General features: G+C 38.7%; 56 protein-coding genes (2 of these 56 only partly in view). 32 read left to right on the top strand and 24 right to left on the bottom strand.

Annotated elements, in window-relative coordinates; genetic code table 11:
• The 3 genes in view from Q0948_RS06515 to Q0948_RS06505 are tightly spaced (at most 23 nt apart) and all read right to left on the bottom strand, a layout consistent with a single transcriptional unit that may run on beyond the window.
• On the bottom strand, nt 1-557 hold the 5' portion of the coding sequence (locus Q0948_RS06515) for an ATP-binding protein (RefSeq protein ID WP_038598480.1). The gene continues 580 nt to the left of window position 1, outside the view; 557 of the gene's 1,137 nt are visible here — the first part of the coding sequence; its start codon is at nt 555-557; its stop codon lies off the left edge, out of view.
• Nucleotides 558-580: 23 nt separating this feature from the next.
• On the bottom strand, nt 581-1,333 hold the full coding sequence (locus Q0948_RS06510; RefSeq protein ID WP_298350071.1) for an SDR family NAD(P)-dependent oxidoreductase: 753 nt from the start codon (nt 1,331-1,333) through the stop codon (nt 581-583).
• Between the two features lie 10 nt (nt 1,334-1,343).
• The gene (locus tag Q0948_RS06505) at nt 1,344-2,210 is read right to left on the bottom strand and encodes an aldo/keto reductase (protein WP_298350069.1); all 867 of its coding nucleotides are present in this window, start codon (nt 2,208-2,210) and stop codon (nt 1,344-1,346) included.
• A gap of 167 nt (nt 2,211-2,377) precedes the next feature.
• Here Q0948_RS06505 and Q0948_RS06500 point away from each other — a divergent pair, with 167 nt between their 5' ends.
• The 12 genes from Q0948_RS06500 to Q0948_RS06445 all read left to right on the top strand — a co-directional run bounded on the left by Q0948_RS06500 (nt 2,378) and on the right by Q0948_RS06445 (nt 16,320).
• Nucleotides 2,378-3,382 carry a MoxR family ATPase gene (locus tag Q0948_RS06500; protein ID WP_038598472.1) on the top strand — a complete coding sequence of 335 codons (1,005 nt, stop codon included), beginning with the start codon at nt 2,378-2,380 and terminating at the stop codon, nt 3,380-3,382.
• A 59-nt stretch (nt 3,383-3,441) separates the two neighbouring features.
• Complete coding sequence (locus Q0948_RS06495) at nt 3,442-4,308, top strand: DUF58 domain-containing protein (RefSeq protein WP_038598469.1); 867 nt, start codon at nt 3,442-3,444, stop codon at nt 4,306-4,308.
• A gap of 31 nt (nt 4,309-4,339) precedes the next feature.
• A complete protein-coding gene (locus Q0948_RS06490) occupies nt 4,340-6,004 on the top strand; it encodes a hypothetical protein (protein ID WP_298350064.1) in 1,665 nt (554 codons plus the stop codon).
• Nucleotides 6,004-7,008, top strand: a complete 1,005-nt coding sequence (locus Q0948_RS06485; protein ID WP_298350062.1) for a VWA domain-containing protein — start codon at nt 6,004-6,006, stop codon at nt 7,006-7,008. The genes Q0948_RS06490 and Q0948_RS06485 overlap by 1 nt, the downstream gene beginning before the upstream one ends.
• 28 nt (nt 7,009-7,036) lie before the next feature.
• Nucleotides 7,037-8,071 carry a VWA domain-containing protein gene (locus Q0948_RS06480; protein ID WP_038598460.1) on the top strand — a complete coding sequence of 345 codons (1,035 nt, stop codon included), beginning with the start codon at nt 7,037-7,039 and terminating at the stop codon, nt 8,069-8,071.
• A gap of 3 nt (nt 8,072-8,074) precedes the next feature.
• Nucleotides 8,075-8,965, top strand: coding sequence for a tetratricopeptide repeat protein (locus Q0948_RS06475; RefSeq protein ID WP_298350059.1), 891 nt, complete (start codon nt 8,075-8,077; stop codon nt 8,963-8,965).
• Between the two features lie 5 nt (nt 8,966-8,970).
• Nucleotides 8,971-10,731: a BatD family protein gene (locus Q0948_RS06470; RefSeq protein ID WP_363317795.1), complete on the top strand. Its 1,761-nt coding sequence runs from the start codon at nt 8,971-8,973 to the stop codon at nt 10,729-10,731.
• Nucleotide 10,732: 1 nt separating this feature from the next.
• The gene (locus tag Q0948_RS06465; protein ID WP_298350055.1) at nt 10,733-11,497 is read left to right on the top strand and encodes a tetratricopeptide repeat protein; all 765 of its coding nucleotides are present in this window, start codon (nt 10,733-10,735) and stop codon (nt 11,495-11,497) included.
• A gap of 136 nt (nt 11,498-11,633) precedes the next feature.
• The gene (locus tag Q0948_RS06460) at nt 11,634-11,927 is read left to right on the top strand and encodes a hypothetical protein (RefSeq protein WP_038598449.1); all 294 of its coding nucleotides are present in this window, start codon (nt 11,634-11,636) and stop codon (nt 11,925-11,927) included.
• A gap of 120 nt (nt 11,928-12,047) precedes the next feature.
• Nucleotides 12,048-13,625, top strand: coding sequence for a SulP family inorganic anion transporter (locus Q0948_RS06455; RefSeq protein WP_298350050.1), 1,578 nt, complete (start codon nt 12,048-12,050; stop codon nt 13,623-13,625).
• A gap of 44 nt (nt 13,626-13,669) precedes the next feature.
• Complete coding sequence (locus tag Q0948_RS06450; protein ID WP_298350048.1) at nt 13,670-14,296, top strand: carbonic anhydrase family protein; 627 nt, start codon at nt 13,670-13,672, stop codon at nt 14,294-14,296.
• A gap of 146 nt (nt 14,297-14,442) precedes the next feature.
• Nucleotides 14,443-16,320: a SulP family inorganic anion transporter gene (locus Q0948_RS06445; RefSeq protein ID WP_298350046.1), complete on the top strand. Its 1,878-nt coding sequence runs from the start codon at nt 14,443-14,445 to the stop codon at nt 16,318-16,320.
• 54 nt (nt 16,321-16,374) lie between these two features.
• On the opposite strand, the gene Q0948_RS06440 is transcribed toward Q0948_RS06445, so the two are convergent.
• Nucleotides 16,375-16,929: a CvpA family protein gene (locus Q0948_RS06440; RefSeq protein ID WP_035326543.1), complete on the bottom strand. Its 555-nt coding sequence runs from the start codon at nt 16,927-16,929 to the stop codon at nt 16,375-16,377.
• 179 nt (nt 16,930-17,108) lie between these two features.
• Between Q0948_RS06440 and Q0948_RS06435 the strand changes: the two genes are divergently transcribed.
• From Q0948_RS06435 to Q0948_RS06425, 3 genes are all read left to right on the top strand, one after another.
• Nucleotides 17,109-17,471, top strand: coding sequence for a hypothetical protein (locus tag Q0948_RS06435; protein WP_035335302.1), 363 nt, complete (start codon nt 17,109-17,111; stop codon nt 17,469-17,471).
• Nucleotides 17,472-17,591: 120 nt separating this feature from the next.
• Nucleotides 17,592-18,608, top strand: coding sequence for a phenylalanine--tRNA ligase subunit alpha (pheS, locus tag Q0948_RS06430; RefSeq protein ID WP_035326534.1), 1,017 nt, complete (start codon nt 17,592-17,594; stop codon nt 18,606-18,608).
• An 86-nt stretch (nt 18,609-18,694) separates the two neighbouring features.
• Nucleotides 18,695-19,090 carry a hypothetical protein gene (locus Q0948_RS06425; protein ID WP_035335296.1) on the top strand — a complete coding sequence of 132 codons (396 nt, stop codon included), beginning with the start codon at nt 18,695-18,697 and terminating at the stop codon, nt 19,088-19,090.
• Between the two features lie 35 nt (nt 19,091-19,125).
• Here Q0948_RS06425 and Q0948_RS06420 read toward each other — a convergent pair whose 3' ends face one another.
• The 8 genes from Q0948_RS06420 to Q0948_RS06385 form a co-directional block, all read right to left on the bottom strand.
• The gene (locus tag Q0948_RS06420; protein WP_152023918.1) at nt 19,126-20,124 is read right to left on the bottom strand and encodes an NAD(P)H-dependent glycerol-3-phosphate dehydrogenase; all 999 of its coding nucleotides are present in this window, start codon (nt 20,122-20,124) and stop codon (nt 19,126-19,128) included.
• Nucleotides 20,125-20,154: 30 nt separating this feature from the next.
• Complete coding sequence (locus Q0948_RS06415) at nt 20,155-22,323, bottom strand: prolyl oligopeptidase family serine peptidase (protein ID WP_298350036.1); 2,169 nt, start codon at nt 22,321-22,323, stop codon at nt 20,155-20,157.
• A gap of 111 nt (nt 22,324-22,434) precedes the next feature.
• Nucleotides 22,435-22,809: a DoxX family membrane protein gene (locus Q0948_RS06410; protein ID WP_052084213.1), complete on the bottom strand. Its 375-nt coding sequence runs from the start codon at nt 22,807-22,809 to the stop codon at nt 22,435-22,437.
• A 59-nt stretch (nt 22,810-22,868) separates the two neighbouring features.
• Nucleotides 22,869-23,501: a CatA-like O-acetyltransferase gene (locus Q0948_RS06405; RefSeq protein ID WP_035335287.1), complete on the bottom strand. Its 633-nt coding sequence runs from the start codon at nt 23,499-23,501 to the stop codon at nt 22,869-22,871.
• An 81-nt stretch (nt 23,502-23,582) separates the two neighbouring features.
• A complete protein-coding gene (locus tag Q0948_RS06400; RefSeq protein WP_035335284.1) occupies nt 23,583-24,572 on the bottom strand; it encodes an aspartate-semialdehyde dehydrogenase in 990 nt (329 codons plus the stop codon).
• Nucleotides 24,573-24,802: 230 nt separating this feature from the next.
• Nucleotides 24,803-25,210 carry a large conductance mechanosensitive channel protein MscL gene (gene mscL, locus Q0948_RS06395; RefSeq protein ID WP_298350029.1) on the bottom strand — a complete coding sequence of 136 codons (408 nt, stop codon included), beginning with the start codon at nt 25,208-25,210 and terminating at the stop codon, nt 24,803-24,805.
• Between the two features lie 88 nt (nt 25,211-25,298).
• The gene (alr, locus tag Q0948_RS06390) at nt 25,299-26,399 is read right to left on the bottom strand and encodes an alanine racemase (protein WP_298350026.1); all 1,101 of its coding nucleotides are present in this window, start codon (nt 26,397-26,399) and stop codon (nt 25,299-25,301) included.
• Complete coding sequence (locus tag Q0948_RS06385) at nt 26,400-27,056, bottom strand: thymidine kinase (protein WP_038598409.1); 657 nt, start codon at nt 27,054-27,056, stop codon at nt 26,400-26,402. It lies immediately after the preceding gene.
• Nucleotides 27,057-27,169: 113 nt separating this feature from the next.
• On the opposite strand from Q0948_RS06385, the gene Q0948_RS06380 reads away from it, so the two are divergent.
• From Q0948_RS06380 to rsmI, 4 genes are read left to right on the top strand one after another with little or no spacing between them, the layout of a single operon-like run.
• The gene (locus Q0948_RS06380; RefSeq protein ID WP_298350023.1) at nt 27,170-28,006 is read left to right on the top strand and encodes a hypothetical protein; all 837 of its coding nucleotides are present in this window, start codon (nt 27,170-27,172) and stop codon (nt 28,004-28,006) included.
• Between the two features lie 16 nt (nt 28,007-28,022).
• Nucleotides 28,023-28,379: a hypothetical protein gene (locus Q0948_RS06375; protein WP_298350021.1), complete on the top strand. Its 357-nt coding sequence runs from the start codon at nt 28,023-28,025 to the stop codon at nt 28,377-28,379.
• Nucleotides 28,376-28,738 (top strand): DoxX family protein, encoded by a 363-nt coding sequence (locus tag Q0948_RS06370; protein ID WP_298350019.1) that lies wholly within the window; start codon nt 28,376-28,378, stop codon nt 28,736-28,738. The genes Q0948_RS06375 and Q0948_RS06370 overlap by 4 nt, the downstream gene beginning before the upstream one ends.
• A gap of 41 nt (nt 28,739-28,779) precedes the next feature.
• On the top strand, nt 28,780-29,454 hold the full coding sequence (rsmI, locus tag Q0948_RS06365) for a 16S rRNA (cytidine(1402)-2'-O)-methyltransferase (RefSeq protein ID WP_298350017.1): 675 nt from the start codon (nt 28,780-28,782) through the stop codon (nt 29,452-29,454).
• A gap of 38 nt (nt 29,455-29,492) precedes the next feature.
• On the opposite strand, the gene Q0948_RS06360 is transcribed toward rsmI, so the two are convergent.
• The 4 genes from Q0948_RS06360 to gdhA all read right to left on the bottom strand — a co-directional run bounded on the left by Q0948_RS06360 (nt 29,493) and on the right by gdhA (nt 36,438).
• A complete protein-coding gene (locus tag Q0948_RS06360) occupies nt 29,493-31,904 on the bottom strand; it encodes a TonB-dependent receptor (protein ID WP_298350015.1) in 2,412 nt (803 codons plus the stop codon).
• Nucleotides 31,905-32,624, bottom strand: coding sequence for a DNA repair protein RecO (gene recO, locus Q0948_RS06355; protein WP_298350013.1), 720 nt, complete (start codon nt 32,622-32,624; stop codon nt 31,905-31,907).
• Nucleotides 32,624-34,903, bottom strand: coding sequence for a two-component regulator propeller domain-containing protein (locus Q0948_RS06350; protein ID WP_298350011.1), 2,280 nt, complete (start codon nt 34,901-34,903; stop codon nt 32,624-32,626). The genes recO and Q0948_RS06350 overlap by 1 nt, the downstream gene beginning before the upstream one ends.
• 191 nt (nt 34,904-35,094) lie before the next feature.
• Nucleotides 35,095-36,438 (bottom strand): NADP-specific glutamate dehydrogenase, encoded by a 1,344-nt coding sequence (gene gdhA, locus Q0948_RS06345; RefSeq protein ID WP_035326496.1) that lies wholly within the window; start codon nt 36,436-36,438, stop codon nt 35,095-35,097.
• Nucleotides 36,439-36,645: 207 nt separating this feature from the next.
• On the opposite strand from gdhA, the gene Q0948_RS06340 reads away from it, so the two are divergent.
• A complete protein-coding gene (locus Q0948_RS06340; protein WP_298350008.1) occupies nt 36,646-37,488 on the top strand; it encodes a glutamate dehydrogenase in 843 nt (280 codons plus the stop codon).
• 44 nt (nt 37,489-37,532) lie between these two features.
• Here the strand turns inward: Q0948_RS06340 and Q0948_RS06335 are convergent, their stop codons facing one another.
• Nucleotides 37,533-38,672, bottom strand: a complete 1,140-nt coding sequence (locus Q0948_RS06335) for a cystathionine gamma-synthase (RefSeq protein ID WP_298350007.1) — start codon at nt 38,670-38,672, stop codon at nt 37,533-37,535.
• A gap of 255 nt (nt 38,673-38,927) precedes the next feature.
• Between Q0948_RS06335 and Q0948_RS06330 the strand changes: the two genes are divergently transcribed.
• Together Q0948_RS06330 and Q0948_RS06325 are read left to right on the top strand one after the other, a co-directional pair.
• Nucleotides 38,928-39,707, top strand: a complete 780-nt coding sequence (locus tag Q0948_RS06330) for a T9SS type A sorting domain-containing protein (RefSeq protein ID WP_298350005.1) — start codon at nt 38,928-38,930, stop codon at nt 39,705-39,707.
• 94 nt (nt 39,708-39,801) lie between these two features.
• Nucleotides 39,802-40,524, top strand: a complete 723-nt coding sequence (locus Q0948_RS06325; protein ID WP_298350003.1) for a hypothetical protein — start codon at nt 39,802-39,804, stop codon at nt 40,522-40,524.
• On the opposite strand, the gene Q0948_RS06320 is transcribed toward Q0948_RS06325, so the two are convergent.
• Nucleotides 40,514-40,978 (bottom strand): DinB family protein, encoded by a 465-nt coding sequence (locus Q0948_RS06320; RefSeq protein ID WP_298350001.1) that lies wholly within the window; start codon nt 40,976-40,978, stop codon nt 40,514-40,516. The two genes, Q0948_RS06325 and Q0948_RS06320, sit on opposite strands and share 11 nt — an antisense overlap.
• An 84-nt stretch (nt 40,979-41,062) precedes the next feature.
• Here Q0948_RS06320 and Q0948_RS06315 point away from each other — a divergent pair, with 84 nt between their 5' ends.
• The 4 genes from Q0948_RS06315 to Q0948_RS06300 all read left to right on the top strand — a co-directional run bounded on the left by Q0948_RS06315 (nt 41,063) and on the right by Q0948_RS06300 (nt 43,986).
• Nucleotides 41,063-41,419, top strand: a complete 357-nt coding sequence (locus Q0948_RS06315) for an ArsC/Spx/MgsR family protein (protein WP_298349999.1) — start codon at nt 41,063-41,065, stop codon at nt 41,417-41,419.
• Nucleotides 41,420-41,425: 6 nt separating this feature from the next.
• Nucleotides 41,426-42,319: a DMT family transporter gene (locus tag Q0948_RS06310; protein WP_298349997.1), complete on the top strand. Its 894-nt coding sequence runs from the start codon at nt 41,426-41,428 to the stop codon at nt 42,317-42,319.
• Nucleotides 42,312-43,442, top strand: a complete 1,131-nt coding sequence (locus tag Q0948_RS06305) for a GNAT family N-acetyltransferase (RefSeq protein WP_298349996.1) — start codon at nt 42,312-42,314, stop codon at nt 43,440-43,442. Before Q0948_RS06310 ends, Q0948_RS06305 begins: the two co-directional genes overlap by 8 nt.
• Nucleotides 43,443-43,617: 175 nt before the next feature.
• Nucleotides 43,618-43,986 (top strand): nuclear transport factor 2 family protein, encoded by a 369-nt coding sequence (locus tag Q0948_RS06300; RefSeq protein WP_298349994.1) that lies wholly within the window; start codon nt 43,618-43,620, stop codon nt 43,984-43,986.
• 47 nt (nt 43,987-44,033) lie between these two features.
• Here Q0948_RS06300 and Q0948_RS06295 read toward each other — a convergent pair whose 3' ends face one another.
• Nucleotides 44,034-44,510 (bottom strand): thioesterase family protein, encoded by a 477-nt coding sequence (locus Q0948_RS06295; RefSeq protein ID WP_298349992.1) that lies wholly within the window; start codon nt 44,508-44,510, stop codon nt 44,034-44,036.
• 219 nt (nt 44,511-44,729) lie between these two features.
• Between Q0948_RS06295 and Q0948_RS06290 the strand changes: the two genes are divergently transcribed.
• Nucleotides 44,730-45,698, top strand: coding sequence for an alpha/beta fold hydrolase (locus tag Q0948_RS06290; protein WP_298349990.1), 969 nt, complete (start codon nt 44,730-44,732; stop codon nt 45,696-45,698).
• A 48-nt stretch (nt 45,699-45,746) separates the two neighbouring features.
• Complete coding sequence (gene azu, locus Q0948_RS06285; RefSeq protein ID WP_298349988.1) at nt 45,747-46,253, top strand: azurin; 507 nt, start codon at nt 45,747-45,749, stop codon at nt 46,251-46,253.
• A gap of 75 nt (nt 46,254-46,328) precedes the next feature.
• Here the strand turns inward: azu and arfB are convergent, their stop codons facing one another.
• From arfB to Q0948_RS06270, 3 genes are read right to left on the bottom strand one after another with little or no spacing between them, the layout of a single operon-like run.
• Complete coding sequence (gene arfB / locus Q0948_RS06280) at nt 46,329-46,730, bottom strand: alternative ribosome rescue aminoacyl-tRNA hydrolase ArfB (RefSeq protein ID WP_298349985.1); 402 nt, start codon at nt 46,728-46,730, stop codon at nt 46,329-46,331.
• On the bottom strand, nt 46,723-46,860 hold the full coding sequence (locus tag Q0948_RS06275) for a DUF2256 domain-containing protein (protein ID WP_084811657.1): 138 nt from the start codon (nt 46,858-46,860) through the stop codon (nt 46,723-46,725). The genes arfB and Q0948_RS06275 overlap by 8 nt, the downstream gene beginning before the upstream one ends.
• A 10-nt stretch (nt 46,861-46,870) precedes the next feature.
• A complete protein-coding gene (locus tag Q0948_RS06270; protein WP_298349982.1) occupies nt 46,871-47,821 on the bottom strand; it encodes an NAD-dependent epimerase/dehydratase family protein in 951 nt (316 codons plus the stop codon).
• A gap of 111 nt (nt 47,822-47,932) precedes the next feature.
• Between Q0948_RS06270 and Q0948_RS06265 the strand changes: the two genes are divergently transcribed.
• The 4 genes from Q0948_RS06265 to Q0948_RS06250 all read left to right on the top strand — a co-directional run bounded on the left by Q0948_RS06265 (nt 47,933) and on the right by Q0948_RS06250 (nt 54,760).
• A complete protein-coding gene (locus Q0948_RS06265; RefSeq protein ID WP_298349980.1) occupies nt 47,933-48,532 on the top strand; it encodes a hypothetical protein in 600 nt (199 codons plus the stop codon).
• 11 nt (nt 48,533-48,543) lie between these two features.
• On the top strand, nt 48,544-49,053 hold the full coding sequence (locus Q0948_RS06260) for a nuclear transport factor 2 family protein (RefSeq protein WP_298349978.1): 510 nt from the start codon (nt 48,544-48,546) through the stop codon (nt 49,051-49,053).
• 139 nt (nt 49,054-49,192) lie between these two features.
• Nucleotides 49,193-52,594 carry a T9SS type A sorting domain-containing protein gene (locus tag Q0948_RS06255; RefSeq protein ID WP_298349976.1) on the top strand — a complete coding sequence of 1,134 codons (3,402 nt, stop codon included), beginning with the start codon at nt 49,193-49,195 and terminating at the stop codon, nt 52,592-52,594.
• A gap of 105 nt (nt 52,595-52,699) precedes the next feature.
• Nucleotides 52,700-54,760 (top strand): M13 family metallopeptidase, encoded by a 2,061-nt coding sequence (locus Q0948_RS06250; RefSeq protein WP_298349973.1) that lies wholly within the window; start codon nt 52,700-52,702, stop codon nt 54,758-54,760.
• 99 nt (nt 54,761-54,859) lie between these two features.
• Here the strand turns inward: Q0948_RS06250 and Q0948_RS06245 are convergent, their stop codons facing one another.
• Together Q0948_RS06245 and Q0948_RS06240 are read right to left on the bottom strand one after the other, a co-directional pair.
• On the bottom strand, nt 54,860-55,663 hold the full coding sequence (locus tag Q0948_RS06245; RefSeq protein WP_298349971.1) for an NAD(P)H-binding protein: 804 nt from the start codon (nt 55,661-55,663) through the stop codon (nt 54,860-54,862).
• 43 nt (nt 55,664-55,706) lie between these two features.
• Nucleotides 55,707-57,671 carry the 3' portion of a M28 family peptidase gene (locus tag Q0948_RS06240; RefSeq protein WP_298349969.1) on the bottom strand. 399 nt of this gene lie beyond the right edge of the window, so 1,965 of the gene's 2,364 nt are visible here — the last part of the coding sequence; its start codon lies beyond the right edge, outside the window — the gene reads right to left on this strand; its stop codon occupies nt 55,707-55,709.

Here is a 57,671-nt window from a genome sequence, read left to right as displayed (position 1 = left end):
TTATGACGATGATTTACAAAATCCATCACACCGTCTAGTGTGAGTTTAATACTATTTTTTGCGTGTCTCTCTATTGCAGCAACAATGTCACTGTTTACATCTACTATATCAGACTTAAAGACCTTAGGCATAGAGATACTGCCATCTCTAAAAAAGACTGTACCTCCCCAGTATTTCCAAATATTGCGACGTAAAGCTGTAAGTTTATCTTGTGCTCTAATGGTTACAAGGCCCACCACCTTATCTGCCGGAAGGTTAGGAAATGGTATGTTCTCATAAGAGATAATAGGCGGGTTATCTAGATATGCGTTTATGAGGTTTTGCAACTTACTATCATCAAAAAACGGCACGCCCATAATATCATTTTCCCCATCATCTACCCCTATAACGATGTACGAATTGTTTTTTGGGTTGCTATTAGACAGCGCACAGATATGTTTTAAAAATTTTGCTTTGCCCTCCTTATTGCTAATGTCAATCTTACGCTTCTTGTCATAAAAACTGTTCTCGTCATTGTGAGCGAGAAGATTTTTTACAAGAAGTCGTTTATTAATCATCGTGCTCTGTGCATTGTTATATTCTAGTCATTTCTATTAACTATCGTAGAGCTTGCTTGTGCTGTGGAGAGCACGACGAGATCTGCAATGTTTACGTGATAGGGTCTGGTGACTGTAAAGTGTATAATGTCTGCAATGTCTTCTGGTTGTAGGCAGTCAAAACCTTGATACACCTTATCTGCTCGATCCTCATCATTTTTAAAACGTACTTTACTAAAATCTGTTTCTACCATCCCCGGATTTATGGCTCCCACACGTATGTTATGCTTATTAAGATCGAGACGCATCCCTTGGTTTATAGCATCTACAGCGTGCTTACTTGCACAGTATACATTGCCATTAGGATACACTTCTTTGCCAGCTGTAGAGCCTATATTTATGATATGACCTCTCTTACGCGCTGTCATCTGTGGGATAATTGCTTTACTCACATACAGCAATCCTTTTACATTAATGTCGAGCATTGCATCCCAATCATCTATAGAGCCATTTTGTATAGGATCCAGACCGTGAGCATTACCTGCATTGTTAATTAAGATATCTATGGTATTAAAATCTTCTGGCAGACTTTCTATCGCAGTGGTAACATCTTCATTGTTACGTACATCAAATGTAAGTGTGTGCACAGACACGTGCTTACCAAGCTCATTTTGTAGTTCTTTTAATACCTCCTCACGACGACCGCAAAGAATGAGACGTATCCCTTCTTGTGCAAATCGAGTGGCTGTTGCTTTACCTATACCACTGGTGGCTCCGGTAATAAGTGCTGTTTTCATAATATTTTCTTTATGCTACTTCTTCTCCTACGCTAGCTTCTAAGATGGTAAACCAATCTTTAAGGCTTAATGCTATTTTTTCTGCCAGCACAGCATTTGTAATGCGGCTCGCAGTTGTGGTCCCTATAACTGGGTGTATACCCGCTGGGTGCTTGAGCAACCAGGCTAGTAATAATTGATCTTGTGTGGCATTATACTTTTCGCATAACGGCTCTAGCGCTTTTTTAATGCGATCACTCTGCGGTGTCTCTTCTCTAAAAACAGATCCTAGCGGACTCCAACTCATAGGTGTGATCCCATTAGTCATCATATAGTCTAGACTCCCATCATCTAGGGCGCTGCGCTCTGTTATGGAGATTTCGAGCTGGTTTGCACTCACTGCCACACGTGATGCCACAAGTGCTGTTTGTGAAGCCGTAAAGTTAGAAAGTCCAAAGTTTTTAATTTTCCCCTGTTCTTTTAAATGGCTCACTGCTGCCGCTACCTCATCTGGAGCAAGCAGGGGACTTGGTCTATGTAATAAGAATAAATCAAGATACTCTGTTTGCAGCTCTTTAAGAGACCTTTCGGCGCTGGCTATGATGTAATCTTTGTCGTACTGGTAATGTTTTATGGTGTTTTCTGGCCTGTTGTCACCCATCATCTGGATACCGCACTTGCTTATAATTTGTACGGTTTCTCTAGGGATGTTCGCTTTCGCGAAAGAGCTACCCCACTCACCCTCTGTCGTATAATCTCCGTAAATATCTGCGTGGTCAAAGGTGGTAATACCTTGCTCAAGGCAGTGATGTATGGTCTCAACCATTTGGCGTTCATTAAATTGCTTGCCCCAAACGCCCCAGGTCATACAGCCTTGAATTATTCTTGAAAATTGCATCTGTAGTTTTTAGATTTGGTTTTATTAAAAGTAGTTGTTCTAAAACTACAGAAATGTGTGCGAAGCCCTTTATTTTCAATATTTTTTAACCAAATGTTAACAAGATTTTTAGGAATAAAATGAGACTTTGCGACGTTAGAAGTTTCTGCTTACTAGAATAAAGAATTATGGAAGAAAATACTACATCGATTGACATACAGGCAATCAATGAAAAAATTGAGCGTGAGAGTGCCTTTGTAGAGGTTCTTACAATGGAGATGAATAAAGTAATTGTGGGTCAAAAGCATATGATTGAGCGATTGCTCATAGGTCTTTTGGGTCGTGGTCACATTCTTCTAGAAGGAGTGCCTGGTCTTGCAAAAACGCTAGCCATAAACACCTTATCACAAGCGGTACACGGCTCTTTCTCTCGTATACAGTTTACGCCAGACTTACTCCCTGCAGATGTAGTGGGAACGCTTATTTATAATATGAAGCTTGCAGACTTTAGCATCAAGAAGGGACCTATTTTTGCAAACTTCGTTCTTGCAGATGAGATTAACCGTGCTCCGGCAAAAGTGCAATCTGCCCTACTAGAGGCAATGCAAGAAAAGCAGGTTACCATAGGTGATGAAACTTTTAAACTAGATAAGCCATTTTTAGTAATGGCAACACAAAACCCTGTAGAGCAAGAAGGAACGTACCCACTACCAGAAGCACAGGTAGACCGTTTTATGCTCAAAACAGTTATAGATTACCCAAAACTGGAAGATGAGCAACTCATCATACGCCAGAACTTAAAGGGTTCTTATGAAAAAGTAAATCCTGTAGTATCTGTAGAGCAAATTATAAGAGCGCAAGAGGCAGTAAAAGAAGTGTATATGGATGAAAAAATTGAGAAGTATATTCTTGATATCATCTTTGCAACGCGTTACCCAGAAAATTATGGCCTGGCAGATTTAAAACCTCTTATAAACTTTGGGGCATCGCCTCGTGGTAGTATCAACCTTGCCACAGCTGCAAAGTGTTATGCATTTATCAAGCGTCGTGGTTATGTTATACCAGAAGATGTACGTGCCGTGGTACACGATATACTGCGCCACCGTATAGGTATTACCTATGAAGCAGAGGCAGAAAATATTACCTCTGTAGATATCATAAACAAAATTGTAAACCAGATAGAAGTACCATAGACAGTCTCGTAAAACAGTGAGAGTAGTTACTATGCGATAAATTATAGTCCCAAAAAGAATTGGATACAAAAGAACTTCTTAAAAAAGTACGCAAGATCGAGATCAAGACACGTAGGCTGTCTGATCACATTTTTGGTGGAGAATATCACTCTACCTTTAAGGGTCGTGGTATGACTTTTTCTGAGGTGCGCCAGTACCAGTTTGGTGATGATGTGCGTAATATAGACTGGAACGTGACAGCACGTTATAGTGAGCCGTACATTAAAGTTTTTGAAGAAGAGCGAGAGCTCACAATGATGCTCGTGGCAGATGTGTCTGGATCTGAGTTTTTTGGAACAGACAAGCAGTTCAAAAATGAAATTGTTACTGAAATTGCGGCAACACTCGCGTTTAGTGCAATGCAGAATAATGACAAAATAGGTCTCATCCTTTTTACAGATGAGATAGAGCTATTTATACCTCCTAAAAAAGGAAAGTCTCACGTACTACGCATCATACGTGAGTTACTAGAGTTTAAACCTAGTTCAAAAAAGACAGACCTTGCACAAGCCATAAAGTACCTTAGTAATGTGATGAAAAAGAAAGCCATTGTTTTTGTGCTTTCAGACTTTATTACAGACGGCTATGAGCAAACAATGAAAATTGCTGCAAATAAGCACGACATTACAGGTATACGTATTTATGACCAGCGAGAAGAAAAAATACCTAGCCTAGGTATTGTACAGATGGAAGATGAAGAAACTGGCGAACTAGCACTTATCAACACAAGTTCAAAAAAGATAAGAACAAACTATGAGGTATACTATAAAGAGCGTGTTGCTTACTTTAAAGAAACCTTTAAGCGCAGTGGTGCCGGTGTTATAGATGTACGTACAGATGAAAGCTATGTGAAAAAGCTACTCGGATACTTTAAAAGACGTGGCTAGTAGCGATAAAAACCCCAAAGAGAAATACCTAATGAATACCTCAAGACAACATAACTTTAATACAGCTGGCATATCTAAGTCTGCCTTGTTTGTGTTTTTCTTGATTTGCTTTCTTTTTGCCACATCGTCTCAAGCTCAAGATGATGTGCGTGCCACCATAGATTCTACAAGTATTCTTATAGGGCAACAAATTAATTACAAGATTGAAGTTCTTGCAAATGATGGTGAGGCGGTGGTTTTTCCAGAGGGCCAAACTTTTAATCCTCTTGAGGTTATAGAAAGTTATAAGATTGACACCGCAAGCTCGACATCTGCAAGAGTAAAGCTTATAAAGAGATATGGTTTAACACAGTTTGATAGTGGTCGCTATGTCATCCCAAAGCAAAAAATAATCATAGGGACTAAAACTGTAGAGACAGATACTTTTCTAGTAGAAGTAAACAATGTTGTACTAGACACTGTAAACCAAGGTCTTTATGATATTAAACCTATTATAGAGTTACCTAGAGACTATAGCAAGTGGTGGAAGTACCTGTTATGGATCATCCCAGTACTTATTGCCATCGCCTTGTTTTTATGGTTCTTACTACGTCGTCATAAAAAACAAAAAGAGGCAGAAAAATATGTGCCTCCTTTTGAGCAAGCTATTGCAACACTCAACGCACTAGATCAAGAAGATTATATCGCTCAAGCAAAATATAAAGAGTACTACACTGTACTTACAGATGCCATACGTCGCTACTATGATGAGAAGGTATATGATCGTGCTATGGAGAGCACAACAGATGAGCTCATTGCCCGTCTTGAGATGGAGCGCGACAGTGGTCACATTGACTTCAGCAGGGAGACTATTGTAAAGCTTAAAGATATTTTTAAACGTGCAGACCTTATAAAATTTGCACGTGTAAATCCGCCAGAGGGTAAGGCGCAAGCAGACCGTCTTAGTGTAGAAGAAATAGTAAAAGAAACTAAAGAAGCACTACCACCTCCTACTGTAGAAGAACTTATGAAGCAGGAGGATTATAGAGAAGCGCTTTCGCGAAAGCGTAAAAGAAAACTATGGCTTACCGCAATAGGTGGTGTTCTGGCCATCTTACTTGTAGCAACCACCGTAGGTATAGTTGTTAAGGGGTATAGTGAGGTTAAAGATTTTGTTTTCGGAAATATGACCCGTGAGCTTGCCGAAGGTACTTGGATTACCAGTGAGTATGGAGCGCCATCTATGATTGTAAGTACACCAAAGGTTCTTACAAGACAAGAAGTGGCATTACCACCAGAGGCGCAAGGGCAAATGGAGGCAACCTCATTTGCGTGGTCTACAGTACCAGCAAATGTTTCTATACTCGTATTTCAATTCAAATTTCCAGAAAACGCCGAAGTAAAAGTAGAGCAGCTCATTGCAAATCAACTTGCGATGTTTGAGCAAAACGGCTTCTCTGCAGATGTGGTGAAGAATGAAAAGTTCAAAACGCCTAATGGTGCTGAAGGTCTTAAAACCTTTGGAAAAGGAACTCAAATTATAGACGAAGAAAAGGAAATGATGGACTCTGGTGAGTATGCATTTTTAACTTTTCAGTCAGAAAGTGTGATTCAGCAATTATTTATAAGCTGGCACGATGAAGATCCTTATGGTAAACAAATCGCAGAGCGCGTGATGCAAAGTGTAGAACTGCAAGCAAAAGAAGAAGAGAAGTAATGCTAAGCAATTTTGAATTTTCAAATCCTGAGTTTTTCTGGTTGTTTCTTGCACTGCCAGTGGCAATCGCTTGGTACTTATGGAAACGCAAGAAGCAAACACCTGCGGTAAAAATATCTAGCATTAAAGGTTTTAAAACGAGCACTAGCATTTTACCTAAACTCAGACCGCTTCTATTTATTTTGAGACTAGCGGCTCTTAGTCTTATTATAGTGGCACTCGCTAGACCGCGTAATGTAGAGGTATCTACTAAGACTAAAACCACAAAAGGTATAGATATCGTAATCGCGATAGACGTATCTGCCAGTATGCTGGCAAAAGATTTACGTCCTAATAGACTGGAAGCACTTAAAAAAGTAGCCTCAAGTTTTATAAATGGCCGTCCTAACGATCGTATAGGACTAGTAGAGTATGCAGGTGAGAGTTTTACAAAAACACCTATCACGAGTGATAAGAGTATTGTACTAAGTGCGCTTAAAGGCATACAGTACAACAGCATTATAGAAGGAGGAACCGCTATAGGTATGGGGCTAGCAACGGGTGTAAACCGCATTAAAGACAGCAAAGCATTAAGCAAGGTTATCATATTAATGACAGATGGTGAGAATAATGCAGGACAGATAGACCCACGTATCGCAGCAGAGCTCGCTCAAGAGTTTGGCATTAAAGTATACACCATCGGGATGGGTACAAACGGTACGGCACTATCACCTTATGCTCGTAACCCTAACGGTACATTTGTGTATGAAAATATACAAGTTACTATAGATGAAGAGCTACTAGAAGAAATCGCCGAAACCACAGGAGGTCAATATTTTAGAGCGACTAACAACAAGAAACTTCAAGAAATCTATGACGAGATAGATAAACTTGAACGTACCGATGTAGAAGAGTTTAAGTATACAAATTATGAGGAAAAGTACAGGCCTCTAGTTTTACTAGCTGGATTGTTACTTATGATTGAGTTATTATTAAAGTATACTGTTTTTAAGAGTTTTGTATAAATAATATATGCTTTTGTAAAAGGCACCTATGTATCTATTAGAAGAAAAAATATGGTTTTGGTTACTGCTCGCTATACCTGCGGTGATACTCTTATATATGGGGGTATTAATCTGGCAGCGCAGTGCTCAAAAGAAATTTGCAAGCGCAAATCTTCTTAAAAAATTAAGCCCAGATAGATCTTATTTTAAGCCAGGTCTTAAGGTCCTTATGATCTGTATTGCCATTGCATTTTTAGTTGTAGGTCTTGTTAACCCAAAAATGGGTACTAAACTTGAGACCGTAAAGCGCGAGGGAGTAGATGTGGTGTTTGCCATAGACGTTTCAAAATCTATGCTAGCAGAAGATATAGCACCAAATAGAATTGAAAAATCAAAACAACTAGTTACTCAAATCATCAACAGTCTGGGTAGCGACCGTATAGGGATTATAGCCTATGCAGGAAGTGCATACCCACAACTACCTATCACGACAGATTACAGTAGTGCTAAGCTATTTTTAAGCCAGATGAATACAGATATGCTCTCTAGCCAGGGTACGGCCATAGGAGAAGCTATAGAACTTGCAAAAACCTATTATAATGATGAGGAGCAAACTAATCGTGTGCTGTTTATCATATCAGATGGTGAGGATCACGTGGGAGAAGCATCGAGCCTAGCAGAACAAGCAAATAAAGAAGGTATACGCATTTTTACCATAGGCGTAGGTAAAACCGAAGGTGGCCCCATACCTCTCAAGCGCAATGGCATTGTACAATCTTATAAGAAAGATCAAAACGGAGAGACCGTAATCACACGTCTAGACGAGGCTACTCTTAAGGCTATTGCAGAGCAGGCTAATGGTGAATATATAGACGGCAACAGCACTGCCACAGTGGTAGAAACGGTACAGAATTTGCTCAATGGTATGGACAAAAAAGAATTTGAAGCCAAGCAGTTTGCAGATTTTAAAGATCAGTTTCAATGGTTTTTAGGCGCAGGATTACTGTTCTTATTTTTAGATATATTTCTATTAGACCGTAAGACTAATTGGCTCAAAAAGTTAAACCTTTTTAATGATAACTAAGCAATGAAAAAGTTACTTACACTGGCGCTCGCCACACTAGCTTTTACTGCCATAGCTCAAGAAAAAGCAAAAGAAGGAAAGACACTTCAAAATCCGCTGGCGGGTGAGGCTAGAGAGTATATTCTAGAAGGCACGGAAGCAATGATAAACCAAGAAGGTGGCGTTGTAGATTTTGACGCTTTCGCGAAAGCGGAATCAAATCTAAGAGCAGCCATCTCGCTCACACCAGAGAGTGTACCTGCAAAATATAATGCAGGAAACAATTATTACAAAAACAAAAAGTGGGAAGAAAGCACAAGTGCGCTAGCAAGAGCAGCATCTGTTGCCCAAACTAAAAAAGAAAAGCACAAAGCATATCACAACCTAGGTAATGCACTCTTTCAACAAGAACAATGGGATGGAGCTGTAGAAGCCTATAAAAATGCCCTACGCGCAGATCCTACAGACGAAGAAACACGCTATAATTTACAACTTGCCAAAAAAGAAAAGGAAAACAATGGCGGTGGTGGTAGCGATAATGACGACCAAGAAAACCAAGACGAAAACCAGGACAAAGACGAAAATAAAAAAGACGACAAAGGAGAAGGAGATAAAAAAGAGGGAGAAGACGGCGACAAGGAAGAAACAGACGATAAGGGCGAAGAAAAAGAAGACGAGGGAGAGCAGAAAGAAGATGATAAAGGAGACCCTAAAGACAAAGACAAAAAGCAAGATGGTGGCGAGGGTGAAGAAGATAAAAAACAACCACCACCGCAACCTAAGCAAGGGCAATTATCTCCTCAACAAGTGCAAAGTTTACTAAAAGCGATGCAAGACCAAGAGAAAAAAACCCAAGAAAAGATAAATGCGCAGAAGGTAAAAGGTGCAAAAGTAAAAACGGAGAAAGACTGGTAATGAAGATGAAATCAAACATAGTTTACCTGTTTCTACTCATAGGGACAGTTTTATTTGCGCAAGACGTTCAGTTCAATGCAAAGTTGAGCAAGAATAGACTAGGTGTAAATGAGCGTTTACGTGTAGATTTTATAATGAACCAAGATGGAGATAATTTTAGAGCTCCTAGTTTTGAAGGTTTTAGCGTGGTAGGTGGCCCTAGCCAGACTACAAGTAGGCAGTGGGTAAATGGTAAGAGTAGTTTTTCAAAAACATATTCTTATGTATTATCACCCACTAAGCGTGGTAACCTTGAGATAGGCCAGGCAGAAATAACAGTAGGGGGTCAAGTCTATAAATCACCACCTGTACCAGTTACGGTTACTGCCGCTGTAGAGGTCCCAAAAGACCCAAATGACCCTACTTATCTGGCAAAAGAAAAAGTACATCTCGTGGCAGAGGTTTCAAAAAACAGCCCTTATCTTAATGAAGCATTTACTATTGTTTACAAGCTTTATGTCTCAAAAGAGACAAGTGTAAATAACTGGCGCGAGCTTGACTCACCAAAGTTTGCAGACTTCTGGAGTCAAAGCGCAGACGAGAAGCAGTTTAAAATTTATGAAGGCAAGTATAAAGGAGAAGATTATCGCTATGTTATCTTAAGACGTACTGTGCTCTACCCTCAAAAAACAGGAAAGCTAGAAATAGAACCTTTAAGTCTAAGTGTTGCCGTAAGTGTCCCTACTAACCGCCGTGACATCTTTGGACGTATACTTAGTAAAAGTGCAAATATTACAGTAAGCGCTCCTATAAGAACGGTAGATGTAAAACCATTACCAGATGCTGGCAAACCAGATTACTTTTCTGGTGCTGTAGGTGAGTTTGACTTTAAGGTCACCTCAACTAAGGATACACTAGATGCAGGAGAGGCTTTTCAGCTCAAGTTACAAGTACAAGGAAGAGGAAATCTCAAACTTTTTGAGTTGCCTAAGCCTAATTTACCAAGTACACTAGAAGTATATGAGCCAGAAAATAGCGATAAAATACGTACTAATCTTGCCGGTATGAGCGGCCTTAAGGAAGATACGTATACAGTTGTACCACAGTTTAAGGGCAGTTACCCCATACCACCACTTTCATTTACGTACTTTAACCCTAAGACCAAGTCTTACGAACGTATCACCTCACAAGAGCGTGTGATTACAGTAGAAAATGGACCTACAGACACTGCAAGTGCAATATCTGACACTAATGATACAAAGCAGCAGCAAGTCGTTGCTTCAAATAATCAATTTCAGTACATAAAGACAACAGCAAACCTTAAACCAGTAACGCAAGAAAAGTTCTTTAAGAGCACACTATTTTGGATGCTTAGTCTACTTCCATTTTTATTGATTCCTATAGCTATACTTGTGCGCAAAAAGAAGGAATCTTATGCAAATGATGTCACGGGTAATAGAATACGCAAGGCAGATAAGCTTGCTAGAAAATTTCTCGCTACAGCAAAGAAAAACCTAGGTAGTCAAAAAGAGTTTTACATCGCAATGGAGCGTGCACTACACAACTACCTTAAAGCAAAACTTAACATTACAACCAGTGAGATGTCTAAAGATCGCATAACAAGATTACTTAAAGAACGTGATGTAGATCAAAACACCACAATAGAGTTTATAAGTCTTCTAGAAAGTTGCGAGTTTGCTAGATATACCCCAGCCAGTAGTGTGGCAATGCAGCAAGATTACGATAAAGCTGTGAGAGTTATAAGTGCCATAGATAAACAATTATAAGATGAGAGACCTGATTACATACATCGCGGTAACTGTACTTATGCTTGCAGTTACACCTGTTATAGCTCAAACTCCAGAGCAATATTTTGAAACTGCAAATGCACACTATGCAGAGGGCAGGTATCAAGAAGCTATAGATGATTATAAAAAGATATTAGACAGCAATCAAGAAAGCGCCGCCGTATACTATAACCTTGCAAATGCACATTTTAAACTAAATAATGTAGCGCCTAGCATTTACTATTACGAGAAAGCAAAGCAACTTGCTCCAGCAGATAGTGACATAAAAAACAATGCTTCATTTGCAGATAAGATGAAGATAGATGCCATAACACCATTGCCAGAAAACACACTTCAAAAATGGTTTAACAGCATTGTCAATATTATGACTACAGACGGCTGGGCATATGCTACAGTCGCATTTGTATTCTTATTTGTAATACTATTTATAAGCTACTACTTTTCTGTAGCCTCTGGCAAGAAACGTTTATTTTTTGTGAGTTCGGTGACAAGTTTGCTTCTTGCCCTCTTATCACTTGTGTTTGCTTATAACGCTTTCGCGAAAATTTCTAAAGACAACCCAGCTATCGTATTTGCTGCAACTTCTGAAGTAAAGAGCGAGCCAAACTTAAAAAGCACACAAGCTTTTATTCTACACGAAGGAACTAAGGTGATGATTCTTGAAACAGTAGATAACTGGAACAAGATAAAACTAGCAGATGGTAAAACTGGCTGGATTCCTACGACAGATGTAAGAGCGTTGTAGTTATTTGTTCTACTTTTGTTATTCTAGGTATTATAAGTAACTTATAGCAAGTCTACTTTAATTCTATTTATTTTTTTAAAACAAAGCACATTATCACAATTATTGCTAGTTTTATTACTAATTAAAAAAACAACCGTTGTTTAAGGCAATCTCTTTATATGCACTCGCCTTTATGATGTCCTTCTCTATAATAGGACCATCATTTATAGCACTCTTTGAATCAGACAGCTCTATTGAGATTGTTCAAGATATTGAAGAGGAACAAAGTGAGTCTAAAAAAGAGCTAGAAGAATATGAGAAGTTCCTTACAGACGACCTCAGTTTTTCTATTATACGTACAGATGATCCTGTACTAGCTTTTTATTGCTACCTAGACAGTTCTTACGGCCACATTAAAGATGTGAGCTCTCCCCCACCAGATTACGTATAAAGATTACTTCATCTTTTGAGTACTTTGTGTTAATGTCACCCATTACTCTTTTCGCGAAAGCGTTATTACTTTTTAAATCATCGCCTTGTCCAACTATGGAGGGGTATTATCTTATTAATTATGTTCAAATATTTAAAAAACGACTTACCCGCTAGTGTCGTTGTATTTTTTGTTGCTTTACCACTATGTCTTGGTATTGCACTTGCCAGTGGCGCACCACTATTTTCTGGTCTTATAGCCGGTATTATAGGAGGTATTGTAGTAGGAGCCTTGAGTGGCTCTCAAATAGGTGTAAGTGGTCCTGCAGCAGGGCTGGCTGCCATTGTACTTACTGCTATTGGCGCTCTAGGAGGTTATGAAAACTTCTTGGTAGCCGTAGTATTAGGAGGTGTAATACAGCTTGTTTTTGGATTCTTAAAAGCAGGAATTATCGGCTATTACTTTCCGTCTTCTGTAATTAAGGGAATGCTTACGGGTATAGGTATTATTATTATTTTCAAGCAAATTCCTCACTTTTTTGGGTATGATGCAGATCCTGAGGGAGACTTTGCTTTCTCGCAAATGGATGGAGAAAACACCTTATCTGAACTAGGAAACATCGCAGGCTCTATAAGTATAGGAGCTACACTTATAGGAGTTATTGCGCTCGCTATTCTTATTTTATGGAGCAACGTGCTTTCTAAAAAAGGAAAGTTTTTCCAGCTAGTACAAGGACCTCTTGTTGCCGTAGCCGTTGGAATCATCTATTATGTAAGCACAATGGGAACAGATTATGCCATTAGTGCAGAGCACTTAGTGAGTGTACCTGTACCAGATAGTGTAGACAGCTTTATAGGGCAATTTGCTTTTCCAAACTTTGGCGCAATTACAAACCCAGCTATATGGGTAACAGCATTTACTATAGCACTTGTTGCGAGTCTTGAGACACTTCTATGTGTAGAAGCAACAGATAAACTAGATCCAGAAAAAAGAGTAACACCTACTAACAGAGAGCTTCTTGCTCAAGGTACAGGTAACATTTTATCTGGTATGATAGGAGGACTACCAGTAACACAAGTAATCGTAAGATCGTCTGCAAACATACAGTCTGGTGGTAAGACAAAGATGGCAGCTATTATACACGGTTTTTTATTGTTAATCTCTGTGATTCTAATCCCTACCTTACTTAACAAAATACCTCTTTCTGTACTTGCGGCTATATTACTTATTGTAGGGTATAAACTTGCAAAACCAGCTACTTTTAAAGCAATGTGGAAAGCAGGATGGAAACAATTTGTACCGTTTATTGTGACCGTAGTAGGTATCTTCTTTATCGATCTTTTATGGGGTATAGGACTTGGTCTTGCCGTAGGTATCGTAGTAGTACTTTACAAGAGTTACAAGAACTCGCACTTCTTAAACAAAGAAGATATAAGTAACGGTACTCAAAAAATGAAAATGACCCTTGCCGAGGAGGTTACTTTCTTTAACAAAGGAGCCATCTTAAAGGAACTTGACAACCTTCCAGAAAACTCTTACCTTGAACTAGATGTACGTAAAACAAGATTCTTAGATAACGATATTATAGAGATACTAGAAGATTTTGCTCTTAAAGCAAAGAGCCGAAACATCAATATCAAGCTTATCTCAGAACGTGGTATCGTAGAGAACCCACCTAGTTATATTGAGTTTTTTAAACTAAGACCTAAAACAGCATAACAAAATATTAATGATCACATTTTTGTGATATACAACATACTATTATGAAAACATTTAATAAAGCTATACAAGACGCTACGACACCTCAAGGTGCATTAGATATTTTAAAAGAAGGAAATAAAAGATTTGTTGCTGCAAAAGCAGCAGATAGAAACCTACTAGATCAAGTAAAAGATACTACTGGTGGACAATGGCCACACTCTGTAGTACTAAGCTGTATAGACTCTCGCGTACCTGCAGAGCTTGTTTTTGATCAAGGTATAGGTGATATCTTTAGCGCACGTGTAGCGGGTAACATCGTAAACGAAGATGTACTAGGTAGTATTGAGTACGGATGTAAAGTTGCTGGGTCAAAACTCGTAGTCGTATTAGGTCATACTATGTGTGGTGCTGTAAAAGGCGCTTGTGACGATGTACAACTAGGTAACATCACCGCATTATTATCAAAAATACGTCCAGCTGTACACGCAGTAGAGGAGCCTAAAGATGCTGCAGACCGCACTAGTGCAAATAAGACATTTGTAAACGATGTGGTTACAAAAAATGTACACTTAACGATTGAAAAGATGCGCGCAGATAGCCCACTTCTTACCGAAATGGAAAATGACGGTGACATCAAGATAGTAGGAGGCGTTTATGACATCTCAAACGGCGAAGTAACATTTGTATAGTAAAACCGCTTTCGCGAAAGCGTAACTAATAACAGTATACGCTTCATACAAACTAAAATGTTAAATTAGTAGGGTGGTTCCGTTAAGAAGCCACCCTATTTTTATGCAAAGAATTAACTTTCTATTTTGACACCAACCTAACCATTATGAAAAACTTCTTTAAACACCTTAAAGGCGATGCCTTTGGAGGAATTACAGCAGGTATTGTAGCCTTACCACTAGCACTCGCCTTTGGTGTGTCTTCTGGTCTTGGACCAAGTGCCGGATTATATGGTGCTATTTTTATAGCATTTTTTGCTGCACTTTTTGGAGGAACTCCTACTCAAATCTCGGGACCTACTGCTCCTATGACCGCAGTGAGTATGGTGGTTATCGCGGGTATTATTGCAACTTTTGATGGCGATGTAGATAAGGCACTACCGGCTATACTCACCGTATTTTTACTTGCAGGTCTCTTCCAGATTGTACTGGGAGTAATGGGCATAGGTAAATACATAAAATACATCCCCTACCCTGTTGTATCTGGATTTATGACCGCTATAGGTGTGATGATTCTTATCACGCAACTTTTACCAGCTGTCGGGTATTATCCTAATCAAGATGAAAGTTATGTAGATAGTTTTAAACCACAGGCGCAAGAAATTGTGCTCGATAAGATTTTACAAGACGAAGCAGGTGAAGGTCTTTTGGTTTTAGAAAACTTTGAAGAAACCATACGCAGAGCAAAACTTACAGACGATACCGACATTTACAAGGAGGCCGTAACTCTTGCAAAAGCATCTTCTTCTGGGGTGGTAGGTACTTTTAAAGTAATGGGACGCGCCTTGCAAAACATAAACTGGATAGAGCTTGCGCTAGCGCTTGCCACGATTTTTATTATTTACGGTTTTAAACGCATAACAACCGTTGTACCTAGTACGCTTGTCGCTCTGCTCGTAGTGTCTGGAGTAGCATATGTTGCACCTTTTGAATACCGAGCAATTCAAGAAATCCCAAGTGGGTTTCCCGTACCTAAGCTTTCTATCATTACCGATTTTAAGTTTAGCATCATATCTCCATATATACTCACGGCACTGTCGCTTTCGTTTCTTGGAGCAATAGATTCGCTGCTTACCTCTGTTGTAGCAGATAATATGACGAAGACTAGACATAAGCCTAACAAAGAACTTATAGGTCAAGGTATAGGAAATACCATCGCTTCCTTCTTTGGCGGGATTCCTGGAGCAGGTGCAACCATAAGGACGGTAGTAAATATTAACTCTGGTGGTAAAACCAAGTTATCAGGAATGATTGCTGGTGTATTACTCCTTTTTATACTCCTAGCCCTAGGCCCTATCGCTTCACAAATACCAGCAGCAGTACTTGCAGGTATACTTATTACCGTAGGTATAGGAGTGATGGATTACAAAGGTCTTAAAGCCATCCCTAACCTTCCTAAGGATTTAAAGATGGGACCTATTAAACTAAGTTCTGAGGTGATTATAATGCTTGTGGTTCTTGTGCTATCTGTAGTGTGGGACCTAGTGGCTGCAGTAGGAATTGGTCTTGTGTTATCGTGTCTTATGTTTATGAAGAAGATGGGTGACTTTACCGCTAGACAGTCTAAAGTTTTTGACCTACGCGCCGCCGAAAAGAATAAAGTATTATGGAGTGACGAACTTATTTTTCCAGATCATCTCAAGGAGGAGGTATTTATAAAGCACCTTCGTGGGCCGTTATTCTTTGGGTATACGAGTGACTTTTCTGCACTTACTAAGCAAATACCTGCAACAGCATCAGATGTTATCTTGCGTATGGGGCGTGTTCCTTATGTAGATCAGTCTGGTGTATATGCGATAGAAGACACGATTCTCCAACTTAACCAAGGCGGAATTAATGTGCATATTGTAGGCCTTAGAAAACAGCCTAAGTATATGCTAGAACGTATTAAAATCATCCCTGAGTTAATACCAGAAACAGAGGTTTATGACACTTTTGAAGAGTGCATCAATTCTCTTAACACTCAGGTAAAAGACAGATATTAAATAGATGATGTGGGGTGTAATTACGCTTTCGCGAAAGCGTAACTATCAACATTACTAAATACTAGAAGAGTCGTCTGTTTCAGTCGGCTCTTTTTCTTTATCTGGGTTATAAATATCCTCATCTTTGGCAGTTTTTATAATTGCCGGAAGTAATGCAGGAGCAAGTGGCTGTACGATAGGATATAAAATAGACTCTTCTTTATTATCATCACCTATGAGACTTATCTGGCGGTCTGCTGCATCTATAAACATAAGAACCACACTTAGTAAAAAGGCAAATTTTATAACAGCAAATGCAGCGCCTAGCAGCTTGTTTACAATACCTAGCATTGCAAAATTTGCAACTTTAGTAAGCAACTTTCCTGCGAGCGATACCACTAAAACAATAATTACAAATGTTATTGCAAATGAGGTAAGCTTTATAATTTGCTCTCCCCACGCCGTTTTCTCAACAAGCCAGTCTGCCACATAATATGAGAAATGTATGGCTCCATAAATACCTGCAATAAGACCTACCAGTGAGGCAAGTTCTACAAAAAAGCCTTTACGTATCCCTTGTACTAAACCTAGAATCAAAATGATCCCAAAAACGATGTCTATTGTGTTCATATGGCTAAGATAAGTTTTTTACAGATTAATGAATTTTGATATTGTGCAAGTAGCTCACCTACGCATTGTATCTTTGTTATCTTACACTTGATGGATATCTTAACTTGTAAGACCCATCATTATTTTCGTAATAAAATAGGATCACAACTGCGGGACTAAACTCCCGATGATGCACATTTATGGCAAGAGACGAGCAACTTAAAGAGAGATATGAAGCGGTAGTACAAAAACTAGCCGACCGCTTTGCAGAGGGAGATACGGGAGCGATGGATCTAGACAGCATTATATACCTCATAGGTATACAAGAGCTAGGGCAACTAGATAAAACCTTTAAGAAGGATGAAAAGATGAACTTGATGCATATAGCCATATGCCGTTTACTAGAACCTTTTGGGTACTACCAGTACGATTATGATGATCCAGATGGATGGCCGCATTACAAAGTACTAGAAGCCTTACCACCACTTAAAGCTGGTGAGCAACAAATACTTATGAAAGATGCCATCGTGCAGTACTTTTTAGAAAAAGGACTTATTTCTTAAATCTTACTAATAGCAAACTCAGATTTTGTGGGTGTTTATTTTCGCACGCTCTTTTTAAGGCTACACCCCAATTTTATTCTTAAATTTGCGCTTTCCTTTTAGAGGGTAAAATCATCCGTTATGTTAGATAAAATCAAAGAACACATTGAAAAAGTAAAGGCCTTTAATGCCCAAACTTTAGAAGAGGTAGAGGCGTTCAGAATTAAGTATTCTGGAAAGAAAGGGCTCGTTAATGATTTTATGGCAGATTTTCGCAATGTGCCTAATGAGATGAAGCGCGAGTATGGACAGGTAATTAACACCCTTAAAGCGAGTGCTCTTGAAAAAGTAAACGAGCTTAAAGAAAAGCTAGAAGGCGCCGAAGAAGAAACGGCTACCGGAGATTTATCACGTCCAGGTGAACCTATTGAAATAGGAGCACGCCACCCTATCTCTATTGTAAAAAATCAAATTATTGATATTTTTTCTCGCATAGGTTTCAACGTTTCTGAAGGTCCAGAAATAGAAGATGACTGGCATAACTTTACTGCCTTAAATCTTCCTGAGTATCACCCAGCACGTGATATGCAGGATACCTTCTTTATTCAAACAGATCCAGACGTATTATTACGCACGCATACCTCATCTGTACAGGTGAGATATATGGAAAATAACAAACCACCTATACGTACAATCTCTCCAGGTCGTGTATATCGTAACGAGGCTATAAGTGGTCGTTCACACTGTTTCTTTCACCAGGTAGAAGGATTATACATAGATAAAGACGTATCATTTGCAGATCTTAAACAAACACTGCAGTACTTCACTACAGAGATGTTTGGAAAAAGTAAAATACGTTTACGTCCATCATACTTCCCATTTACAGAGCCTAGTGCAGAGGTAGACGTATACTGGGGTCTTGAGACAGAAACAGATTACAAAATGACAAAAGGAACCGGATGGCTTGAGATTATGGGCTGTGGTATGGTAGATCCTAATGTACTTGAAAACTGTGGTATTGATTCAAAAGAGTACAGTGGCTTCGCATTTGGTATGGGTATAGATCGTATTGCACTATTATTACACCAGATCTCAGACATTAGAATGCTTAGTGAGAACGATGCTCGTTTCTTAGAGCAGTTTAAATCTGCTTTTTAAAGTCATACTATCCCCTCGAGCGCAGTCGTGGGAAACATCATTTCTTTATTAAATAGGTCTTTACTGCGCTTGACCAGATTAGAGCTATGCGCAAAGACATTATCATACCAGAAGTAAAAGACGTTTATATCGCTGCTGTGCAAGAAATGCACGAGGAGTTTAAAACACTAGACTGGAATGCATATATCATAAACGATGGCCTAGCACCACTCGAGATGGTACTTCTTACCGTACAAGGCTATAATGATAAGCAAATGACCACGCACACGCGTCACACCATAAAAGTGCTACCAGCAAAGGGGTTTGCAAAGATTGAGTTTATGCAAGAAGATATCTTTAAGCTTGATAACTTCTATTCGGTTACATATTTTCTAGATAACAAGATGTATGAGAAGCGTTTTGAGTTTCCTGCACATACCATAAAAGCAGAAAGCGCCGTAGCGCTTCCTGTAATGGATAAAGATGGTGTACTAGCAGTGTAACTTTTTATGCTTTCGCGAAAGCGTAACACCACAACTTAATTAAGCTTCTCTGTAAGCTTTTTAAATACCTTCTTAGGGTCTTTTCCTTTATAGAGAATACAATGCACGGCCTCGATAATTGGAATTTTAGCTTGTTTTTCGCGAGACTCATTAAGTTCTAAAGCACTTTTTGCTGCATAATAGCCTTCGGCTATCATAGACATTTCCATCTGTGCGCTTTTTACCGTGTAGCCCTTCCCTATCATATTACCGAACATTCTGTTACGGCTAAAGACAGAATAACCCGTCACTAATAAATCTCCTAAATAAGCAGAGCCATTAATGTCTCTCTTCATCTTATGAGCACGTTTTACATAACGTTTAATCTCACGTATAGCGTTACTCATTAACAACGCTTGAAAGTTATCTCCGTAGCCTAATCCGTGTGCAATACCAGCCGCGATGGCATAAATATTTTTGAGCGTAGCAGCATACTCAATCCCGATAATGTCATCACTAGTGGTACATTTTATATAATCACTAGATAGGTTTTTTGCCACCAGCTTTGCATTTTCTTTATCTGCACAAGCTATTGTAAGATATGACAAGCGCTCAAGCGCCACCTCCTCTGCGTGACAAGGGCCAGCAATAACGCCTATATTTTCAAAAGGTATGTTATATACATTGTGAAAGTGATCACCCACCAGCTTACCACTCTCTGGCATTATACCTTTTATAGCAGAAATAATGAGTTTATTTTCTAAAGAAGCCGTGAGCTTTGCTAGCTCACCGCCTATAAAAGCAGATGGCACTGCAAAGATGACTACATCTGCATAAGCAACAATCTCGTTTATATCATTACTTAACTTAAGTTGTTCTGGCTTAAACTCTACAGAGCTTAGGTAACTTGGGTTATGCTCTTCGCGTTTGATGTGCTCAAGTGCGTAGTTACTGCGCATATACCAGCCTACAGTCTCTAGGTTTTCACATAGCATTTTTACAATAGCGGTCGCCCAGCTTCCTCCTCCTATAACTCCAAATGTGGGTTTACTCATCATCTGTATTTTATGTCTTAATTATGCTAGTTACTTTTTCATCACGTTGCCTACCTTTTCTGGTAGTACCTCGTAGCCCATATTATATAATGTGAACCCAAAGATATCTGCATACTGCTCAATAGTTTTTGCTACTGGCGTACCAGCACCGTGACCAGCGTCTGTCTCAATACGTATAAGTACTGGGGCATCTCCTGCTTGCTTTTCTTGAAGCTCTGCAGCAAATTTAAATGAGTGAGCAGGTACTACACGATCATCGTGATCTCCCGTAGTAACCATTGTTGCAGGGTATGACGTTCCCGCTTTTACATTGTGTACTGGAGAATACCCTTTAAGATATTCAAACATTTCTTTACTATCCTCTGCTGTACCATAATCATATGCCCATCCTGCACCTGCTGTAAAGGTGTGGTAACGTAACATATCCATTACACCTACTGCTGGTAATGCTACTTGCATAAGATCTGGACGTTGTGTCATTGTTGCTCCTACAAGTAAACCTCCGTTAGAACCACCGCGTATTGCTAAGTACTTTTTTGAGGTGTATTTGTTATCAATAAGATACTCTGCGGCTGCAATAAAATCATCAAAGACATTTTGCTTTTGCATTTTAGTTCCTGCATCGTGCCATTTTTTACCATATTCACCACCACCTCTTAAGTTAGGCACTGCATACACTCCACCTTGCTCCATCCACACAGCATTTGCAATGCTAAAGCTAGGTGTAAGACTTACATTAAAACCTCCGTAAGCATATAAAATAGTAGGGTTCTTGCCATTGAGCTCAGTTCCCTTTTTATATGTGATAATCATAGGCACTTTAGTACCATCTTTTGAGTTATAAAACACCTGCTTGCTCTCGTAAGCTTCTGGGTCAAAATCTATATCTGGCTTGATAAATAATTCTGAGGTACCAGATGCGATGTCGTATTTATAAATGCTCCCTGGCGTTTTATAGTTTGAAAAACTATAGTACAATTCTTTTTCGTCTTTTTCTGCGCCAAAACCTCCTACGCTTCCTACTCCTGGTAATTCTACATCGCGCACTAGCTTACCGCTGTAGTCATACTGTTTTACCTTTGAAACTGCATCTACCATATAACGTGCAAAAAATGATCCTCCTCCAGTACTTGGGCTCAATACATTTTCTGTTTCTGGTATAAAATCTACCCAGTTTTCTGGTGTAGGGTTAGATGCTTCTACCGTTACAACACGCATATTGGGCGCATCAAGATTAGTTGCTATAAAAAGCTTGCTTCCTACGTTTTCCATCACGTAGCTATCAGAATCTTCGTGACCAAGTATGATTACAAAGTCACTACCTGACTTAGTAAGATCTTTCATAAATAACTTTCCTCCAGAGGTAGAGCTACGAGCGCTCACAAGCAGGTAGCGGTTATCCTTTGTCACACTTCCACCTACATAACGGTGTTTCTCTGCAGCTGTCCCGCCAAAGATGAGCTTATCTGTAGACTGTGCTGTACCTAATTTATGATAGTATAATTTATGCTGATCTGTTTTTGCCGATAGTTCGCTGCCCTTAGGCTTATCATAACTAGAGTAATAAAAACCTTCATTTTTATACCAAGACATTCCTGAGAATTTTACATCTACTAGGGTATCTTCTACAATTTCTTTTTTCTCAGTATCCATTACCAGAATCTTGCGCCAGTCACTTCCTCCCTCAGAAATGGCATAAGCAAGAATAGATCCATCTTCAGAGAAGCTTGCTCCTCCTAAGGAAATAGTACCATCTTCGGCAAAGGTGTTTGGATCTAGAAATACCGTAGCTGTACTAGGATCTTCACCTGTTTTGTAGCGGTAAATTACATATTGATTTTGGAGTCCGTCGTTTTTATAGAAGTACGTATAATCACCTTCTTTAAAAGGTGAACCTACTTTCTCATAGTTCCATAAAGTAGCGAGTCTATCTTTAAGCTCTGCTCTAAAAGGAATATTCTTGAGGTAGTCTTGCGTAGTGTTGTTTTCACGCTTTACCCAGTCCATTGTTTCCTCACTGCGATCGTCTTCTAGCCAGCGATAAGGATCTTGCACTTCTGTGCCAAAATAGGTGTCTACCGTATCTACTTTTTTTGTTTCAGTATAAGTTACAGCCATCGATGTTGATTGTTTTTCGGCGTCTTGATTACAGCTTATTATTGCGGTTGTAGCCAGTGCAAATAGAACTAGTTTTTTCATAACGTGTGGGTGTTTGAATGGAGATTCAAGATACGAGTTATTACGCTTTCGCGAAAGCATAAAAAAACCCACTCAAATAAGTGGGTATAAATATGTTATGGTGCGCACGACCTACACTAAATCCTTGTAATAAGACCAGTTGCGATAAATGAAGTAACCATTGAGGATAGCAACTAGTAAAGCTGGCGCAATATTAGGCGGATCAAGCACTGCGTGAAAGAGCACAATATTTACCGAAATAGGTATAAGTGCTAGTAATGCCGCAGGAAATGCTTTTTTAGTAATAAATAGTACTCCGATAATCGCCTCAAGTCCTCCCACAAGTGGCCACATATAACCACTATCTGTAAATGCCTGAAAAAGATTTGCTGCGCCTACGTTATCACCAAATTCAAAATCTGGCATAAACCAGAAAAATTTATTGAGACCAAAGACAAGTAACATAAGTCCTAGGCCTATTCTTATAATTGTGTGTGCTAATTTCATTATGGTTGGTTTTATTGTTCCTAACCTTAGACGAAGTGAGCAGCACTTAATTACAAGACCTACTCTTTACCGTCTAGCAGCTCTTGAAATTTGATCTTATACCTAGAGAGATGCAAACCATCTATAAGACCGTGGTGTACGTACAAGGCAACAGGCATAGTGTAAACTCCTGGCTCCTTCTGAGTAATCTGGCCGTAAGAAATTTTTGGAACACTGTCTTTTGCTTTAAAGAGTCTTGAATGTGTGATTGCTGTAAAATCCATCCAAGGTATGGCAGAGCAATGCATCACATCATCTGTATTAATAGGCGGAAAAAGCTCATCTGACTCCTTTACACGCTCCACCTCACGCTCTACAGATTTTGTAAAAACCGTCATATCTGCATCGTAAGGAATGTAACTAAACCCAAACGTCTCATTGTCTCTCATAAGCGTAGCGCTCGCGCTTATAGTATCTAGCAAGACCACCTCTCCATTAGGTCTAATGCGGTATCTAAAGTTTTCTATAGCCATAGCCGCCTCAAGAGATTTATGCAGGTAGTACACAAAAAGTGAGATACCCTGCTCTTTTGCTCGTTGCTTTGCAAGTGTCATATCTACTTGCCAGGTGATCCCAAAGTAAGGCTCTTCAAATTGTGAGAAAAACTCAAAATGCTTCTTACGTTTCCAGGTGGTGATGTCTATTTTTTTCAATGCTTGAGGTATTTATCACAAATATAAAAAGTCCCTCGCGATGAGGGACTTTTTATACACTAAGATATGTTAAAGCTGGATTTACACTAGTCCGTTTGCTACTAGGTACTCACCTATTTGCACTGCATTTGTTGCTGCTCCCTTACGAAGGTTATCAGACACAATCCACATATTTACCGTATTCTCTTGTGAGTAATCACGACGTATACGACCTACAAAAACATCATTTTTACCCTCTGCATAAATAGGCATAGGGTACGTATTTGTATCTGGGTTGTCTTGTACAGTTACTCCAGAAGTTTCATTAAGAACCTTACGAATGTCCTTCTCTTCAAAAGGCGCACGCAGCTCTACATTTACAGATTCACTATGTCCTCCTACTACTGGAATACGTACTGCGGTAGCTGTAACAGCTATAGAGCGATCATCTAGTATTTTTTGAGTTTCGTTTACCAGTTTAAGTTCTTCCTTTGTGTATCCATTTTCTTCAAAAACATCACACGCTGGTATGGCGTTGCGGTGTATAGGGTATGGGTATGCCATCTCACCTTTTTCACCCGCATATTCATTTTCTAGTTGCTCTACTGCTTTTACTCCCGTACCAGTAATAGATTGATAAGTAGATATGACTAATCTCTTAATACCGTACTCTCTATGTAAAGGAGACATTGCTAGCACCATCTGTATGGTAGAGCAATTAGGGTTTGCAATAATCTTATCTTCTTTAGTTAGTGAGGTTGCGTTTATTTCTGGCACTACAAGCTTCTTTGTAGGGTCCATTCTCCAGGCAGAGCTGTTATCTATTACTGTTGTGCCTACCTCTGCAAACTTAGGAGCAAACTCCTTTGAGGTGTTTCCTCCAGCAGAGAAGATTGCTATTTGTGGCTTTGCTGCAATGGCATCTTCCATAGAGTGAATCGTGTACTCCTTGTCTTTATAAGTAACCTTTTTACCTACAGAGCGCTCTGAGGCTACAGGTATTAACTCTGTAATTGGGAAATCACGTTCTGCAAGAACTTTTAACATCACTTGGCCTACCATCCCGGTGGCTCCTACTACCGCTACTTTCATAGTATCGTTTTAAAGAGGTTGTTTTAAAAATGAGCTTCGCTTTCGCGAAAACTTTATAGAACGTCAAAGTTAGCACGCATTAACGATTTATAAGCCGTTGAAATCTTAAAAGTTAGTTAGATATATAACAATACATCAAACTTTGTTTTAATTGCATAAAAAAACCACCTTGTTAGATAAACAAGGTGGTTTAAGTTAGAATATAATAGTGTAGCGGTTGCTACGAGTAATTATTTCTTAAGAGAATCTCTGATCTCTTTTAATAAATCAATCTCAGATGGTCCTGGATCTGCTGGAGCTTCTTCTACAACAGGCTTCTTAGTTTTGTTGTAAGCTTTAACCATCATAAATAATACAAATCCTACAATGATTAAGTTTATGATTGCGTTGATCCACTTACCATACATAATTGCATTTTCTGGTGAAGTTACCGTTCCATCTGCTGCTACAACTGCTGCATCAAGTACCACTTTCATATCTGCAAAGTCAATACCACCTGCAAAGTGACCAATAATAGGCATCATTATATCTCCTACAAATCCGTTAATCACAAGTGCTATAGCTCCTGCTAAGATTACTGCGACAGCAAATTCAACAACGTTACCCGTCATTATAAAATTCTTAAATTCTTTTAACATTTTAGTTTGTTTTAAGGTTAATTTTTAAGCAAGGTAAGCAAAAAAAGTAAAGCCTAAAGAAACGTTAATTTTTTTGATGTTAAAAACACTAGTCTCGGAGAACGACACGTTTTACACGCTGACCAACCATTGTAAGTAATTCGTAAGAGATAGACTGCACTTCTTGAGCTAAAGCATCTGCACCTGTTTGTGTTCCAAAAATCTCTACATCATCTCCCTCCTTACAGGCAATGTTTGTAACGTTTACCATAATCATATCCATACAGACGTTCCCAACAAAAGGAGCTTTCTCTCCCGCAATTGTTACGTAACCCACGCCATTGCCGTAGGCTCTAGAAATACCATCTGCGTGACCTATAGGTATTGTAGCGGTTACCATCTTCTCTTTTGCCACAAGGGCTCTGTTATAACCTACACTATCACCTGGGTTGATAATATGTTTTTGTGAGATTACAGACTTAAGACGAGCAACTGGTTTTAAGTTTGCCGTCTCTTCTGGTGCATTACCATATCCGTATAATCCTATACCTGTGCGCACACAATCATAGTGAGCACTGGGATAATTAATAATCCCAGAAGTATTGGTCATATGCATAAATGGTGCATAACCTAATTGGGTCTTTATTTCTTGCGCTATTTCATCAAACTGGGCAATTTGATGTAAAGTAAAGTCGCGCTCATCAAGATCTTCACTAGCCGCTAGGTGTGAGAATAAGGATTTCACCTTTAGATGCTCGGATTTGAGTACGTTTTTGACAATCCAAGGTACATCTTCTGCTGTAAACCCTAACCTATTAAGACCTGTATTAAACTTAAGATGAATGGGATATGCGGTTTGCTTTTTTGCTTTCGCGAAAGCGGAAAACATTTCCAGCATTCTCCTGCTATAAATATTAGGCTCCAAACAGCGCTCTAGCAGCGTTTCAAAATTATCTGGTTGTGGGTGCAGTACTAAAATAGGAGTTGTAACTCCTGCATCTCTCAGCGCAACACCTTCTGAAACGTATGCCACCGCAAAGTAATCTACTTTGAGTTTTTCTAACTCTTGAGCAATCACTTGTGCATCGCTACCATATGCAAATGCCTTTACCACGGCCATCATTTTTACACCTGGCGTTACTTTACTGCGCATATATGCGTAGTTGTGTCTTAATGCACTGAGATCTATTTCTAAACGTGTTATAGCCATCTAGCTAGGGTCTTGAGGAGCCTCTTTTGAAGAAGGTGTTATCTCTTCTGGTTGATCTACATCCATCGTACGGAGACGGTCACGCAGCATTGCCTTATAATATGCAGCTCTAGATAACGGCTCATACTCTTCTGTCTCACCCAGCATCACAATATCTTGCCCCTGTGCTTTTCTATAACTGTATTGTGCTAGATTACCTGTGCGAGTACAAACTGCGTGTACCTTAGTCACATACTCTGCTGTTGCCATAAGGTTAGGCATAGGCCCAAAGGGGTTTCCTTTAAAATCCATATCAAGTCCAGCAACGATTACTCTTATGCCTCGGTTTGCAAGATCATTACAAACCTTTACAATCTCATCGTCAAAAAACTGTGCTTCATCTATACCTACCACATCACAATCATCTGCAAGAATAGGAATATTTGCTGCTGCTGGTACAGGTGTAGATCGTATCTCATTTGAGTCGTGAGAGACTACCATTTCTTCATCATAGCGCACGTCTACCGCAGGTTTGAAGATTTCTACTTTTTGTTTTGCAAACTGCGCGCGCTTGAGCCTACGGATGAGTTCTTCCGTTTTACCAGAGAACATCGACCCACAAATGACTTCTATCCAGCCAAATTGCTCTTTATGATTTACTGTATTTTCGAGAAACATTTTGTACTTTTCTACACCAAAACGAGTTTAATTTCGTTTTAACAATCCCATTGATTAGGAGTAGGTAAATGTATCAAAATTACGTCGAAACCGACTCCACATATCTCAAAGTTATGAAGAAATCCATCAAGGCAGACCTTGTAAGCCTAGCACACAAAATATTACAACTACGCGACACAGCAGATTATGCTAAGCTGGCAGCTACCTCTAGAGAACTACACGAAAAATTAACCGTACTAGCCTATGCAGAAAAGCTAGAAAAAACGGGTGTGCCTACTATAGGTCTCAAACAGGTAGAAGACAATCTTGAGACTATAGAGCAGGATGATACGAAAAAGCAAGACCTGTTTTCTCAACCTGAAGAAAATGAGCCCGCAAAAACTCCAGCGCAAATACTTGCCGAAAATCAAGCACGCTATGCAGAAGCAAAGGGAACAACAGATCACCACAGACCTGATGGAACAGAATACAATGATGAAGAACCGGTACACGAGCCAGTTATAGAAAAAATTAAAGATATGTGGCCCGAGATGGCACCAGAGGCGGCAGATATTGATAAGGTGATAGACTCCATCATCCCTCAAGAACCTGCTGTAGGTAAAAATGATAGCTTTACAATAGGCTCTGAGTATGGTCAAACCCCTGTATTTGAACCAAAAGAAACAACTACCGAGACCCCCAAAGAAGAAGAAAAACCTAAAAATCTTAATGATCGCTTAAAGACAGGACTTAAAATAGGTCTTAATGACAAACTCTCTTTTATAAAACACCTCTTTGCCGGAAGTACGTCTGACTATAACCGCGTGTTGAGCCAGCTAGAAACATTTGCTTCTGCTAGCGAGGCGAGAAACTTTATTACACAGATGGTAAAGCCAGACTACAATAACTGGGAAGGCAAAGAAGCACAAGAGGAGCGGTTTATGGAGGTAGTTGAAAGTCGATACGCGTAATTTATTCAAGACTGCTTTGTCTATCACTGTTTTAAATAAAAAATCTGCCTCCACTTTTGTGGAAAATGCAATTTTCAATAATAACTTTCTGCTGTTTCTTATATTAAAATTAAGAAAGACCAAAACTGACAGAATAATTGTTTCAGAAAATCATTTACAATTAATTATTTCTAATAAAACAATTTTAAAAAAAGATTTTGAGAGCATAAACTTCATAAGTTATGATGGACTAAAAGAGCAAATAATAGTTACGACTCAAAGTGGTGTTTTTAAAAAATCATTAAAAGTTTTTAGAATTACTTACGACGAAGGCAAAGAGCTTAAATCTCAGTTACTGAAATTCAATTCTAACCTTAATAATACCAACTTATGAAAACACAACGTATCATTTACTGGATTGCTACCATAGGTATTTGTGCCATTATGTTATACTCTGCACAAATGTATTTTAGAAATACGGCAATGGTAGAGGGTTTTTTTGAATCTTTAAACTACCCCACATACATTGTTATACCGCTAGCCATATTAAAAATTGCAGGTGTTGCGATGGTACTCTGGCGAGGTATTCCCTGGCTTACAGAGTGGGCATATGCTGGTATTTTTATAGATGTTGTACTCGCTGCGGCGGCACATTATAATGCAGACCAAGATATTACCCTCACACTTGTCGCAACGGTTCTCGTACTTACATCATATTTTTTTGGTAGAGAGGTACGACCTATGTATCGCTAGTTTTACAGCCACAAACTATCATTAATCACTAACTTTGCGGTATGTCAAAACTTTATCTCGTACCCACACCCATAGGTAATCTTGAAGATATGACCTTCCGTGCTATACGCATACTTAAGGAGGCAGATCTTATTCTTGCAGAAGATACACGCACTAGCGGCAAACTACTCAAGTACTATGAGATAGACACCCAGATGATGAGTCACCATATGCATAATGAGCACAAAACGGTAGATGCTATCGTAAAGCGCATTGCAGCCGGAGAGACCATAGCTTGTATAAGTGACGCAGGTACACCAGCAATTTCTGACCCTGGTTTTTTACTTACGCGTGCTTGTGTAGAGGCAGGTATAGAGGTAGACTGTTTACCAGGCGCAACGGCATTTGTACCTGCACTTGTAAATAGTGGCTTCCCTAACGATAAGTTTGTTTTTGAGGGTTTTCTCCCTGTAAAGAAAGGTCGCCAGACTCGTTTTCTTGCACTTAAAGAAGAGACACGCACGATGATTATTTATGAGTCGCCTCACAAACTAGTAAAGACCTTAGGCCACTTTGTAGAATATTTTGGAGAAGATAGACCTGTCTCAGTATCTAGAGAGATTACAAAACTACACGAAGAAACCGTGAGAGGTAACGCAGCAGAGGTGCTAGCACATTATACAAACAAACCTCCTAAGGGTGAGATTGTCATCATAGTAGGTGGTAAAAGCAAGTAGTTAAATGGTTTTTTTTACGCTTTCACGAAAGCGTAACCTTAAAAATTATAAGTCGCTGCAAGTATTAAATTTCTTCCCGCAGCAGCTATTCCAGAAGAATACGTACGGTATCGCTGGTCTGTAATATTCTCCAGATTTGCTGTAAAAGACCAACTATCTGAAAGTACATATCTACTCGCAATACTCAAGTCATACCAGCTAGGTGAGAAGGGATTACCATCTCCGTCTAGTGCATAAAGGTGTGAGTTACTTTGCTGGCTAGGAGCAAGCTCATCAAAATCAAACTTACCGCTATATGCCACAGAGGCATCAAGTGTCCACTTATCTTTTGCCCAGATTAAATGTCCATTTCCAAAGAGTGGTGCCACGTGTCTAAAAGGCACATAACTCCCATCTTCTTCTTGCTCTACTCCACTCGTGTAATTAAACTGGCTTGTGAGCTTTAAATGCTTTGTGAGGTTTGCATTTGCACCTATCTCTACACCATATACCTCTGCCTTAGACGCGTTTTGAATAGCTTGCACATTACTTGTCTCACCTTGATACTCTATCTCTGTAACACCATTAAGATTAAAATCACGGCGCACCAGCGCGTTCTCCAGCAGTGTATAATACCCGTTTACATCAAACTGTAGTACGTTAGAAAAATTAAGACTCACGCCCAGCTCTCCATTATAGGCATATTCAGATTTAAGATCAGGGTTAGGCACAACAACAGAACCCGGCTCGCTATCAAAAATTTTACCCACGTCATCTATATTAGGTGCTCTAAAAGCTGTACCTACATTTGCCTTAACACTTACTTTTTTTGACACCTCGTGAGTCACTCCAAAACTTCCAGTGAGATTACCCGTACTCAAGTCTGCGTTTTGAAAAGGAAATGCAAAAAACTCATTATTATCAGAAAAGTCTGCTGCTAGTAAGATATGATTATAACGTAATCCCGTTTGTAAATGTGTGTTATCAGAAAGCTCTATTTGTGCACTGGCATAAGCTGCTAGCGATTGCCAGGTAGAGCCATCTGGATATCTAGACGCTGTGTTTGTAATGTCACCCGTAGTAATGTCTGTTACTTGACCATCTGAGTGTACTTTGTTATGTATATACTCAAGGCCATAAAATATTTTGTTTCTCTTAGTCTTAAGCTTCTTAACAAAATCTAAACCTACAGATATTGCATCTACACTCTCATCTGTCTCAAAGAAGTCTGTCGCGTTAAAATCCCGGTCATTTCTACTTTCTTTAGAATTCTGGTAAGTAAAGGTACCTATCACTCTATCGTAGTACTGACCATTACCTTCTTTATTAACCTGGAGGTTAGTCATAAACCACTTTTGTGGACCATAAAACCACTCTGCCGATCTAAATTCGCCATCACGTTTTCTCGTTAATCTATCATAACGATCATAATCTGATGTGGCAGCATAAATCACCCCAAGGTTAAAATCCCACTTTTCATTAGGCGTATATCTCACTTTTTGCATTAGATTAAGTGAGTTAAAAGCAGAGCCTACTTGTACAAGTGGGTCATCATTTGTGACAGCTACATCTACCCCATCTATAGTCTGTACATATTCAGAACGCAGGTAATCATCTGGGCCGTGCTTCCCTTGTCGCTGGTTATCATAATCTGAGTAACTAGCACTTGTGAGGAAAGACCACTGCCTTTTACCCAGTGTGATATCAAAGTGACCAGTCTTCTCATTATTGGCCGTATTTACTCTGGCTACAGCTGTACCTGTTACCGTAAGGCTGTCTGAAAAAGATAGTTTGGGCTGTTTTGTATAAAAATTCATCACTCCACCTACAGCGTCACTACCATAAATTACCGAACCTGGACCTAATAAAACTTCTGTGCGGTTTATAATAAAAGGATCAATAGATATCACGTTTTGCACGTTTCCTCCTCTAAATATTGCCGTGTTAAATCTCACACCGTCTAATGTGATGAGTAGCCTATTTGTAGAGAATCCTCGTATGAGGGGACTACCTCCACCCTGCTGACTTTTTTGAACAAAAACAGACCCACTTGTCTCTAGTAAATCTGCCGCTGTTTGCGGGTTTGCCCTTATAATATCTTTTGAGGTGAGGCCTACTATTTTCTGAGGTACATTCTTTCGGCTTTGTGCAAATTTGCTTGCAGATAGCACAATTTCTGTAAGCTGGTTATCTTTTTGTTTGAGAAAAATTCGGTTAGAAAATGCTGCTACTTGTGCTTTTGTATACTGAGCGTCCTTATGTGCGACTTCTTGAAAATAAAGGGTTTCCGCTTTCGCGAAAGCGGTCACATCTGCCTTACCATCAAAATCTGTGAGTGCACTTTTACTCTTGTCATTATTAAAGATAGCAACCCCTATTATAGGCTCACGCGTGTCTACATCTAGTACTGTAATGACCTGCGAGTAAGAAGTAAAAGACAGCAGCAGAAATAGGGATAAAAGTATGCGCATTTAGCTAAAAATTGAGTTAAGCACCGCTAGTGAGCGAGGTTTCTTAAAACCTTGCAAATGTAACTCATAATACTGTAACAGTATATTGAGAAAGGAGGTGCGTTGTTTTTGGTTTAGTTTGATTTGTATAAGTGCATCAAAATTTATGCCTAAGAACCTTTTTAACAACTCAATTTCTTCTCCAGATCTACTATACAAGGTGCGCTCTGAAGACTCAAAATAACCATCTAGCAAATTAAAATATAGTTGATGTGCCTCACTATCATCTGGATAGAAGCCTAGATAACCGCTTAACTTCACTAAAAATAGTAGATGAAAATTTGCAATATCACTATGTAAATCTAGCCATAAGCTTGAGGCAACCAGAAACTCAAATAGCGAAGCATTTTCTTCTTCCTCTTGCACAGAAGATCGCAGCATATCTGATATAAAGAAAACGATAGCACTCTTTGCCACCTGCGTGTGCAGGCTCGTATAATGAGTGATGACTTTTGCTTCTCTTATACTCTCGAGGGTCCCCTTGTCTTTATGATTTGCTTCTATCTCAAGATGGGTGAGCGGCTGAAACATCGCTACACGTAGCTTTCCTTTTTTAGATTTAAGAATGTTTCTGAGTAGGTACGACTTGACACCGCTGCTTTTTGTAAAAGCCTTTACAATAAGATCTGCCTCACCATACTTGAGCGCAGAGAATACGATAGCTTCTGTTTTTACTAGCATTATCGTATGATCATTACTTTTTCTATGGTAGTCTCTTGCATTTCTTCTGGAGGGCCGGTAATGAGTAATAAGTATACCCCAGAAGCCACCTTATGACGGCCAAAGGCTGTTGTATCCCACTCTATGCTGCCACCTGTGGTATTTTCTTCATAAACGAGGTTACCTACTAGGTCTGTAATTTTTACATTAGTACGAGCGGTAAGTCCTTCTATACGCACGTTACCATTAAAGCCTGGTCTCACAGGGTTAGGATATATAAGTACATTCTCCAGATTATCTGCAGGAGCGGTAGAAGTACCATCAAAAGATACCATACCTCTTACGGTACCAAAGTAAACACTCCCCGTCTCTGGATCTATCGCAATAGATTGTACCGTGTTAGACGGCAGTGGTGAGTTATCTGTAGTGAAGTGAAAAATAGTTTCTTGACCATTAGGACTCACGTAAAACACACCAGAGTCTGCAGTGGCTAGCCACTTATTATTTGCTCCATCTACAATAATATCTGTTATCACTTGGTCATTAAGCAATTCTTGAGCTAGACCATCCTCTAAAAATATAATTGCATTTGCGCTTATCTGTGGGTTTTCAAAAATTTGTGATGGGCCAAATAGTACTCTAAGACCTAATCGTGTTCCAATCCATAAGGCCCCGTTTCTATCTATTGCTAGCGAGCGTATATCATCTATAGGTAAATTTGCTGCTCCATCTTCTCCCGCAATTCTTGCAAACTCATTAGTAGCGGGATTATAAGCAATCACACCTCTGGTATCTGTCCCAAAAAACACAACGCCATCAAGACCTATTGCAAGGGCATCAAGATTTGCATCACTTCCGGCTAGAATCTCCTCTGTGTTAAAAGAAGAAAATTGTCCTGCTGGACTTACCTTATGCAAGCCTAGGGGTGATCTTGCATTAGTCACCCAGAAATTACCCTCAGCATCAAACGCTCCTCCGTTTACACGTACATCATCTATAGTTGATGAAACAGGAGATAACGAACTATTATTTTCATCATATAAAATACTAGGCGTTGCATCTAGCACCTCAACTAAACCTCCATTAAAAGAACTTGCATACAGCTGTGTAGGGTCTAAGGGGTTTATAGCAACGTGCACAAAATTTGTCGCCCCAAAAAGATCTCCAGGGTTTATAAAACTCCACCCCAAACCCTCTTCATATCTACTTATTCCCTGTGTTTTGAGTGGGAAAGGATTGTACGAAACATCAAAATCTCCAAAAACAGACCACACGTTTCCAGCACTTGCTGCTACATCAAAATGTTCATTTTCTAGCGGACCATTAGGAAGTAGCCTTGCTACATCAGAAATATTATCAGTAGAAAATCGCGCCACACCAGAACCCAGTGTCCCAACAAAGATTTCTCCTTGAAGTGTTAATGTAGTAGTATATCTTGTTGTAAAACCTTCTATCGCACCATAGGTTTGAGCTAGATTTTGATTTTCATCATAGAGCAAGACGGTAGCGTTATATGTTACAGATAAGAAATCTTCATTAGGCCTAATGTCTATTACCGTCTCGGGGTATGATTCAAAAATGCTATAATCTACTCCATTTTGAGAGATAATAATCTGGTTGTCTTCTTGTAAGTAAAGGTCATCATTAAAACTTACAATCTCCTGGTAAGATCCAGTACGTATAGTCTCCCAGTTATTAAAATCTATAATATTATCATTTGCAACAAGCGCTCTACGTACACCCCCGTCTATAGATGCTGCATAGATGTATGGCTCTTGTATGGCTACACCACCTATATCTAGTAAGCCACCGCCATCACCTATAAAATAAGAATCGTCAAACTCTAACTGACTAAGCTCAAATAAGGAAATACCAAAACTAGAGGATATATAAACAAAGCCATTATACTCTTCAAAATGATTAATGCGCTTACGGTCTGGTGGGATAGCAGGTTTATTAAAAATATCTACCACAGTAAGAACATCTGTGCTATTTCCCACTACAACATCTATAACACCATTTTCATACCCTATAAAGAGTGTGTCAAAACCTTCACTATAATAAATAGCAGATATTACATTACCAGAAAGACCATTTACGGTGGTTCTAGTCTCTATAGACTCGTCAAGTGTATAATATATAAAAACAGCATTTTCTGAGGCCACGTATACTCTATCATTACCAGAGGTCATATCAGACACTCGGTTATATGAGTAATGTGCTGTCCAGTTTTCTGAAAAGTCTTGCGACATCACTGTAAATGATGTGAGAAGAATCAATAAGAAAAAACGCGTCTTCACTACCGGTAACTGTTTATTTGTATAAAACGATCAAATGTACAATTATTGCTTTGAGCACAGAAATGGAGCGAGGTAATGCATAAGATAGTTAGGTATTCTGATTACGCTTTCGCGAAAGCGTAATACAACCCATAAAAAAATCAGACAGCCTGAGCTGTCTGATTGTAATATTATATTATGTGTGTGACTTACTATACCACTCCTTGAGCTAGCATAGCATCTGCCACCTTTACAAATCCGGCAACGTTTGCTCCTTTTACGTAGTCTACATAACCATCTTCATCTTTTCCGTACTCTACACACGCTTCGTGTATGTCTAGCATAATCTTGTGAAGTTTTTGATCTACCTCTTCTGCAGTCCAGTTAAAACGCAAACTGTTTTGAGACATTTCTAGTCCAGATGTCGCAACACCTCCTGCGTTTGATGCTTTTCCAGGTGAGAAAAGAATTTTTGCATTATGGAAAACTTCTATAGCTTCTGGCGTACAAGGCATATTTGCACCTTCAGCAACGCATATACATCCGTTATCTACCAGTGTTTTTGCCTCATCTCCATTAAGTTCATTTTGTGTAGCACAAGGAAGTGCAACATCTACCTTAGTAGACCAAGGTCTTTGTCCCTCGTGGTACTCTGCGCTTGTGTATGTATCTACATACTCGCTTATACGACCACGTTTTACATTTTTAAGATCCATAATAAACGCAAGCTTATCTGCATCTATACCATCTTTATCATAAATGTAACCTCCAGAGTCTGACATAGTCACTACTTTACCACCTAGTTGAGTAACTTTCTCTGTAGCATATTGAGCAACGTTTCCAGATCCAGAAACTGCTACTGCTTTACCTTCAAAAGTTTCACCTTTAGTCTTAAGCATACTTTGTGCAAAGTATACATCACCATAACCGGTAGCTTCTGGACGCATTAAAGAACCTCCATAAGTAAGTCCTTTACCTGTAAGTACTCCTGTAAACTCATTACGAAGTCTTTTGTACTGTCCAAACATATAGCCTATCTCACGACCGCCTACTCCTATATCTCCAGCAGGTACGTCTGTATTAGGGCCTATGTGACGAGCTAGCTCGCTCATAAAGCTCTGGCAAAAACGCATTACCTCTGCATCTGACTTCCCTTTTGGGTTAAAGTCAGATCCTCCTTTACCACCACCCATAGGTAATGTAGTAAGGCTGTTTTTAAACACTTGCTCAAACCCTAAAAACTTAAGGATACTCAAGTTTACAGAAGGGTGAAAACGAAGTCCTCCTTTATACGGGCCTATAGCGCTGTTAAACTCTACACGATATCCTCTATTTACTTGAATCTCTCCAGAGTCATCTGTCCAAGGCACTCTAAACATAATAGTGCGCTCTGGCTCAACCATACGCTCTAAGAGTTTCTTACCCTGGTACTTTGGATTTTTTTCTATAAAAGGAATTACAGTTTCTGCCACTTCGTGGACTGCCTGCATAAATTCTGGTTCATTTGGGTTGCTCTGAGCAACATAATCGACAAATTTTTTAATGCTGTCTGACATAAAAGGTATCTATTATGACAATGCTTTAAACATTGTTCTGTTAGAGCTACAAATATACATTATCCTTGATTTTTAGCGTATTTTTTTTAGAATATCGTAATTAAATATATACGCTTGTAAGATTATACTTACTACAAATATCAATTTAACTAAAAAAACTCGATGTTTGACATATTTTTATATATTTGCTCAACTAATTACCTACTTATGAGAGCCAAGTACCTACTGCTGGCATTATTATTAATGGTGATCACACAGCAGAGCTTAAATGCTCAGTTTGGGTTTTCACACGAGCTTGGCGTTATAGCCGGTCCAGTTGCGTTTCAATCTGACTATGGTGAGCGCAGTAATGTGGAGACCAATCTTGGTAATGTGGGCTTTGGCGTGGGGATAGTGCACTACCTAAACTTTGCTTACCAAGCAGACTGTAACTGTTACTCAAAGTACACCTACTTTAATGATCATTTTAAAGTAAGAAATGAGATAGACTTCCATATAACAAACTTAGACAACTTTGGCCCAGAGGCGAGTGATAACGATTTTGGAGGTATGCGACTACGTGCACATACAGGTAGAACTCAAGTACTAGAGATAGGCTCACAACTAGAATACTTCCCTATGAGCATACGTGACTTCTCTGCAGGAGCCTATAAGTTTGCTCCATATGTAAGTGTAGGAGCTCACTTTGTTTCCTTTAATCCTAGTGCTACAACTTCACTACGCGAGGATGGTAATATATTTGGACAAGTACTCAATCCTTTTACATCAGACCCTACAGATACAGGTCCTGCTATTATAGAAGGTTTTAATGTAGGTGAAGGGCAAATGGGCACAGGTATAGATACCCGTGTGGGTGATACTTGGGCAATCACTTGGAGTGTAGGTACTCGTTATAAACTAGGTATATTAAGTGATCTTAATATAGATTTGAGATGGCACTACTACACATCAAACTGGGTAGATGGACTTAATCCAGACCCAAGACCTGTAAACAGAGTAAACGACTGGATATTCTGGATGAATGTAGGGTATATCTATTACCTAGATTAAAATGCTAATAAGGTGGAGAGTTACGCTTTCGCGAAAGCGGAATACTACCCAAGAGCCTGCTCAAGATCTTCTATTAAATCATCTACATCTTCTATCCCCACACTTAGTCGTATTAAAGAATCTGTTAAGCCTATTTTAAGCCTATCTTCTTTAGGTATTGCAGCGTGCGTCATTGTGGCTGGGTGACCGGCTAGACTCTCAACCCCTCCAAGACTTTCGGCTAGGGTAAAGATTTTTAAATTTTTTATAACCTTAAGTGCATCTTCTGTGCTATCTCCATAGGTAGAAAATGATAACATCCCTCCAAAATCTTTCATTTGTCTCGTAGCAATATGATGGCTAGGGTGGTCTTCAAAACCTGGCCAGTAAACGTTTTCAACTTTAGAATGATTTTTAAGATAATGGGCAATTGCACGCCCGTTTTGACAATGTCTCTCCATACGAACGTGCAGCGTTTTAATACCGCGCAGCGCAAGAAACGCATCTTGAGGACCACATATTGCTCCAGATGCATTTTGTATAAAGTAAAGCTTTTCCGCTAGCGTCTTTTCATTTACAATGAGCGCTCCCATTACTAGATCACTGTGACCTCCTATATATTTTGTAGCACTATGCATCACAATATGCGCCCCCAGATCCAGAGGAGTCTGAAGGTAAGGTGTCGCAAAGGTATTATCTACAGCAAGGAGTATGTTGTTTTGATTTGCAAGTTTGGCAACGGCTTGTATGTCAAAAATATTCATCATCGGGTTTGTGGGAGACTCCATCCAGATCATCTTTGTATTATTTGTAATTTGAGTTTTGATATTTTGAATATCACTCATATCTACAAAATGAAAAACGACACCATATCCCTCAAATATTCTAGTAAATAAGCGAAAAGAACCGCCATAAATATCATTTGTAGTGATAACCTCGTCACCTGGTTTAAGTAGTTTCATTACCGCATCTATCGCAGCCATACCAGAGGCAAATGCCATACCAAATGCTCCATTTTCTATACTTGCAAGAGATTGCTCAAGTGCGTGACGTGTAGGGTTTGCAGATCTGCTGTAGGCATATCCCTTATGATTACCTGGTGACTCTTGAGCATAAGTAGAGGTTTGGTAAATGGGTGGCATAACAGATCCATAAGCTGCATCTGGCTGCTGGTTACCGTGTATCGTTTTCGTGTTAAATTTCATAAGTAGATTTTTGCACCTTGCAAAGCTACTTAACTATAGTAAAAAACAACCCTGCTGAGCGCTTCGAAAAATTATTAAATACCTAATGATTTAACATACTAACGTTTGTTAATTTGTTTTTGTAGGTTTTTGTCTACAAATAAGTCTAAGAATAATGCTCTTTAACGAAAAAAGACAAATTTCTACTCCCATAAAATATTCTGGCTAATTAAATAACTTATATTTAACACATTAGTAACCTTAAACAATTTTAGTATGAAAAAAATTACTCTTTTTATTGCCTCTATGGTATTTGCAACAACGAGCTATGCTCAAATCCAAACAGAGGATTTTGAAGGTGATACGTTACCTGACGGATGGACATCAAACATTATAGGTGGTACTGCAGAATGGGCTTTTGGTAGTCCAGCTATGCCTACAGGAGATCCTTTTACTTCAAATGCAGCTATTTTTGATGATGATGGTGCAGGTAGTGCGAGTGTAGGGGGTGGAGAACTTATTTCTCCTGCCATAGACTTAACAGAATATGCAGATGCATCTGTTACTTATGAGTATTCTTTACAAGACTTTATAGGCGATGGTTTTCTTAAAGTAGATGTTTGGGATGGAGCAGAGTGGCAAGAAATTGCATTATATGATGATGCGGATATCGCACCTACAATGGAGTCTGCAATAGATGTTACTTCATTTATAAACGATGCTTTTCAAGTAAGATTTACATATGATGACGAAGGGGCTTGGGCCTGGGGAGCAGGTGTAGATACCTTTTCTATAGATGGAACACTATCTACAGAATCAAATACTATAAACGGATTCTCAATGTTTCCAAACCCTGCGGCTGACGTTTTAAATGTAACAGCAGCTTCTACAATCTCTAGTGTTAAAGTAATGAACTTACTAGGTCAAGTAGTAGTAAACCAAAGAATTGATGCTCTTTCTGACGCTATAAACGTATCAGATTTAAAATCTGGCGCTTACTTAGTACAAGTAACTGCAGAAGGTCAAACAGGAACTTACAAGTTTATCAAGCAATAAGCTTTATAAGCTTTATAAGCTAAAAATTTTTAAAAGGCTACTCATATATATGAGTAGCCTTTTTTTATTGGAGCCTTAACCCTACTTTTATCTAATGAAAAAACATCTGGCTCCCCTGCTGCTTATTATTCTTTTTATCACCACTGTAAGTTGTGAGAAAGAAATTGTTTATGAAACAAACAGCACTCACTATACAACTAGTGATATAAACATATGCGCCGCGCAACCCTGTCCAGATATAGATATTGAGATTATTACTTTCTCTTCACCAGAGACAGTAAAAGACATTGCAAATAAGTGGATTCTTGATAAGACAACTTCCACTTTGTATAATGCTTCTAAAGTGCCAGACCTTAGCATAACAGATGCTATAGACTTATATATTAATGAGTCTCAAATTTCATACCCCGAAACTACTGAGCTCTCTGATGCTCACGAAATTCAAATAGAAACAGCCCTCTCATATGGGACTAATAATTTACTCTCTATTGTGCACTATACCTATCAATTTTCTGGTGGCGCAAGTGGGTATGACACAGCAAACTACCTCAACCTAAATCCACAAAACGGAGAGCTATTATCTAAAGAAGCACTATTTACAGAAGATTTTTACGCTTTCGCGAAAGCGTACTTCACAAAAGAATACCCGCAGCAAGAGCATTTATTTAATGTACTTACATTTAATGAAAACCTACAAGAAATAGGATTTACCGAAGACGGTGTTATTCTTAATTATGCAGAGGTAGACGCATTATATTCGGAAAATATGGTGGTTACTATACCTTGGAACGAAGCGGAAAGTTATCTTACTTTTTAAGAAGTTTTGACAACTGTATAACGCACCCTAAGTGTAAGCCTTCGTGATAATTATTAAATTCCAGAGCTTCTGCGACGTTAGTAAGTGTACCGCCCGTAGTAGATAATGTGTATTCTTTAAAGTCTTTAAAAAGTCCAGCTTCATAATCTTCTTGTAACTCTGCTAGTGTTGTAAACAAGAGTGTATGCATTTGTGCCACCTCTTCTTGAGTAACTAGCCCTTCTGGCTTTGTACCTTTTCTATAGCGATCTATAAATGCCATATCAAGCCTAGGTTTAAGCCCAGACAGTCCGTATGTAAGAAGTTGCTGTGTGGCGATGCTATGACCTATATTCCATATAATGTTATTATTAAAACCTTCTGGAATCGTGTTGAGCTCCTCTGTAGTATGACTTTTTATAAAGCGTTCTAAGAGTTGTCTACTTTTAAGACAGATATCAAAAGTATAGATCATATTGTGTAATTTTTGTCTAAAAATAATTCATTTTAGATAAGTTAGATGGTAATTTTGTAAAGTAATTTAATAAGTCACCATATTTTGAAAAAAATCATACACTTAGCTACTTGCAATACTTGCCAGCGCATTATTTCTGAAATAAACCCGTCTAGTGATGTTATATTACAAGACATTAAAACCGAACCTCTTACAGAAGAGCAAGTTGTGGCTATGAAAGAAATGAGCGGTAGTTATGAGTCGCTTTTTAGTAAACGAGCGCAACTCTACCGTAAACGTGGTCTTAACGAGCAATCTCTCTCTGAAGAAGATTTTAAAAACCTTATACTTGAACACTACACTTTTTTAAAGCGCCCGGTTATGATTGTAGACAATCAAATATTTGTAGGTAATAGCAAGAAGGTTGTTGCTGCTGCTGTTGAGGCATTTTCAAAAGCATAGTTTATTATGAGCAAGCGTCATCTCGCATTTCTTGCTGCCTTTGGCGCTAGTTTTATATATGGTGTAAATCACACGCTGGCAAAAGATCTTATGCCCACCTATATTGAGGCATATGGGTTCATTATGCTTAGAGTGTTAGGCGCAGCGATACTATTCTGGATTACAAGCTTGTTTTTACCCTCAGAAAAGATTGACCGTAAAGACTGGTGGCGCATTATACTTTGTGCTCTTTTTGGGATGACTATTAATATGCTTATGTTTTTTAAGGGGTTACAGCTGTCTACTCCTATAAACAGTAGTGTGGTCATCACCCTATCTCCAGTTATCCTTCTTATTCTATCGGCTTTATTTTTAAAAGAAAAAATCACTTGGCTCAAAGGGTCTGGTATTGCTATAGGCCTAGTAGGAGCTCTTATTCTTATATTATTTGGCGCAAAAACTCAAGCTAATGCGCCCAATATACCTCTAGGTAACACGCTGTTTATAATTAATGCCATTGCCTACTCCGTCTATCTAATTTTAGTAAAACCACTCACGGCCAAATATGCCTCGGTCACACTTATGAAATGGTTTTTTTTAATAGCAGTATTTACAAACGCACCCATTGCATTACCTCAATTTCTCGAAGTACAGTGGTCTAGTTTACCACCTTCGGTTATAGGTGTAATGCTGTTTGTAGTAATAGGCACCACATACCTAACATATCTATTTAATGTATTTGCCCTGCGACAGCTCAAACCTTCTACTATAGGAGCATTTATATATCTGCAACCACTTATCGCAACACTCGTAGCTATCATACTAGGAGCAGATTCTCTTACCACAATACGCATTGTAGCGGCATCACTCATTTTCCTAGGCGTATATTTAAGTACCAAAAGAAAAAAACAAAGTGCCTAGCTACACCTGTACAACTTACAGCAGTATAAACGATATAGATAATCAAGTGTTTAAAGCGCTTGATTGTGAAGAAACTATCTATTTTTCAAAACCCTTTTTACAGGCATTTGAGAGAGCAAACAAGCTCATCACCTACACCTATCTCATCATCGCCCTTGACAACAAGCCAGTAGCGCTTGCCATAACTCAAGCTATAGATATCTCTCTTGAGACTGCTACAGAAAAGCTTCCTCTCACCCAGCAACTAGCTCGTAGCTTACAGTGCTATTTGAGTGGTAAGAAAACACATATACTAGTATGTGGAAACATCTTTCTGAGTGGAGCATATGGCCTCTATGTAAAAACTGGAAGCGATAAAAGAAGAATTTACAATACGCTTTCGCGAAAGCTAAAAAAGCTCTCCACACCAAAAAAACCACGCATCTTTTTTCTTAAAGATTTTAATGCCCAAGAAGATGCCTCTGCCAGCATTGCTGAGAAAGAACACTTTCAATCTTTTACGGTAGAGCCTAATATGAGACTTGCCGTGAGGTGGCAAGATTTTGAAACCTATAAAGCTTCACTCAAATCAAAATATAGAGTAAAAGTAAATCGTGCAGATACGTTAAGTAAACATCTTATTAGTACATCATTTACAGCAACACAAATAAGAGACAACATACACAAGCTACAAGGCCTTTATAACAACGTAGTATCTAAAGCTGTTTTTAATACTGTTCCTATAGCTATCGAGACATATGCGTTACTTAAAGAGGCCTTTAAGGATCAAGTAAGGTTTACTGCTTACAGTAAAGATGGAGAGCTTGTAGGCTTCTCAACAGCTTTTATTGTGAATGATGTGCTAGAAGCACATTTTATTGGGCTTGATTATGATTTTAATAAAACAGATGCCATCTACCAAAGAATGCTTAATGATTATATAAGACAAGGCCTCTCATTAGGGGTGAAAGAAATCAACTTAGGCAGAACAGCATCTGAAATTAAAAGTACTCTAGGTGCAACGCCAGAACAGCTTAGATGTTATATAAAACACCGCCGTACAGTTGCAAATATGTTATTTAAACCTTTTGTGCGTCAGATTAAAATGACAGAATACAAACAACATACTCCATTTAAGAACTAGTAACTAGTTCAAAAAACAAACTATTACATATAGTTGTCTGTCTTATAAATTTCTCTCAAGATAATAAATTATGTTAAAAATTTAACATTTAATATGAGTTTTAGCCTGTGTTTTCTTGCTCATTTTACTAATATGGTCGCTATATTTACAGGAACAACCTAACAATCAATATATTATGAAAACACAAGAAATCGCAAATAACTTAGTAAAGTGGTGCAATAATGGCGAGTATGATAGATGTTACAAAGAGCTTTATAGCCCAAATATTGTGAGTTTAGAACCATCGTGGGCAGAACACTCAAGATCTGAAGGTATGGAAGCCGTAGGAAAAAAAGGAGAATGGTGGGAAAACACTTTTGACGTGCATAGCACTACTGTAAGTGAGCCTACAGTGGCAGAAAACTGGTTTTCTGTTAGATTTGATATGGATACTACACATAAGCCTAGCGGGCAACGCAGTACATCTTCAGAAATAGCAGTGTATCAAGTAAAGGATGGAAAAATTGTTCAAGAGCAATTCTTTTATGATATGCCTGGACAATAGCAGTATAATCATAGGAGCAGCATCATACTGCTCCTATGATTTTTTAATTACTCTCTATCTCTAGGCGCTTGCCCGTGAGATCTCATATCTTCTTTTGTTAAGACTTTATAATCTGGTGTTTTGGGAGCGTTTGCGAGCATAGGCATTAATGCCTCTGGCAGGCCAGTAGTTTTACGTGTAGTAAGATCTATCCAAGCTCCTTGCATACTTCCGCGAGCAAGGTTTCTTCCTTTATGGTCGTAAAAGTTATGTACAAATTTAAAGAACATACCATCCTCACTAGCTCCTCCTAACTCAAAGGTCACGGTGATAGGTCTACCTTGAAAGGCTTCTTTAAAAAAGAATATTTGCTCGTGAAAAATTACAGGACCTATATTATGTTGTACCATTTCCTTCTGGCTTAGTCCATTCTCAATCATAAATCCCATACGTGTATGAGACATAAAATTTACGTAAGCTGAGTTTGCTAGGTGACGATTTGCATCAATATCACTCCATCGTATATCAAATTCTTTTGTGTACATATATAAATTGTTCTGGTTAAATCAGTTTTATGACAATACTGTCTTTGAGTAAAATTACAATAATCGCTTCTTTGAGGTACAGTTGTTTTCTATAAAAATATCTTAATAAGCTTTTACAGAATAACTATACATAGGTCTTAGCCTCTCATAATTATGTAATTTTGTGATAGTAGTATGTTGTACTACAAAATATTAAATATATAAAGCTACATACCCTAAATGCCTATAGTTTCATCAAATTTTCGCGCAAGCGGACTCTTTAAAGATGCTCATTTTTCTACCATTTACTCTGCAAAAATTAGAAGGGTAAACGGAGTTAAACAGTCTAGAGAGCGTTTAGAACTTCCCGATGGTGACTTTATAGATATAGACTGGACACAAGCCATAATTGCATCTAAAAGTAAAAAGGTTGCAGTATTAATGCACGGCTTAGAAGGTGACGCACAACGCCCATATATGCTTGGGACTGCAAAAATATTGAGTGCAAATGGGTACGATGTGGTTGCCGTAAATTTAAGAGGTTGTAGTGGAGTGCAAAATAGACTCTACCGGTCTTATCATAGTGGTGACACAGGTGATATTGCATTTGTTATACAGACGCTTATTGAGCGTAATTATACAAAAATAGGTCTCTACGGTGTGAGCTTAGGAGGTAATGCTGTTTTAAAATATCTTGGAGAGCATAAAAATATTCCTACAGAAGTTAAAGCAGCCTCCTGCATAGGTGTACCGGCAGATTTACGTATGTCACTTGAGCAATTATCAAAAAAAGAAAACATCATTTATCGCACCTCTTTTTTAGTACACTTGCGTGCAAAGTATCGAAAAAAAATGTCTCGCTTTCCTGAGAAAATGAGTAGGCAGTCTTATAAAAAAATTGATAGCCTACAATCTTTTGATGACATATACACGGCGCCGGCTCACGGGTTTGAAGATGCACTAGATTACTATGCAAAGGCGAGTAGCGCTCAGTTTATAAAAAACATTAAAGTACCTACTCTTATCCTTAATGCGAAAAATGATAGTTTTTTACACGGTGACTGCTACCCTATAGAACAAGCAAAACAGTCTGACATCTTACATTTAGAAATGCCAGATCACGGAGGTCACGTAGGCTTTTATATGAAAGGTGATTATTATTACAATGAGCTACGAACCTTTGACTTTTTTAAAAATTATATTGAGTAAAAAGTTGTTGTTGATTATCTTTAGAAACTTAAACTAAACTGAACTACTATGAAATTTAAAGGAATTATAGCTGCTCTTGCACTTGCGGGACTTATGATAAGCTGCGGCGGCGAAGAGAAAAAAACTGAAAAAGAATCAGTAAAAATAGGCTCAAAAAAGACAACCAAAAAGGATGACGGAAAATCTGTAAATCTTGCACTTGCAGGAAATGACCAGATGAAATATGACAAGAGCGAACTTAAAGTAAAAGCTGGTCAAGAAGTGACTCTTACTTTTCGTCATACAGGAAAAATTGGCAAAAAAATAATGGGTCACAACTTTGTACTACTTAAGCCAGGTACATCTATTCCAGAATTTTCGGCAGCAGCGGCGGCAACTGGTGAAGCTGGTGACTGGATTGCAAATGAAGATCAAATCATTGCTCATACTAAGATGATAGGTGGTGGGCAGTCTACTACTGTAACCTTTACTGCTCCAGAGGCTGGAACGTATGATTTTATATGTAGCTTCCCAGGGCACTCAGGACTTATGAAAGGAAAATTTATTGTAGAGTAATCTACACTATTATAAAATAAAAAGCCTTGTAAACGCATTGTTTACAGGGCTTTTTATTTTTCCACAACAGCTCTTCTAAAACTCTGGGCGCTTGCGATTTGCCTTTTTTTCTGACTGTTCCTTTTTGGCTTTAAGTCGTTTTAGCTTGGCAAGTTTAGAAGGCCGTTTCTTCTTTCTCACTTTAGGTACTTGTATAGCAACCTCTAGCAAAGAGAAAAAGCGCTTTATGACATCCTCTTTATTTTTATGCTGGCTACGTGACGCTTGTGAAGCAAGCTGCAGCACTCCTTCCTTAGTGAGTCTGTGAGCAAGCTTATCAGTAAGGCGTACTATTTCTTCTTCTGTAAAGGCAAAGGTTTCTGGTAACGACCAGCTCAACTCTACTCTAGAACTTGTTTTATTTGCGTGCTGCCCTCCTGGGCCACTACTCTTTGAAGCCTTAAATGATAGTTCTTGTAAGAGCTGTTCTCTACGCACTGTTTTTATTTCTTCGGCAGCGCTCGCTGCAATAAATGACCTCTGCCCAGTTTTTTTCCCACTTTTTACGCCAGGTAAATGGACGTTTACAAACGGGACAATCTTTTGTGGGGAGGTCTCTCTTTTTCACGTAAGTGTGCTTATTTATATCTTTCTTCTAGATTATCGAGCATTATTTTTGTGATGGCATCTAGGTCAAATTTATGTTCCCAGCCCCAATCTTTGCGCGCAACACTGTCATCTATAGACTCTGGCCACGAGTCTGCAATGGCTTGTCTAAAGTCTGGCTCATAGCTTATCTCAAAGTTAGGTATTACCTTTTGTATACTTGCTGCAACATCTTCTGGAGCATAACTTACTCCAGCTAGATTATATGATGAGCGTACTTTTATATTCTTTTTTGGCGCATCCATAATACCTATGGTTGCCCTTATGGCATCATCCATATACATCATAGGTAATATTGTTCCTTTATTAAGGAAGCTACGGTACTGGCCGTGTTTTAAAGCTCTATGATAGATGTCTACAGCATAGTCTGTCGTACCACCTCCTGGCTCTGTTGTATAACTTATAAGGCCTGGGTAACGTATACTACGTACATCTACGTCATATTTATTATGATAATACTCACACCAGCGCTCTCCTGTTTGTTTTGAAATCCCGTATACGGTAGATGGCTCCATAACGGTAAGTTGTGGTGTATCTTGTGCAGGTGTAGTTTCTCCAAAAACAGCTATACTAGACGGCCAGAACACTTTTTTTATTTTTTTGTCTTTTGCTAGATTAAGCACGTTAAAGAGAGAAGTCATATTGAGATGCCACGCCTTTGCAGGAAAACGCTCTGCAATAGCGCTAAGCATTGCTGCCATTAAATAGACTGTATCTACTTTATATCTAAAAATAACATCTTCTACAGCGGCAAGGTCTGTGGCATCAAGTAGTTCAAAGTGGCCCTCGCCCATTATATCTTCATTACCCTCGCGTATATCACTGGCAACTACCTTATCTGCACCAAATCTGTTTCTTAATGTAAGTGTAAGCTCAGTCCCTATCTGGCCGCAAGCTCCAATAATGAGTATTCTAGATTTCATATGTGTGTGTTTTGAAGTACGCTTTCGCGAAAGCGTAGACAAACTTAGTCATAATTATTGCTCGCATATATGCATTTGCCCTACTTTTGTTATGTCCTTAGTATTTAAGTTATGAGATTTTTATCTGTTGTATTATTATTTCTTTTTGTTCTCGCTATAAGTGCTTGTGACGAAAAACAAACTCCTCAAGAGGTTACCACCACAGATAAAATAGATGCAAGGGATACTTTATCTATTGCAAAACCTACAAATCTAAAGCCGAAAATAGGACTCACACCACAAGCAAGAGAAGGTGTGGCAAACTGGCCATTATATAGAGATCTATCGGCTGCTATAGATAGTTTACAAGTCCCTACACTAGGTGTACTCAAAAAAGAAATAAAGAGATTTGATAACCTTTATGTAGCAAAGGAAGAGGCAGAAGAGGCAGAGGTGCAAGTTGCTCCTCAAGAAACATTATCTAATGCTATACGGGCGCGGCTTATAACAATCGAGACAAAAGTAAAGGTTCTTAAAAATGAAGCCTTCTTAAATGAACCTAATGCTGTAACACTCTCACAACAAATAGGAGACCTCATTAATGCATATCAAGACCTCAACCTACAACTTAATGAGGCTTTTAATACAAGCTTTGAAGATCTACTAGAAGAAATAAAGCTTGAAAAGGAACAGCCAGATGAGGAGCTAGAAGAAGAAAATGAGCCTCAATAATACTAGTATCTATGAAACTACATGTAATTCTTATTGCTTTTTTAAGTATGACTACTGTCCTACTTGGACAAGAAAAAAACACAACAAAAAAAACCATAGAAGGTACTCTTGATGCCTGGCATCAAGCTGCTGCTAATGCAGATTTCGAAGCCTACTTTGCTTTAATGACAGATACTGCCATTTTTATAGGTACAGATGCTACAGAGATCTGGGATGTAAAAGCCTTTAAAAGTTACTCAAAACCTCATTTTGACAAAGGTCGTGCCTGGTCATTTACTTCAATAAATAGAAATATACATCTAGATGACACCTCTCAAAATACCGCTTGGTTTGATGAACATCTAGATACACAAATGGGTGTATGTAGAGGCTCAGGTATTCTAAAAAAAGTAGATGACAGCTGGAAGATACAGCACTATGTACTCTCTATTGCTGTGCCCAATGGAAATGTAGCAGAGCTTACACAAAGTAAAAAAGAATGGGACAGTCTTTACATCAAGAAGATGCGCAAAAAAGACTAATCAAACCACCTGCTTATTGTCAAAACCGCAGTGTTTTAATCCTTTTACTGATATTTTTTAAGTTTTTTAGCTGTTTTATAAGTGAATAATTGTGTAGAATACAATTCCTGTATTATATTTATTGCCTAATAAAACTACAATGAAAAAACTACTACTACTAGGCTTCTGCCTAGTCACGGGAGTATCTGTCGCTCAGATAGGTACATCTGCCCCTTGGATGGAAACTTTTAACAATCCTAACCGAATTACAGAACCTACTTTTCAAGAAATTGTAAATGCTTTTGAGCTATACTGGGAAGACAAAGATGAGACCGTAAAAGGAAGCGGTTACAAACCTTTCAAAAGATGGGAATCCTTTCATCAAAATTATCTTAATGATGATGGTACTGTAATGTCTCAAAAACAACTGTGGGATGTATGGCAAGAAGTAAATAGCTCTTCACGTGCTGCGCAAGCAGATGATAGTGACTGGGTAAATATAGGGCCACTTACACATACTAACACAGGCTCTTGGTCTGCTGGTCAAGGTCGTGTAAACGCGATGGCTGTAGACCCAACAAACCCTGCTGTTATTTATATAGGTGCTCCAGCTGGAGGTATCTGGAAGTCTACAGACACAGGTGCCACGTGGACACCTCTTACAGATCAATTACCACAAATAGGAGTGTCTGGAATTGCTATTGATCCTACCGATAGTAATATCATATACATTGCAACTGGTGATGATGATGCCGGTGACTCTACAAGTGTAGGTGTTATGAAATCTACAGATGGAGGTGTTACTTGGAACACCACAGGTCTTAATGAAAGTAATTCTCCTTTAACAATGAATGAGATTTACTTTGATCCTGCAGATAATAAGACACTATGGCTCGCGACTAGTGAGGGTGTATATAAAACGATAGACAGCGGCCTCAATTGGGAAAATAAAATCACAGGTAACTTTGATGATTTAAAAGTAAAACCAGGAAGCTCTGATATAGTATATGCTGCTACTACAAATAGAGTTTATAGATCTACAGATGCAGGTGAGACTTGGACAAATGTCTCTGCTGGCGTGATAACGGGAGCTGCCAGACTCGTACTAGATGTAACCCCAGCAAACCCAGAAGTGTTATACGTATTTAAATCTGACACTGGTTTTGGGTCTGGTTCTATATTTAAATCTACAGACAGTGCAGATACATTTGTAGAGACTTTTACTGGAAGTCAAGATATTTTCCAGAGTACGCAGGCCTGGTTTGATATGGCTTTTGCAGTTTCAGACACAAATGAAGATGAAATTTATACAGGAATACTCAACGTGTGGAAATCTACTAATGGTGGTGCAAACTTCACTCAATTAAACAGTTGGGATTCTCCTAATCAAGCTGCATATACCCACGCAGATATTCATAATTTGCGCTTTATAAACGGGACACTTTATTGCGGTAGTGATGGTGGTATTTATACATCTACAGATGGTGGCGCTAGTTTTACAAGTATTACAGACGGTCTAGCAATAGGACAATTTTATAGAATAGATGTAGCTGCAACAGATGCCTCTCTTATTTCTGGAGGATTACAAGATAACGGAGGTTATGCTCGCCTTAATGAGCAATGGCAAAACTACTACGGAGCAGATGGAATGGAAAATGTATTTGATCCAAATGACCCAAGTAGAGTATATGGATTTATACAAAGTGGTGGTGGACCATATTTTTCAAACAATGGTGGAGCATCACTAGCAGGAGCTTTCAACTCGCCAGAAACTGGTAACTGGATAACGCCTCTTGCCTTTGCAAAAGACAGTAAGCTATATGCAGGATATACTAGTGTATACGAGCTAGATTTTTGTTCAAATAGTTGGGTACAACGTTCGTCATCATTTGGGACTCGTATTGACCACCTTGAAACAGATCCAAACAATGCAGAGATAATGTATGTCGCAGTTGATAATCAACTATACAAAAGTTCTGACAGTGGCGAGAATTTTGATTTCGTGACTAATTTTTCAAATAACATCTCTTCACTTGAAGTGAAATATGGAGATAGCTCTACAATATATATCGTAACTGCTGGAACATCAGGTAGAGTATATCAAGGTACAATTACAGGAGCAGATATTGTTGCAACTGAAATTACTGGGTCATTACCAGAAGTGCCAAAACTTGTAATTAAACACCAAAATGTGCACTCTGAAAATCCACTTTACTTAGGTACCGCACTAGGGGTATGGAGGTATGATGATATTACAAACGATTGGGAAACCTTTGATAATGGATTACCTAATACTGCTGTACGTGACTTAGATATTAATGAGTCAAACGGAATTCTAACTGCAGCAACCTACGGTCGTGGTATCTGGCAGACTAACATAGATACAGAGCCTATAGCGCTAGACATAGCAACCACCTCACTTGTTCCTCTAGGTAATCAAGCACTCTCTTGTGAAGAAATCCCTACAGAGCTTACTCTTATAAATAGCGGTACAGATGTGATTACAGCTGCAACTATAAACTATATGGCTGGCGGTATCTCAAACACAATAGATTGGTCTGGGTCGCTCGCATCTCAAGAATCTACCACTGTTGAGTTACCTGTGCTGGGACTTCCTACTGGTACGTATGAACTGGTCGCAGAGGTTATACTAGATGGTGATCAGTTAATTGATAATAATGACTCAAGAACAACTCTAGCTGTAAATGCAGTAGGTGAAGGCGATCTTATAAATGATTTTGAATCAGAAGAAGACACCCTTCTTATACTAACTGAAAACAGCAACGGAGGTAATTGTGATACATCAAGTACAACTTGGCAAAGAGGAATCCCTACAGGCCCAGCTCTAAACCAAGCAGCATCTGGAGAGAATGTATATGCTACTAATCTAAGCGGTGATCACGGTGATAATATCAAAGAGTTTTTAACTACTAAATGTTATGATATTTCTGCACTAGACGTTCCTCAAATCTCTTTCAAGATGGCTTTTGAGCTAGAAAATGATTGGGATATAATGTATATGGAGTATACCGTAGATAATGGCGTTACTTGGAATATATTAGGAACAGCAAATGATCCTAACTGGTATAACAGTGACACATTACCTGGTAACAATTGCTTTAACTGCCCAGGAGCACAGTGGACAGGTGACAATGACACCTCTCTTAACGAGTATAGCTATGACCTTACCGCCTTTGCCGCAGAGACCAGTATGATCTTTAGATTTGTTTTCCACTCTGATCAAAACACTGTGAGAGAAGGAGTGCTCTTAGATGATTTACATATAGGTCTTGACCCACTTGCTATAGATGAGGTAACGGTTTCAGGGCTTAGTATACACCCAAACCCATCTAACGGTATTTTTAATATTAATTGGTCTCAAGGAACTCCGCTTACTATAGAAGTTTATGACATCTTAGGTAAGGTAGTGGTAAAACCTATTACAACCGCTGCAGGTGAGACTGCCTATCCATTAGATATGAGCTCATTTGCCACTGGTTTATATTTACTAAAACTCAATACAGGCACAAAGCAAATAACCAAAAAGCTGATACGCCACTAATTAATCAAGCCCTCTTCAAAAGAGGGCTTTTTGTTTTATTAACTTTGTAACAATCTAAAATTAATAACGTCTTATTCAAATATAATTTCAAACACTCATAACACTATGAAACTTTATAAATCGGTGGCAATTGTAGCCTCTTGCGCACTTGCTATGGCAAGTTGTAAAACAGACGGCTCAAAAGATGAAGCCAAAACAGAAGAAATTCCAGGTATTGTACTTGAAAATATGGATACCTCTGTAACTCCTAATCAAGACTTTTACAAATACGTAAACGGGTCTTGGATGAAAAACACAGAGATACCTGATGATCGTACAAGCTGGGGAGGCTTTTCTGTACTACGTAAATCTACAGATGCAGATGTTCTTGCTATACTTGATGAAGCAGAAAAAAGTGGAAAGTACACTGCAGGTACAGATCAAGCAAAAGCTCTCGCAATCTTTAATACAAAGTTAGATACGCTTGCGCGAAATGAAGCCGGATTAAAACCATTACAACCAGCACTAGATGATATTGCCGCTGTAACAAACCTCACAGAGTTACAAACCGTACTTGCTACAAACCCTGCAGTATCTTCTCCATTTTTAAGTATAGGCGCAGGAGCAGATCTTAATGACAGTTCTATGAACACTGTTTATCTAGGCGCAAATGGTTTAGGACTTCCAGACCGTGATTATTACATCTTAGAAGACAGTAAGTCTAAAGAAATACGTGTAGAGTACAAAAAGCACATCTCAAGAATGTTACAAAAGCTAGGTGACTCTGAAGCAGATGCTACAGCAGCCGCAGAAAAAATCCTTAAGATGGAAACTGCACTAGCAATACCACGACTAGACAAGGTAGAAAGTCGCGATGCTCGTAACTTTAACAATCCACGTTCTGTAGATGAGGCAGATGCAATGCTTACATCTGTAGATCTTAAAAAGATGATTAAAGATCTAGGTATCAAAAAAGAATTTGACACGCTTACGGTAACACAGCTTAAGTATACTACTGCCTTAGACAAGTTTTTAAATAATACATCTATTGAAGATATAAAAACGCTTGTGCGCTGGGATACGTTTAATAGTGCATCTGGTAGACTAAGCACAGATATTGAAAAAGCAAACTGGGAGTTTTATAGTAAATATTTAAGCGGTGCAAAAAAGCAACGCCCAGCAGATGAGCGTGCGCTTGCAACGGTAAACGGTACTGTAGGAGAAGCTCTAGGGCAGCTATATGTAGATGCAAAGTTTCCGCCAGAGGCAAAAGCAAAGGCAGAAACAATGATTGCAAACGTTATTGATGCTTATAAAAATCGTATCCAAAATCTAGACTGGATGGGAGCAGAAACTAAAGAAAAAGCAATCGAGAAGCTTGACAAATTCACCGTTAAAATCGCATATCCAGACAAGTGGGAAGATTACTCTACAATGGAAGTATCTGCAGATAAGACGTATTTTGAAAATATGACAGCCGTAGGTAAATGGGGGCAGCTTAAAAATTATGAAGATATAGGTGAACCTGTAGATAAATCTAAGTGGGGAATGTCACCACAAACGGTTAATGCATACTTTAACCCACTTAACAACGAGATTGTTTTTCCTGCAGCAATATTACAGCCACCATTTTACAACTACACGGCAGATGAGGCTGTAAATTATGGAGGTATAGGTGCCGTAATAGGTCACGAAATCTCACACGCTTTTGATGATAGTGGAGCACGTTTTGATGCAGAGGGTAATCTTAAAAACTGGTGGACAGAGTCAGATCTTGAGGCATTCACAAAACGTGGTAATGCACTTGCAGAACAATATAGCAATGTAGAAGTACTAGACAGTGTTTTTGTAAACGGTAAGTTTACACTAGGTGAAAATATAGGTGACCTAGGAGGCGTACTAGGTGCTTATGACGGTCTTCAGAAATACTATGCAGAAAATGGACGTCCAGAAAACATAGACGGCTTTACGCCAGAACAACGTTTCTTTATGTCTTGGGCAACCGTATGGAGAACTAAGAGCCGTGATGAAGCTTTAAGAACACAAATCAAGACAGACCCACACTCTCCAGGTATGGTGCGTGCTGTACAACCTTTACTTAATGTAGATGCTTTTTATGAAGCATTTGATATAAAAGAAGGAGATGCAAATTACCTAGCTCCAGAAGATAGAGTGCGTATTTGGTAATCTAAACGCTTTATAAACTTAAAAAACCGTCTCAAATAGGGACGGTTTTTTTTATGCTTTCGCGAAAGCGTACTTAAACTATTTAATGGCTACTAAAACTTATAACTCAACTTGAAACTCATAGTTCAAAAGAGGTTTTACAACCACACTATTTACCTCTTTAAAAGTAGCTGTATCCTCCTCTATGTATTCTGGAGGCTCAAGGCCTAGTTCTTGTGCTTGCTGTGTATAGTATGTCTTTTTTGACGGGTGGCTAGGCGCAACGGCATTTATAATATGGCCAAAGGCGTCTTGCTTTACAATTGCCATTAAAATACCTATACAATCATCTCTATGAATCATATTTACGGGAGCCTTACCATTAGTAAGCCCCTTACGACCAGCGAGAAACTTAACAGGATTCCTGTTACCTCCAAAAAGCCCTCCAAAGCGCACGACTGTAGTCTTAAAAGCACTGTTGTTAAAGAAAATTTGTTCTACATCGTGTAATTGCTTACCGGCGTTAGTCTCAGGTCTAGGTGCGATTTTTTCTGTAACTACACCCTGTGAGTCATCATATACAGAGGTACTGCTTACTAGGATGACTTTTTCTATTTGTGATTGCTCTACTTGATGTAAAAAGTGAGCCATTTTAAGCGCATAATTTGCTCCAGTATTTCTACGCAGTCCCGGCGGAATCATTATCATAAGCACATCCGTATCAACCAGCAAGGTGTCTACAAGTCCAGACACACCAGCCTCTGCTATAACAACTGGATAAGCTGTGATGCCACTTTTTGTAAGTGCTTTTGCCTTCTCTGTATCTGTGACGCTACCTTTTACTTGATATCCAAAAAGTTTGAGACGAGATGCAAGCGGTTGTCCTAACCACCCTAGTCCTGCTATTGTTATTCTTTTATTCATAGGCTTTCCTCATATATAGAGGGATTGTATTAAAAGGCACTTATTATTCTTGTAATTGCAATGTGTCGTTTTGAGGAGTAGCAAAGGCTAGTTCATCTACGTTTATGACGCGTTCTTGTATAATTGCATCGTTTACTACAAAAGGTTTTGGCATCATTGTCTTTGGTCTTGTTGAGACAGTAAATTTAGGATGCTCAAGTAAGTCAAAAGAGTATTCTCTAAAACTTATTTTTGGATCTACTCCTGCTGCTATTGTAAAGCTAAATTCTAGCTCTTCACCTTCACCCATATAATAACTTAACAGCGCATTTGTTCTACGTTTTTTATATAAGGTCTCTGTGCTATCTGGCTTGTACTCCTTCTTATTATAAGATAGCATTTTAAAAGGCGTATCCTTATCTGCAAAGAGGCGTATTCTATTTATCGCTCTCTGTGGTCTTATGCTCAGTGTTACCTCTCTATTTCCATCTACAACCTCATCCTTTTCTTTGATAATGATAGTTTCTTCAAGGTCTATAACAGAGGTTTCCTTTGCATAGCTAAAAGAGGTATTGTACTTACTACCAGAAGCATTTGCTATATAATCACTAGCAGCATTAGGCGCATTACCTAGATAGCCTTCTACCCAACTGTCTATATAATCGTCATACGTTACCCAGTATGCCTTTGCATCACCCTCCTTATGGTAATACAATAAACTATTAGGTTTTTGCCTCTCTTCTGTATAATCAGACTTTGCGTGTGCTACTCCTAAAAATACAAACGTAAGTATTAAACCTATATAACCTAAAAAACGCTTACTCTTATAATAGCCTATTACTGGTAATGATAAACCAAATACTAGTACTGTAAAAAGTATAGAAATCCAGTATGCAGATGGTCCTAAACCTACAGGAAAGAATTGTACTAATGGTGAAAAAACAAATACTCCTGGCGCGACTAAAAGAAGCATTAAAATAACGCTTGGTTTCTTTTGCTTAATCATTACAAAAAAGGCAACAAGACCAAATAATAATGGAATAACAAAAAAGCCTGCTCCTTTTAAATATACAGCAACAAGAATATTGATAATCACCCACAATGTAAGTGGTGCAACGTAGGTACTTGGGGTGTGTTCTAGCTTACATAAGCGACTGTAAAAACCAAAACTAAACGAAAGAGACATTACTACAAAAGCAATGGTATACCAGTGACCGTTATATATAAACACCGGTAACATATCATTATACTGAGGATATAATGACGGCATTAACCAAGCAAAAATTTGCAATAACAATAATGAACAGCCCAAAGAAATAATAAGTGCTAAAAATCCTCGTCCTACAGCCCTACCACTTAATTTCTTATCTCTAAAACCTTTAAAAAGTAAGAGTATAAAAATTACGAGTGCGATGATAGACATAGGTAACACCCAAGCAAAAGGATAGGATGCAAAAGTGAATAAAGGTGTATCAAAGTAAACTCGATCTTGAGTAGATTTTATGGTCGATAAATCTACTTGAGCAAAATGCTTAATAAGCGGCAGTAAGTACTGTCCTTGATGCTCAAGTGTGCGCGGGTCAAGATTATCTACAGTATCATTTACCGTATGATAATTATAATGACTGTCTATAAAAGCAAAGAAAAAACCTGGTATATCACCATCTTCACGCAACACTGTAGAATCTGTATCATTAGGTAGCATTTTATATATACTATACATTAATGATGTAGCTACAGGATACTCAAGTCCAGCCTTCTCAAACTCTTTAATGAGATTTTCATTACCCCCATTAGTCTCCACAATCATATTAGAAGGTCCAGAAGAGCCTCTAGCTTCAAAGTTTAAGGCAATACCCACGTCTTTTGCCCAAGGGTGTTCTTTTACAAATAGCGTTGCGCCGTCTAGACCTAACTCTTCAGAGTCTGTAAATAGCACGATAATATCATTTTCTGGCTCAACTCCAGCAGCCAGATAGGCTCTTAAACTTTCTAACACAGTCACCACTCCAGACCCTGCATCGCTCGC

The organism is uncultured Dokdonia sp. (assembly GCF_947496725.1).
GTDB lineage: Bacteria > Bacteroidota > Bacteroidia > Flavobacteriales > Flavobacteriaceae > Dokdonia.
This window is presented reverse-complemented; position numbering and strand designations above follow the sequence as displayed.

Bases quoted from the DNA above. Each gene is read 5' to 3' on its own strand.
- Q0948_RS06490 (WP_298350064.1), top strand. From the start codon at position 4,340: ATGAATACCTCAAGACAACATAACTTTAATACAGCTGGCATATCTAAG.
- Q0948_RS06255 (WP_298349976.1), top strand. From the start codon at position 49,193: ATGAAAAAACTACTACTACTAGGCTTCTGCCTAGTCACGGGAGTATCT.
- Q0948_RS06465 (WP_298350055.1), top strand. From the start codon at position 10,733: ATGAGAGACCTGATTACATACATCGCGGTAACTGTACTTATGCTTGCA.
- Q0948_RS06445 (WP_298350046.1), top strand. From the start codon at position 14,443: ATGAAAAACTTCTTTAAACACCTTAAAGGCGATGCCTTTGGAGGAATT.
- mscL (WP_298350029.1), bottom strand. From the start codon at position 25,210: ATGTTAAAAGAATTTAAGAATTTTATAATGACGGGTAACGTTGTTGAA.
- pheS (WP_035326534.1), top strand. From the start codon at position 17,592: ATGTTAGATAAAATCAAAGAACACATTGAAAAAGTAAAGGCCTTTAAT.
- gdhA (WP_035326496.1), bottom strand. From the start codon at position 36,438: ATGTCAGACAGCATTAAAAAATTTGTCGATTATGTTGCTCAGAGCAAC.
- Q0948_RS06295 (WP_298349992.1), bottom strand. From the start codon at position 44,510: ATGTACACAAAAGAATTTGATATACGATGGAGTGATATTGATGCAAAT.
- Q0948_RS06455 (WP_298350050.1), top strand. From the start codon at position 12,048: ATGTTCAAATATTTAAAAAACGACTTACCCGCTAGTGTCGTTGTATTT.
- Q0948_RS06435 (WP_035335302.1), top strand. From the start codon at position 17,109: ATGGCAAGAGACGAGCAACTTAAAGAGAGATATGAAGCGGTAGTACAA.
- Q0948_RS06410 (WP_052084213.1), bottom strand. From the start codon at position 22,809: ATGAAATTAGCACACACAATTATAAGAATAGGCCTAGGACTTATGTTA.
- Q0948_RS06415 (WP_298350036.1), bottom strand. From the start codon at position 22,323: ATGAAAAAACTAGTTCTATTTGCACTGGCTACAACCGCAATAATAAGC.
- Q0948_RS06475 (WP_298350059.1), top strand. From the start codon at position 8,075: ATGAAAAAGTTACTTACACTGGCGCTCGCCACACTAGCTTTTACTGCC.
- Q0948_RS06470 (WP_363317795.1), top strand. From the start codon at position 8,971: ATGAAATCAAACATAGTTTACCTGTTTCTACTCATAGGGACAGTTTTA.
- Q0948_RS06400 (WP_035335284.1), bottom strand. From the start codon at position 24,572: ATGAAAGTAGCGGTAGTAGGAGCCACCGGGATGGTAGGCCAAGTGATG.
- Q0948_RS06425 (WP_035335296.1), top strand. From the start codon at position 18,695: ATGCGCAAAGACATTATCATACCAGAAGTAAAAGACGTTTATATCGCT.
- Q0948_RS06245 (WP_298349971.1), bottom strand. From the start codon at position 55,663: ATGAATAAAAGAATAACAATAGCAGGACTAGGGTGGTTAGGACAACCG.
- Q0948_RS06485 (WP_298350062.1), top strand. From the start codon at position 6,004: ATGCTAAGCAATTTTGAATTTTCAAATCCTGAGTTTTTCTGGTTGTTT.
- Q0948_RS06480 (WP_038598460.1), top strand. From the start codon at position 7,037: ATGTATCTATTAGAAGAAAAAATATGGTTTTGGTTACTGCTCGCTATA.
- Q0948_RS06370 (WP_298350019.1), top strand. From the start codon at position 28,376: ATGAAAACACAACGTATCATTTACTGGATTGCTACCATAGGTATTTGT.
- Q0948_RS06420 (WP_152023918.1), bottom strand. From the start codon at position 20,124: ATGAGTAAACCCACATTTGGAGTTATAGGAGGAGGAAGCTGGGCGACC.
- Q0948_RS06300 (WP_298349994.1), top strand. From the start codon at position 43,618: ATGAAAACACAAGAAATCGCAAATAACTTAGTAAAGTGGTGCAATAAT.
- rsmI (WP_298350017.1), top strand. From the start codon at position 28,780: ATGTCAAAACTTTATCTCGTACCCACACCCATAGGTAATCTTGAAGAT.
- Q0948_RS06360 (WP_298350015.1), bottom strand. From the start codon at position 31,904: ATGCGCATACTTTTATCCCTATTTCTGCTGCTGTCTTTTACTTCTTAC.
- Q0948_RS06380 (WP_298350023.1), top strand. From the start codon at position 27,170: ATGAAGAAATCCATCAAGGCAGACCTTGTAAGCCTAGCACACAAAATA.
- Q0948_RS06440 (WP_035326543.1), bottom strand. From the start codon at position 16,929: ATGAACACAATAGACATCGTTTTTGGGATCATTTTGATTCTAGGTTTA.
- Q0948_RS06340 (WP_298350008.1), top strand. From the start codon at position 36,646: ATGAGAGCCAAGTACCTACTGCTGGCATTATTATTAATGGTGATCACA.
- Q0948_RS06335 (WP_298350007.1), bottom strand. From the start codon at position 38,672: ATGAAATTTAACACGAAAACGATACACGGTAACCAGCAGCCAGATGCA.
- Q0948_RS06450 (WP_298350048.1), top strand. From the start codon at position 13,670: ATGAAAACATTTAATAAAGCTATACAAGACGCTACGACACCTCAAGGT.
- Q0948_RS06330 (WP_298350005.1), top strand. From the start codon at position 38,928: ATGAAAAAAATTACTCTTTTTATTGCCTCTATGGTATTTGCAACAACG.
- Q0948_RS06325 (WP_298350003.1), top strand. From the start codon at position 39,802: ATGAAAAAACATCTGGCTCCCCTGCTGCTTATTATTCTTTTTATCACC.
- recO (WP_298350013.1), bottom strand. From the start codon at position 32,624: ATGCTAGTAAAAACAGAAGCTATCGTATTCTCTGCGCTCAAGTATGGT.
- azu (WP_298349988.1), top strand. From the start codon at position 45,747: ATGAAATTTAAAGGAATTATAGCTGCTCTTGCACTTGCGGGACTTATG.
- Q0948_RS06290 (WP_298349990.1), top strand. From the start codon at position 44,730: ATGCCTATAGTTTCATCAAATTTTCGCGCAAGCGGACTCTTTAAAGAT.
- Q0948_RS06310 (WP_298349997.1), top strand. From the start codon at position 41,426: ATGAGCAAGCGTCATCTCGCATTTCTTGCTGCCTTTGGCGCTAGTTTT.
- Q0948_RS06270 (WP_298349982.1), bottom strand. From the start codon at position 47,821: ATGAAATCTAGAATACTCATTATTGGAGCTTGCGGCCAGATAGGGACT.
- Q0948_RS06250 (WP_298349973.1), top strand. From the start codon at position 52,700: ATGAAACTTTATAAATCGGTGGCAATTGTAGCCTCTTGCGCACTTGCT.
- alr (WP_298350026.1), bottom strand. From the start codon at position 26,399: ATGGCTATAACACGTTTAGAAATAGATCTCAGTGCATTAAGACACAAC.
- Q0948_RS06385 (WP_038598409.1), bottom strand. From the start codon at position 27,056: ATGTTTCTCGAAAATACAGTAAATCATAAAGAGCAATTTGGCTGGATA.
- Q0948_RS06510 (WP_298350071.1), bottom strand. From the start codon at position 1,333: ATGAAAACAGCACTTATTACCGGAGCCACCAGTGGTATAGGTAAAGCA.
- Q0948_RS06265 (WP_298349980.1), top strand. From the start codon at position 47,933: ATGAGATTTTTATCTGTTGTATTATTATTTCTTTTTGTTCTCGCTATA.
- Q0948_RS06260 (WP_298349978.1), top strand. From the start codon at position 48,544: ATGAAACTACATGTAATTCTTATTGCTTTTTTAAGTATGACTACTGTC.
- Q0948_RS06320 (WP_298350001.1), bottom strand. From the start codon at position 40,978: ATGATCTATACTTTTGATATCTGTCTTAAAAGTAGACAACTCTTAGAA.
- Q0948_RS06500 (WP_038598472.1), top strand. From the start codon at position 2,378: ATGGAAGAAAATACTACATCGATTGACATACAGGCAATCAATGAAAAA.
- Q0948_RS06505 (WP_298350069.1), bottom strand. From the start codon at position 2,210: ATGCAATTTTCAAGAATAATTCAAGGCTGTATGACCTGGGGCGTTTGG.